Source organism: Pseudomonas capsici, assembly GCF_017165765.1.
GTDB lineage: Bacteria > Pseudomonadota > Gammaproteobacteria > Pseudomonadales > Pseudomonadaceae > Aquipseudomonas > Aquipseudomonas capsici.
The window spans coordinates 1-57,671 of the sequence record NZ_JAFGZD010000013.1; the positions used below are offsets into that span (position 1 = coordinate 1).

Sequence of the window (57,671 nt, forward strand, 5' to 3'; positions counted from 1 at the left end):
ACCCTCAATGGTTGCACCACCGTTCTCGACTACACCTACCAGAGAACCCGTAACGCCCGTGCCGGGGAAACCGTGCAACACACCACCATCAGCCTGAGCACCGACTTCGACAACGTACGCAAGACCCACACCCTGCAACACTCGCTGCTCAACGGCCAGCCGCTGCTCAACCGTGAAGACAACGACCTGGAAATAGCCTATCGCTACGACGCGCTGGGGCGGGTGATCGAGGAAATCGCTGCGCCCGACACACCCTACGAGGCCTCACGCCAGTACCGTTATGTACTCAGCGCGGTGGACGGACAACAGGCCGAGCAAGAAGAGACCAATGCAAAAGGAGGAAAGACCCGCACTCTGCTCGACGGGGCCAACCGGGTTATAGAGGTATTACGTCAGGGAGCCGACGAAAACAACCCCACTGACTACTTCCAGATCTATCGCGCTGCTTATGATCGTCGCGGGCTTTTGGTTCAGGACACTGAAACCGATTGGCTGTCGATAGACAGCGGACTTCGATTGCGCGAGCTGGCCCTGACCCGGACCTATCAATACGATGACTGGGGAGAACAATGCCTGGCTACCGGTCCCGACGGCGTCTCGCTGGTGACTGAAAGCGATCCGGTACGGCAGATCGTGCGTCGCTGGGTGCAGAGCAACGATACACCACCATTGATCGCCAGCCTGAGCGAAACCCGAGCCAACCGGTTCGGCAAACCCGAGTGGAACAGGGCACTGGATGCCAGTGGTAATGTCTTGAGCCAGACCGATTATGTCTATGACGGACTGGGGCGCTGTATTCAGGAACTCGATGCGTTCGGCCACAGCACCAGCCTGCGCTACGATGCCTGGTCACGGCTCATCGACACCACCCTTCCCGACCTGACGGTGGTGGAAAGGGAATATGCTCCCCACAGCCATGAGACCTTGCCGACAAGCCTGCGCGTCAAGGCTGCCCAGGCATCGCAAGCGATCCTGTTGGGTGAGCAACGCTTCGATGGCCTGGATCGCGCCATACAGATCAAGGTCGGTCCCCGTATCACCCGTCTCAACTACAAGGGAGCACAGACACAGGTCGATGAATGCATCACCCCCGGCAATCAAGCCATCCAATTTCAATACACACCAGGCTTGAGCGATCAACCGGTGCGCACCATCACTGCGGATGAACAAGCCGATTTCACCTATGACTTCAAGACCTCCGTCCTGACGACCTCCCAGAACGCTCACAGTCGTACTGAATTCGAGTACAACCGTAACGGGCAACTGACCCTGGAGCGGCGCGTGGAAGACGGCGTGAGCCGGGAAACGCATCATGTGAGTTCCTTCGGCGGACGGGCATTGAGCCGCCAGGAGCCCGGCGGGCTGACATCCGCCTATGAGTACGACGCACAAGGTCGTCTCGAATCCATCAGCCAGGGGGTTCTGAAAGCCAGTTTCATCTGGTCCGGACTGGGTCAGTTGCAAAGCACCCTCACGACCGATGCCAGCAGTGGCAACAGGCTGGAAACCCGCTTGCAATACAACGATCAGGGGCAGGAAACCGAACGAACCCTTGAGCTGACCGGGCACGATACCCGCACCCTGACCCAGGCATGGCGCAAGGACGGCAGACTGATTGCACGCCACTTGAAAACACCCACCCGCTCCCTGCTCGATGAAACATTCGATTACGACGAACGCGGTCGCCTGACTCTGCATGCCTGCCGCGGCGAGACACTGCCGCATGACCGTTACGGTCATGGCATGAGCGAACAACGCTTCGATTTCGATGCGCTGGACAACATCACGTGCGTGAACAGCACCTTCAGCGATGGCAGTACCGACCAGGCCCTGTTCGGCTTTGCGCCGGATGACCCGACACAGTTGGTGAGCATCACCCACACCCACCCGGACTATCCTGCCAGCATCACCCTGGACTACGACGACAATGGCAACCTGTTGCATGACGAAAACGCTCAGCAACTGATGTACGACACCCAGAGCCGCCTGCTTGGCGTCACCGCAACAGATGGCAGCGAAACGGCGCACTACCGTTATGATTCACACAATCATCTGGTGGGTGTCCGGCACGGTGGCGAAGCTGAAACGCTACGCTTCTATCAGGACGAACGATTGAGCACCCGTATTCAGGGCAGCGAAACGACCAGCTACCTGTACGGTGGCAACCAACCACTGGGCCAGCAGTCCCCGGACGATGACAAGCAAACCCTGCTGTTCATGACCGACGCCAAACAAAGCCTGATCGGCGAAAGCCACCAGGCCGAGCTGCGCACGGCGGTATACAACGCCTACGGGGAGCGCAGCAGTGAGGATGGCCTGAACAGTCTGTTGGGCTTCAATGGCGAAGTCCGCGATGAAGCCAGCGGCTGGTACCTGCTGGGGCGAGGCTACCGCGCTTACAATCCGACCCTGATGCGCTTCCACAGCCCAGACAGCCTCAGCCCGTTCGGGGCAGGCGGACTCAACCCGTATGTCTATTGCCTCGGCGACCCGATCGGCCTGACCGACCCTACCGGCCATATCTCTCACTCTCTGTTCATGGGGCTCAATATTGCGGGTATGGTGCTGGGGATCATCGGGACCGTGGCAACCGGCGGTCTGGCAGCACCCGCCCTGACCCTGCAGTTCGGCCTGAACGCAATTGCCCAGACGGCCGGGGTGGCAGCAGTGGTAACGGGGGGAGTCGGGACCTTTACACCCGACCGACAGGCCAAGAAAGTGTTGGGTATAACGAGCGCGGTACTGGGTGTGGTATCGCTGGTGTTCGGGCTTGCATCAGTTGCGGCGGGGACTTCAAGGTGGTTTCCCAAGGCAGCGGGCAGCGGACTTGATGACTTGTCAGAGGCGATTCCCCTCAATCCTTCTGTCAATTCTGCGCAACCTGCCAGAGCGGCCCCTCAAATAATCACTGATCATACCTTCGATAAAAGACTTTACAGGCATGTAGAAGACATCAGCCCCGATAACATCCCTGCTACAACCACAGTATCCTCCCGAATACCTCCCACACCTCCCCCCAAACCTTCCAAGGTCAACTTTATACCTCCACAACCTTCGCCACCTCCATCGCCATCAGTACCACTCAGGACATCAACGAACGAAGCAGCAATGCCCTTGACTTCACCGACCAAAATAAAAATTGTTCCCCAATCGACACCCGATGTATCGAGGCTTAATGCCAAACAGGATAACTTTGAATTCCTCGAAATGATTGAGAAGGCGGGAGGAAAGACAACAAATAACGCCAAAACCTTGATACCCGCAGAGGGTGTAGTAGCGCATATAAAACCTTCTGTAAAAGAGGCAGCAGCAAAAATAAAAACATCCAAGTAAACCAGACCCTCGGCATCACATCATTAAACAATCTGAAATGCCCCGACCTGAAGGTCGGGGCGACTTTGCAAACTCAAGACACCAACGTCAACTCCAGCCGCCTGAACTTCAGATACGACAACCCGCCATCGAAACTCACCCCGATATATACCCAGAACACGATATTGAGTTTCAATCGTTCCAGGAACGAACGAACCAGCACGGCATCGACCTGCGTATTCACTTCCGTTGGTGTAACCTCTCGATCCGTGAACAGGTCGAAGTACAGATCGCCCCCCGTATTCTTGTCCACGCCTTCGGCCCACATGTGCATCTTTTGCCCGGCCTTGATGAACACCCATGGAATGATGAAAAGGTCAGCACCATTGGGCACCGAGGAGAGACTAAGGGTTTCCGGGGTTCCGCTGGCCTGCGAACACTGCAACTTGGGAAACCGTGCATCGGGAATCGGCAGAATGCTCAGCAGATAAGCCTCGGAAGTCATGACCTTGCCACTCTGCTGCGTCACGGTGTAATACACCTCGACCTCCCGACCCGCCCCTATATTGCCGGGTATTGCACTGGCCGGTATCTCATACTCAAGGCCACCGGCCTGGATAGGCGTAGTGGTTTCATGGCTGGCCTCGGGAACGATCCCGCTCCAGTAGACCCTGATCAGGTCGCCAGGCTGCAGATCGATTTCGGACGGAATCACTACCACCGCCCCACCCGTGACCAACAGCGGATCCAGCGTTCCCTTGCCACCACCGGCGGGCAACGACTTCTTGACCGAAGGTGCCAGCAACGGAATCGGCTGGGCATCCACTGTCAGCGTCGCCGCACGTGACAATACACTGAGATTTCCGGCCCGGTCCTGAACTTCATAGGTCGCATACCGCTGCCCATCGCCACCGGCAACAATCACATCGCCATCGATTGCGATATCCAGGCTCATATCAACCTGACTCAGCGTCTTTTCACCGGCCAGCAGAGAACCAATCGGATTCTGCTCCCAATACCAACTGATCGTATCGCCGGGCCGCTGAGGGGAATAACCCGGAACAGTGGCCGGAAGTGTATTGTTGTGGTCCTCCAGATAACGGGCCGTGACCCTGTTACCGATCAGATCGGGAGGAAAGATCAGAGGATCCTTACTACCGGCAAGTGTGGCAGGAGTCCTGTCGACGGTAAGGGTGATGGGGTCGGACTCGTTAGTGTTGCCTGTCGAAAGCGTGACCCTGTAAAACAACAGGTGCGTACCTTCGGTCAGTTCAGCCAGCGGAATCTCTGCAAACAGAATGTCCGGATCGGTAATGGGCGTCGTGAATATCTTTTCGGCAGTATCCCGACCATCCCAGTTCAATATGACTCTCTCGTTGAGACCCGGTGTCAGGTCGCTTCCTCCCCACAAGGGAAACATCACTTTCAGGTCTCTCTGCAATGCCGTCACGGGCAGAAGACCGATTTCTCCGCCCGGGATATCCGGCAAGGCCTCTGGCACTGTCGGTGGCCCCAAATTCGCCAAAAAGTCCGTCGCATCCATATCGCGTTCTCCCTGTGACCTGCCAGGTATCTGATCGACCAGGCCCCTTGCACACAAGTACACAAGGCCGGTCTCAGACTTCATGGTGTTGGTTTTGGCGGCGGAACTACGCACGTCAGGTTTTCACCGGGGATGACAACCGACACATACTGCTTGGCCGGCATTGGATTGGCCGGGACAGGCGTCCCTCCACCCGCAGGTGTCACGGTATAAGTAACGTCTGCATATCCCGTTCCGATCGGCAGGATATGGTCGGCGTAGGGTTCCACCAGGAATATGAAACCATTGGCTGCCTCTTCCTGTGTCAAGGGCGGATGAGTATGAGTGAACCGGGTCGCAGGAATCTCTGTGGTCTCGTCGAACTCATAACCCTGCCATACCGCTATCACCTCATCTCCGGCCTTGAGGTCTGTATCGCCGGGAACATTCACCCTGAAACCAAACTTGGCATTCGGATCGTCATAGTCTTCCGAGTACAGGGAGATGCATGAAAGTGCCGTATTACCCAAATCATCCGTAAACACATCGGGGAAACTGACAGGCTCGTAACTGACCCTCAGGACATCTACATTGACGTAGGTATCCCTGGAGAACTGGGGGTTGTTACCGTCATCGCTGTTGATGCTGTAGAACATCGGCAATGCCGGATTATTGCCCTCGGCTTCGATGGCTGCCCAAGGGATAGTGAAAGTGATAATGTCTCCCGGCTTTTCATTGACCACCGTGAAACTGGCTACCGGTGTATCCGGATTTGCCCAATACAGGTTCAACACCTCGGTCGGCAGTGCGGGATCATACAGCGCAACGGTAGCAGGAATGTCATTGCCATCGTCACTTGGTGTGAGGTGATCCTGCCCGCCATCGGCACCGGTCAGATGCACTTGCTCAAGTCGCGGGTTGACGGGGTCGGGCTCATCGGGATTTCCGGGGCCAATGGTTGAAAAGTCGACCTGGACATCCACGCTCAAGGGTATATCCGGGAATAACAACGTTCCCCGACCGACTTGATAACTGGCCGTTACAGGCTTCTCGCCCGGCCCCAGATATTCCCCCTTCAGGGCTCCCCAGGGCACATCGACTTCGACATCGCGAGGCACTGATCCGGGAGCGACAGGGATCATAGGGGTTGCCCCCCACTTCACGTGAATAAACGTACCTGCCGGATGATCGAATGCGGGAACAAGTACCTTGACCCCCAGATGAGCATCGGCCAGATCCACCAATGGCCCCAATGGAACCAAGGGATCCTTGAAGTTGCCGGGCAGAGCTCCCAGTTGCACATCCACTTGAACAGGTCGGGAAATGGAACTCACATTTCCGGCCTTGTCCACGAGCCAGTACACCGCATAGGTAAGACCATTGGCCTTGGCTTCAATGAAGGATTTCGGGATCGGAATTTTCAGGTCTGCCGGAACCGGCGCCGGGCCAAAGGCAGGGCTGGGAGCATTAGGGTTATCGGGCATCGTAGGCCCCCAATACACCACAATCGTGTCCTCAGCAGCCTTGTCCGGGTAATCGGGCAGCGTACAGACGAACTCGGTCACACCACCGGCAAACGTATCGTCAGTGATAACATCTGCCGGCACCTCCAGTGCGGCAGGAAATGCAAGCAAAGGGTCGGTATTATAATAGGGTGCCGTCCTGTCAATCGTGATAGTTATAGGTTCCGAGTCATTGACAGTTCCGTCGCTGGTAAAGACGTTGTACTCGATCCTGAATACACCCTCATGAGGAATACTTACCTGAGGAATGTCTTTCTCCAGCGGAAAGTCAGACTCGAGCAGCGGACCGAGAAATCGTTGCTTATGCTCATAAACGATTTGATCATTACTATCAATGAGGCTTAACGTGACATCGACATAAGCCCTAATATCAATATGCCAATAAGGAATTTTCACATCCAGATCCGCTGCCAACACCGAGACAGGAAGCAACCCTTGCGGCAAGCCTGGCATAATATCCTTGACCAGCGCAGGCTTGACCTTGTCAGACTGAGAGATTTGGCCTCCCCTCTTCCAGGCCCGTGAGCGCATGTACTCACGGCGCTTCTGCAGCCCCTCCTTGATTCTATCGGAATTCGACATCTCATTCTCCTTGAGATTAATAAATGACCTACATCGATGAAACGAGCGGGACCCTGCATTCAAACTATCGAGCCTCTATTTGAACGTGCCCACCTCGTACACCATTAAACGCCTCCCCCGAATCACTGGATACTGTCAGAACTGCCAGTGCCTGCTGCATCAATAAAAACTCCGGCGATTATTCAAATGCAAAAAGGGAGGCTCTCGCCTCCCTCCTCTTTCAAACAATAACTACCAGTTATAACGCACGCCTATATTGGCACCCCACGGCTGCTCAAGCTGTTTGCCATTGCTGTAATCGAAATCGGCATGCAGTTGCAGACGTTCCGACATCGAAACGGCAATACCGGCTCCCAACTCCCCCCTCGCTCCGGAAAGATCATTATTGAACCTGTTGCCATTGATCTTTACAGCATTGTCCCGGGAAAACTCATGCGCGTAGGCGGCACGAATATAAGGTTGTGCAATCCTGCCCTCGCCCAGATCAAAATCACGGCCTGCAGTGGCGCCCAGCTTGCCGAGCAACGAGCGGGTATCATCGGCGTCAGCCTGCATGCGATTGTCCAGTTCATACCCCTTGCCTTGAACCATCACGCCTGCCAGTTGCGCATAAGGCTCGACGAAATAGCCATCCTTGAGCTTGATATGCCTGCCGAACTCGGCAGAGGCCCCCACCCCACTGTTGTCGTAACGACCTTTCGACCTGGAGCCATCGCTCATGCTGACATCGGCTTCATTGCGAAAACGGTTGAACTTGAGAACACCGTCAAAGTAGTAGCCGCTTTCCTGATCGAGCCAGGTTGTATAAGCGCCCACATAATAGCTGCTGACCTGACCGGTGGTGCCGCGATCAAGGCTCAGGTCCGATTTGCTGTACCCGCCCAGCAGACCGACAAGCCACTGTCCGTCTCCCCACGGCAATGGAGCATCGGCACCAAATGAAAGACCTTTTTGCGTCTGTTGGTAACCCACGCCAGCTGCCGCCTTGGCGTCGAACTTGTTGCCATAGGCACGGACCCAGCCACCTGGTTCTCCCCCCTTGAAGCGCAACTCACCCATGCGGCTGCGCAAGGTAGACAACTCGCCCTGCCAGACAGTGGGAGCGGTATTGAACAATGCCAGTACCGCACTGGTACCGGAGCTGACCTTGCCTGTATTGACCAGATACCAGTCGTTGCCGCCCTGCTGGCTGAGTTCATAGGTGTAGGTCCCCATGTCTACCGGCCCGTTGAGTAACGAGAACTGCGCATCACCACTGGCGGTGTGCACCACATGCAGGGAAGAGTCGGCAACAGGATCGGCACCGGTCGCCCCCACCAACAAGGAATGACTGCCGGTCGCAGTACCGGTCACCTCGAGAAAGTCGACTTTTCCCTGGGAGAAATCGGCATCCATGATAAAGGTGCCATTACCTGACAGGTCGCCTACCGACAATCTGTAGAAGGCATCCGGCTCTCCCATCCTGATGAGACCGCCATCCATTGCCAGACTGCTGACTGTGGAGTCTTCAACCATCACCCACTTCGCCGCACTCTTGATCGTCAGGCTGTCGAGGTTTTCAAGACGGCCCGTCAGGACGGAATTATTGGAGAGTGCAACATTTGCAGTACTGCCTGCTTCAGCGATCACGTCTCCGGTGAGGGTACTCCGATCCAGGCTCAAATCCAGTTTGCCACTGTTACCGACCTGAACATTCCCCTGAAGAGCGCTGCCTGTAACTTCCATGTTGGCCGTCGAGCCATCGACTTCGAGTATGTTTCCGTTCCCCCCTACCAGGCTTGAGCCATTTTTTACAATGATGGTCGTCAGGTCGGTATCACCGAAGGGAGGAGAAACAACGATTGCGGCACCGGTCTGTCCGATGACCTGACTGTTGTCGAGTTCGATCAGAGGGTTGCCAGGCCCTGCATTACTTCCGCTCTGGGTAACGCTGATACCGTTCACAGTGCCGGAAATAACCGAACCGTCGGCTTTCAAATTACCGTTGAACATGTGGACACCGATACCATTGGTGCCCGTACCACTGACCTGGCTCCCTGAAAGCGTCACATTGCTGCCTGCGAGCGTTTCAAGGCCTATGTCTTTTCCAGTCAGGGTACTGCCTGTCATCGTGAGATCGGCACGGGCCATTCGCAGACCGATATCCGCACCGCCGATACTGCTGCCGATGAAGTTTGCCTTGCCTTCTACCAGGGTGACCGCGATGCCCGAAAGATTGGCGCCATTGACCTGCGTACCGGTGAAATTCAAAGTTCCATCAATGACATCTATATAACCGGTTTTTGCATTATTGGCATTAAGAGTGCCTCCCGACCTGACAACCCAGTCAGTGTCGACATACATTTCATCTATATTCTTTTCTACACCGACGACAGACTCTGGTATCGCTGAAGCATGATGGCTAATTAAAAGCAATGGGGTAGCCCACAGCATACGCAGGGCACGACTTAACGGCGCCTCCTGCAACTTCTTATGACAAGGCATGACTTATTCCTTCGTATTATAAAAGCGACAACGACACTGCGTACGTCATCAACGGCGCCGAAGAATAACAATACAAAACCTATAATCATGTAGGACCTTTCCCATATGAAGGTAGCCACATTCCCACGAACACAACAGCAACAAACGATGAAAGACCAATCAATTCACAATAAAAAACCACAGCCTTATTTTCTTTTCGAAATATTCTTCAAAAAGTAATTATTTCCTTGGAACACCTTCAGATCCGTAATAACCGGACACTTTCATTCATTGTAAAGTTGCCTTTACAGTCATAAGCGCCTCTCCATCCAGCATCGTTATTCAGAACATGCATTGCAGAGCACTCAAGAACATGGGGGCCAGGCTTTGTACGAAATGCTTTCGAGCGAAGATGAGCCGCTTTTTAACGCAGCATGGCCGAGCGCAGGCACTTTTCGTACAAAACCTAGGAGATACTGGCACCTGAGCCTTACAATCGCCCACCCGACACCGCCGACCGAACGTTGCAAATGCCGACCTGCACCCTCTATCCCCTGCTCTATTCATCTGACCCCGCCGAATACTTCAAACGGGTTCGACACGCACCGGGCGCCGTACTGCTGGACAGTGGTCGTCCTGCGGCGGATCGCGGCAGGTTTGACCTGCTCAGCGCATGGCCGCTGGAGCATCTGGTGATCGAAGCGGATGAATGCGGCACGGCGTTCCTGCAGCGGTTGCGCGACAGCCTCGAACGCCTGGGCCTTGCGCAGTTACCCGCCGAAAGCGAGCTGCCTTTCGCCGGCGGGCTGATCGGCTATCTCGCTTATGACTTCGGTCGCCGCCTTGAGCCTCTGCCAGAGCGCGCCATCGATGATCTGCAACTGCCAGATGCTCGCCTGGGCCTGTATGCCTGGGCGGTGGTCAGCGATCATCAGGCAGGCACCACACAACTGGTTTGCCACCCTTCCCTACCGGAAGCGGAACGGCAGCGTTTACTGGAGCTGTTCCAGCGCCCGGACGAAGCGACTGCAGGCGAATTTCGCCTGAACGGCCCGTTCCAGGCCGACCTGAGCGCACTGGACTACCGCACGGCGCTCGACCGCATCCGGGATTACATCCAGGCAGGCGACTGCTATCAGGTCAATTTTGCCCAGCGTTTCCAGACCCGCTGCGAAGGCGATTCATGGGCGGCCTACTGCGCTCTGCGCGAGGCTTGTCCAACGCCATTTTCCGGTTTCCAGTCCTTGCCCGACGGCGATGCGATTCTGAGCCTGTCACCGGAACGCTTCGTCAAAGTCAGCCATCGCGAGGTGGAAACCCGCCCGATCAAAGGCACACGTCCACGGGGTCGCGATGCCATGGAAGACGAGGCTTATGCGCAGGAGCTGCTTGCCAGCATCAAGGACCGCGCCGAAAACCTGATGATCGTCGATTTGTTGCGCAACGATCTGGGCCGCAGTTGCACCATCGGCTCGGTAAGAGTCCCGGAGCTGTTCAGCCTGGAAAGCTATCCGAATGTGCATCATCTGGTCAGCAGCGTGACCGGCGAGCTGGCGGCAGACAAGGATGCACTGGACCTGATCGCTGGCAGTTTCCCCGGCGGCTCGATCACCGGCGCACCGAAAATCCGCGCCATGCAGATCATCGACGAACTGGAGCCCACGCGCCGTGGCCTGTACTGCGGCTCGCTGATGTATATGGACGTGCGCGGTGAAATGGACAGCTCTATCGCCATCCGCAGTCTGTTGGTGAAAGACGGCAGAATTTCATGCTGGGGCGGTGGCGGAATCGTCGCTGACTCCGACTGCGAGTCGGAGTATCAGGAGTCGTTTACCAAGGTGCGAGTGTTGCTCAGGACACTGGAAAGCTTTGTTCGCGAATGAATTGGCTCTGTTGCAAGGCCTTTTCGCCAGCAAGCTGCCTCCTGCAGGTTCTGTTTGTACCTTGACTGATCGGCATTATTCACGAATGTCTATAACGACAAATCCCGGTTCGAGGCCTTGATGAATTCCTTTTTCAGGTCCTCGAAGCTATGCACCGCCGGAAACTGCGGGAATTCGCGGATGACGTTATCCGGGGCATGGAACAGGATGCCCGCATCGGCCTCCCCCAGCATGGTGGTGTCATTATAGGAATCGCCAGCGGCGATGACCCGGTAGTACAGGCTCTTGAAAGCCAGTACCGACTGACGCTTGGGATCTTTCTGGCGCAATTGATAGCCGACGACGCGATCCGTCTCATCGGTGATCAACCGATGGCACAGCAACGTCGGGAAGCCCAGTTGGCGCATCAACGGCTGGGAGAACTCGTAGAAGGTGTCCGACAGAATCACCACCTGGAAACGCTCGCGCAGCCAGTCGACGAATTCGACCGCCCCGTCCAGTGGCTTGAGCGTGCCGATCACTTCCTGAATATCCGCCAGTTTCAGGCCATGTTCATCGAGAATACGCAGGCGCTGCTTCATCAAGACGTCATAGTCGGGGATATCCCGGGTGGTCGCACGCAGCGATTCGATACCGGTTTTCTCGGCAAAGGCAATCCAGATTTCCGGGACCAGCACACCTTCGAGGTCGAGACAGGCAATTTCCACAGAACACTCCTCAGCAGGATTTCGAGATCAGGCGAAGCGGCACTCTAGGGTCTGTGACCGTTTCGGCGCAAGCCGCGCAGATGTCGGACAGGCCACGCAGCGATGGTTTTTGTTACCATTGCCGCCATCACGAGCGCTTAAGCGCCACTCTTGTACCTAGGAAGCCGCCTGATGAGCCAACCCTTCGACGTCGCTGAACTGGCCGCGACGTATGCCAACAAGTCTGCCCAGGACATTCTGAAACTGGCCTTCGCGCATTTCGGTGACGAGCTGTGGATTTCCTTCAGCGGTGCCGAAGATGTGGTACTGGTGGACATGGCCTGGAAGCTGAACAAGAACGTCAAGGTGTTCAGCCTGGATACCGGCCGCCTGCATCCCGAAACATATCGCTTCATCGAACAGGTCCGCGAGCATTATGGCATCGCCATTGAACTGATCTCTCCCGATCAGCAGAAGCTTGAGCCCTTCGTCAAGGAAAAGGGTCTGTTCAGCTTCTACAAGGACGGTCACGGCGAGTGCTGCGGCGTGCGCAAGATCGAGCCCCTGCGCCGCAAGCTGTCAGGCGTCAAGGCCTGGGCCACCGGCCAGCGTCGCGATCAAAGCCCTGGCACGCGTAGTGCGGTAGCCGTCCTGGAAGTGGACAGCGCCTTCTCGACACCCGAGCGCACGCTGTACAAGTTCAATCCTCTGGCACAGATGAGCAGCGAAGAAATCTGGGGCTATATCCGTATGCTTGAACTGCCTTACAACAGCCTGCACGAACGCGGCTTCATCAGCATTGGCTGCGAACCCTGCACCCGCCCGGTATTACCGAACCAGCACGAACGCGAAGGTCGCTGGTGGTGGGAGGAAGCAACGCAGAAAGAATGCGGGCTGCATGCCGGGAATCTGATCACCAAGGGTTGATGACCATTTTTCGCGGATGAATCCGCTCCCACAACAGGAGCGAATTCATTCGCGAAAGTGTGAACCCGTCAATGCACGGGCAGTTCAACACCTTCGAACAGCTCTTCAAGCTCCTGCTTGTTATGGCACTGAATCGCCTTGGCCATCACTTCGCGAGTCAGATGCGGAGCGAACTTCTCGATAAAGTCGCACATGAAGCCACGCAGGAACGTCCCACGACGGAAAGCAATCTTGGTGATGCTGGACTCGAACAGATCGCTGGCATCGAGGATGACCAGGTCGCTGTCCAGTTCTTCATCCACTGCCATCCTGGCAACGATGCCGACCCCCAGATTCAGACGCACGTAGGTCTTGATCACGTCCGCATCCGCAGCCGTGAAGACAACCTTCGGCACCAGACCCCGATGGCTGAACGCTTCATCAAGCTTGGAGCGTCCGGTGAACCCGAATACATAAGTCACGATCGGGTATTCGGCCAGCAGTTCCAGAGTCAGCTTGGGTGCCTTGGTCAGGGGATGGCCCTGCGGCACCACCACACAGCGGTTCCAGCGATAGCACGGCATCATGACCAGATCACCGAACTGCTCGAGTGCTTCGGTGGCGATGGCGAAGTCAACGGTCCCGTCGGCCGCCATTTCCCCGATCTGCACCGGTGACCCCTGATGCATGTGCAATGCAACATCCGGGTATTGCCTGATGAAATTACTGATGACAGGCGGCAAGGCATAGCGCGCCTGGGTATGGGTGGTTGCAATCGACAAGGTGCCCTTTTTCTCGTTGGAGAACTCCTGGGCGATTTGCTTGATACTTTCGACCTTGCGCAGGATCTCACCGGCGGTGGTGATAATGCGCTCACCTGCTGGTGTCACTCGCGTCAGGTGCTTGCCGCTGCGGGCAAAAACTTCGACCCCCAGCTCGTCTTCAAGCAAGCGGATCTGCTTGCTGATGCCGGGCTGCGAGGTGTAAAGGCTCTGTGCCGTCGCGGAAACGTTGAGGTCGTGGTGCGCCACTTCCCAAATGTAGCGCAATTGTTGAAGCTTCATATGTATCCCTCAAAGCAGATAAACCCTAGGGGTATCAGCGACGGTATATAACTGGATTAATGGTCTGATGAAGAACGCTAGAACTTTTTATCACCTTTGAGAGGTAATCGCACGCTCGATTTCACTTAAACCTTCATTTACACCCTCACCCCTGCCCCCGTCCTCTGTTCTGCATCATGGGCACCATGTAAACCGGTACATCGGAAAGCTGTAAAACCCTGGCGGCCGTACGACCTATCGGCGCGCCTTCTTTCGCCATATGGCTATGACTACCTAACACCACCAAATCCACTGCCAGTTCGCGTGTCTGTTCAAGGATCACATTGCAAGGTTCACCCTGGACAACCCTCACTGCGCGGATGAAAGACAGGTCTTTATGACCCTCACCCAGTTCTTCACGAAACCCGTCGAGCATCCGTTGCTCTATTCCATCCATGAATTTACTCACGCCCTGGCCGTGAAGGTCCTTCAACTCATCTTCTCCCAGGTAACTCTGCAGCACCGACTCGGCGAACAGCCCCATGGGTTCGACAACATGGATGACATAAAGACCGGCATTGAAAGTTCGAGCCATCGCCAGAGCATGCTGCACTACATAGGGCGCATACAGACCGAGATCTGTGGCATACAGGATCGAACGAATCATATGACCTCCCAAACAACCGGAATGGCGGAGATTGATTCAGCTTAGCAGCGCACCAGGGATTACGAAGGCCGCTTATTGCGCCATTGCGCTTTCAGAGCTTGATTTCATTGGTAATACCGTGGGGGACATGGCCGGTAGCCACGACCTCACGAGCCTTTTCGCAATGCCCGGGCTGATCATCGAAGAACACATCCGCTGCAAATGCCTCAAGAAAGGCCGACTTCTGCAAACCGCCCAGAAACAGCGATTCATCAAGACGAATATCCCATTCGCGCAAGGTGCGAATCACCCGCTCGTGGGCCGGAGCGGAACGAGCGGTGACCAGAGCGGTGCGGATCGGACAGCTTTCCTCGGGAAACTCCCGCTGCAACAGGTTGAGGGCTGCCAGAAACGGCTTGAAAGGTCCGCCGCGCAGAGGCTCCCGGGCCGACTCGCGCTCACTGGCCTGAAAGGCAGCCAGCCCGCCAGTCTGGTAGATGCGCTCGGACTCGTCGGAAAACAGCACCGCATCACCGTCGAAGGCAATCCGCAACTCGGCACTGGCCGCCCGTCGTGCGCCACCCGAGAGGATGGTCGCTGCCGCAAATCCGGCATCCAGTGCGCTGCGCACGTCTTCGGCGTGGGTGGAAAGAAACAGATGGCAGCCAAACGCCGCCAGATAAGGATAAGGACTGCGCCCGCCGACAAATGCAGCACGGGTGATGTCCAGCCCGTAATGCTGGATGGAGTTGAAAACCCGCAGACCGGTGTCGGCGCTGTTGCGCGAAACCAGGATGACTTCGACTCGCGACTTGCTGAGGCTGGCATTGAGGCTCAGCAGCTTTTCCACCAGCAGATAGGCGTCGCCCGGCTCCAGAACCTCGTCTTCATGGTCGATCTGATACTGACGATAGGCTTCAACCCCATCCGCCATATACACCGCATGGCTTTCGCGCAGATCGAACAGTGCCCGCGACGAAATCGCCAGCACCAGTTTTTGCTCATCACGCTCTGCCATGATCCTCTCCTCGCTTAGCCGCTCTTGCGCCGTTCGACAAACGCCAGGGCCTGATAAAGCACCCGGACCCGCGCCATGTCATAACCCGCAGCCAGGGCTGCGGCCAGTGGCCGGGCATAGATGGCCTCCAGCTCCAGCGGACGCCCTTCGACGAAGTCGTGGTGCATGCTGGGCTTGTAATCCGGCATCTTGCCGGTCAGCTCGAACAGTTGATGAGCATACCCTTCAGGCAGGATATAGCCACACGCCTCTGCCCCCTGCACCACTTCGTCCATCAACCCCTTGATCAGCTCACGACTGCAAGGGTCGACCATCAGCGGCGTGGTGCTGGTCTGTAACAGCGCAGACAACCCGTTATAGGGCACATTCCACACCAGTTTCTGCCAGCGCGCCTGCTGCAGGTCGGGCATGGCATGGGATTCGATGCCCGCCACCTGGAACAGGGCCGAACAGTGTTCGACGGCAGCCTGGCGACTTTCCTGATCCTCTGCCGGGCCGCTGTGATAACCGATACTCACGGCACCGAAGGCCTGATGGGCCACAACGCCGGGCTCGACACGGTGCACGCAAATAAAACACAAACCGCCAAGAAGATGCAGATTATCCGGCAACAGAAGCCGCAACTGATCTTCGACGCCCAGGCCATTCTGCAATAGCAGGACTTTTGCCCCGGGAGCGGCAGCCCGAGCAATGACAGGTGCCAGCCCGGCATTGCCGGTGCTTTTGGTCCCCACCAGCAAAACGTCGCAAGGCGGCATATCGGCAACGGAACAGTAGGCCTGGACCGGGTTGAGCCTCAGGTTGCCATGCACGGCACTGTTCACCTGCAGGCCATTGCTGACCACGGCATTGAATTCGCTGCGCAACAGGAAATGCACGTCAAAACCGGCACGCGCCAGCATCAGGCCATAAAAACCGCCAATGGCACCGGTGCCGATAATTCCAATCCTGGGCTTGCGAGTATCACGAGTCATCATCTTCCCTCTCAAGATCGTCTGCCTCATGGCATTTGCGATTGTCCGATGCATGCAGTCAGGTTGCAAACCCGCCGGGAAACCGGGCGGCTATCCTTGCTTCAAGTACTGCATTTATTACAGTCCGGGCGGCTCAAAGCCAGCTTTACCCATTGTCGAGCGACGGGGTAACGCGCTAAGGTTCCGCTCCCCGATACGCTCAACCATGCTGGACCCCGCCTCAAGCAACACTGCTGGCGGCCAGCACCCGTGACCTGATGAGTAACACGATGGCTGATTTACCGATTGACGACCTCAACGTTGCGTCCAACGAGACTCTGATCACGCCGGATCAACTCAAGCGCGATATCCCTCTTACCGGCACGGCCTTGCAAACCGTAAGCAAGGGCCGCGAAGTGATCCGCAACATTCTCGACGGCAAGGATCATCGCCTGTTCATCGTGATCGGGCCATGCTCGATCCACGACCTGAAGGCAGCCAAGGAATACGCCGAACGCCTCAAGACCCTGGCAGCCGAACTGTCGGATACCCTGTATCTGGTCATGCGTGTGTATTTCGAGAAGCCACGCACCACGGTCGGCTGGAAAGGCCTGATCAACGATCCGTACCTGGATGACTCCTTCAAGATCCAGGATGGCCTGCATATCGGTCGTCAGTTGCTGCTGGACCTGGCAGAAATGGGCCTGCCGACCGCTACCGAAGCGCTGGACCCGATCTCTCCGCAATACTTGCAGGATCTGATCAGTTGGTCGGCCATCGGCGCACGCACCACCGAATCCCAGACCCACCGCGAAATGGCTTCGGGCCTGTCGTCGGCCGTGGGTTTCAAGAACGGCACCGATGGCGGCCTGACCGTTGCCATCAACGCCCTGCAATCGGTTTCCAGCCCGCACCGCTTCCTGGGTATCAACCAGGAAGGTGGCGTGTCCATCGTGACCACCAAGGGCAATGCCTACGGCCACGTGGTACTGCGCGGTGGCAACGGCAAGCCGAACTATGACTCGGTGAGCGTCGCCCTGTGCGAACAGGCTTTGAACAAGGCGAAGATTCGCCCCAATATCATGGTCGACTGCAGCCACGCCAACTCCAACAAGGACCCGGCCCTGCAGCCACTGGTCATGGAGAACGTCGCCAACCAGATCCTGGAAGGCAACGAGTCCATCATCGGCCTGATGGTGGAAAGCCACCTGAACTGGGGTTGTCAGGCAATTCCCAAAGACCTGTCGGAACTGCAATACGGCGTATCGATCACCGATGCCTGTATCGACTGGGAAAGCACCGAAAAGACCTTGCGCAGCATGCATGCCAAACTCAAGGACGTGTTGCCCAAACGCAACCGTGGTTGATGGTCGTACCGCAATGAAAAACGCCGGGCATATGCCCGGCGTTTTTCATGATGCGTCATACGCTCTCAGAGCTTGGCAGCCTGGCGATGATGACGCTCCATATAGCGCTCCACATAGGAGCAGGATGGAATCACGGTATATCCCATGCTATCGGCATAATTGAGCGCCTGCTCGGTCAGGGCTGCCGCAATCCCCCTGCCACGAAGCTCGTCCGGGACGAAGGTCCGGTAGAAATCCAGGGTCTGCTTTCCCAGATCCATATAGGTCAGGTAGGCACGATGGCCTTCAATATTGACTTCAAATTGATGACCGGTCTTGTCATGGTGGATGGACAGCGCCTCGCTCATCATTACTCCTCGCGGGTCTTGGAATTGGACCCCTACCATACCGATGTTTTTCCGGCGAAGGAATATCTACGCCACCCGCGTGCCTGTCTGGACACAGAGAAGAGCATCGCGATCTTCAACAAACAGCACCTTTAGATAGTAGGCGTCCTTATAGAAGATGCTCAAGCATATCGATCATAAAAAGCATGTTCGAGCCACTATTTACAGGCCTGGTTGAACCAGCCTTGCCGGATGCTGTCGATTGAGACGTCCATGGACATTGAAAGTCACCGCAGTCCTTTTAGATAACCTTCCCGCTCAGGAGCAAGGCGCTACATTGGACATGAAATGGCCGATATGAAGCCGCAGCGCCCGGATTTCGGGCCATGGCGGTACGTGTCTTCTCGGGCCGGGCGGTCGTCAGACGCACTGTCACAAGATGACACGGCAAAGTGGATAGTTTTTATACAGTTTGCATGAGAAGTAGTGCGGAACACTTTCAAAGCCAAGAATTTTATCCCTTCTTGCGCTTCGTCAGTTTACTTACTACAAACAATGGGTACTATGTACGCCGGTCATTTTCTCACTCTCGAGAGATGACTAACTTAAAGAAAAGTCCTTGAAGGGGAACACGATGAACAACGTTCTGAAATTCTCTGCTCTGGCTCTGGCCGCAGTTCTGGCCACCGGTTGCAGCAGCGTCTCCAAAGAAACCGAAGCTCGTCTGACTGCTACCGAAGACGCAGCAGCTCGTTCGCAAGCACGTGCCGACGAAGCCTATCGCAAGGCTGACGAAGCTCTGGCTGCTGCTCAGAAAGCTCAGCAAACTGCTGACGAAGCCAACGAGCGCGCTCTGCGCATGCTGGACAAAGCTAGCCGCAAGTAATAATCCCCCGGGATTGTTGAAAAGGCCGACCCGTTCACACGGGCCGGCCTTTTTTGTTGCCTGCGATCCAGTGTGCAGGCACTGGTCAGCCCGCTCAGGCTGACCATGACTCAGGACAGCTTACTGAAAGATCACGGGGGCTTCGGCAGCAGCAGGCGCAGTGCCCGGAACCGCGATTTCCACCGGGATGCCATCCTCGGCAGCCACCACATCACGCACCAGATCCCAGTTCATGCGCAGGTTGTTGGCCAGATCCTCGCGCTTGAGCAAGGCATTGATGACGCCAGTATGCTTGTCGACCACCGACGGATTGCCCTGATCGTCCAGCGGGGTATGAGCTTCCAGATACACCTTGCCGCCACTGATGCCGAACTTGTAGGGCTCGCTGATGATGCGCACCGTCGTGCCCACCGGCGCCATGTCGGCCAGCTCCAGCACGTTGTTGTTGTACATGCGGAAGCAGCCATGGCTGGTGCGCATGCCGATGCCGAACTTCTTGTTCGAGCCATGGATCAGGTAGCCCGACATGCCCAGTCCGAACTTGAACGGCCCCAGCGGGTTATCGGGACCGGCCGGAACGACGCTGGGCAGGATGTCGCCATCAGCCGCGTGCTCGGCACGGATCGACGCGGGCGGAGTCCAGGTAGGGTTCGGGGTCTTGGCAATCACCTTGGTCACGCCAATCGGCGACCCCCAGCCTTCGCGCCCCACACCCAGCGGATAGGTGTGCACCACATTCTGGCCCTTGGGGTAGTAGTACATCCGGTATTCGGCCAGGTTGATGACGATACCTTCACGCGGACCCGGCGGCAGAATGAAGCGGGTCGGCAACACGATATCGGTGCCCGCCCCCGGCAACCATGGGTCGACACCCGGGTTGGCGGCAATCATCTCCAGATAGCCCAGATCGTACTTGGTCCCGATATCGGCAAAGGTATCTTCGTAGCGGGCCTTGATGACCTGAACCTGCCCGATGATGTCCTCGCCAGGCGCAGGCAATGGAAACTCCAGTGCATTGACAGAGCCGGCCGCAAAAAGAGCGGCAAGCGACAGACAGCGGGTAACGGCTGGAATGCGCGACAACATCCGGGAAGATCCTTCGGCTAAACGGCAAATTAGGAAAGTGATGAAGTGTACACCGGCGCTTACAGAACCGGGAGACAGGCTCTGAACAGAGACAGCTAGAGTTCAGGCCAGATCGGGTGCATACCACGCCGCTGAGCGTCGAGAATGGCCTTGCACAGCGGACACAGCCGCTCATCGGTCAAGGCCTGCTGCTCGACCCCGGACCAGCGCGGCTGCGCCGGGAGCAAGGTGCCGCACAAGGTACGATCGATGGAGCCACCCAGTTCCAGTTGCCGCGCGATCAGATGCACCCTGACTTCCTGGCACGCGAACAGATCGAGCTGTTCATCGGGCTCGATCATTTGATAGGCATATAGGGACCAGGCGGGACGCGGCATGGGGGGCTCCAGATAGGGGGCGCCACATTAGCCGAAAGCCACCGCCCAGAAAAGCCTCAAAGCAGCGGTTTCAGGCTTGGCCAGACATTTTCCAGCAACTTGCCCTGAGCGCTCGCGGCCGGGTGCAGACCATCGGCCTGCATCAGGCCCGGAACTCCCGCCACGCCCTCTAGAAAAAAGGGCATCAGGGGGACTTTCTTCTCTTCGGCAAGGGTGCTGTAAACGTCCTCGAATGCCTTGGTGTAGCGCGGGCCATAGTTGGGTGGAATCCGCATACCCAATAAAAGCACCTTGGCACCCGCTTCGCGAGAGCGATCTATCATCGATGCAAGATTTTGTTGCAATTGAGCTGGCTGTTGCCCGCGCAGCCCGTCATTGCCGCCCAGCTCTAGAATAACCAGCTCGGGCTTATGCTCTGCAAGCAGCGTGGGCAGCCGCGCCAGGCCCCCGGCGCTGGTGTCGCCGCTGATGGACGCATTGACGACTTTATCGGTGTATCCCTCGCTGCGCATGCGCTGCTCGAGCAGGCTGACCCAGCCGACACGGGTATCCATGCCGAAAGCCGCGCTGATACTATCTCCAACGATCAATACCGTGCCCGCCACTGCCCCTTGTGACAGCAGCAATAACCCCAGGCCAGCACTTAAAAACCACGCACGCATCGGATTCTCCATGAGTGAAAGTATTCTCAGTGCCCAAAGCCTCAGCAAAGTGGTCCCCAGCACCGAAGGTGACCTGACTATCCTGCACGAACTCTCTCTGGAACTGAACAAGGGAGATACGCTGGCCATCGTGGGCTCCTCGGGCTCCGGCAAATCCACCCTGCTGGGTCTGCTGGCCGGTCTGGACCTGCCGAGCGCAGGTGCCGTGACCCTTTCGGGACGCAACCTGAGCGAGCTGGATGAAGACCAGCGTGCCAGGGTTCGTGCCGAACACGTCGGCTTTGTCTTCCAGTCGTTCCAGTTGCTCGACAGCCTCAATGCCCTGGAAAACGTCATGCTGCCCATGGAACTGGAAGGCCGCAAGGACGCCCGGGAAAAGGCGCGCAGCCTGCTGGAGCGTGTCGGACTGGGCAAGCGCCTGACCCATACCCCGCGCCAGCTGTCCGGTGGCGAACAGCAACGGGTGGCGATTGCCCGCGCCTTCGCCGCCGACCCGGATGTGCTGTTCGCCGACGAACCCACCGGCAATCTGGACAGCCACACCGGCGAGCGCATCAGCGATCTGTTGTTCGAGTTGAACAAGGAGCGCAATACGACGCTGGTACTGGTCACCCATGACGAGCGTCTGGCCCATCGCTGCCGACGCCTGATCCGTCTTGAAGGTGGGCGACTGGTCGCCCCTCTGGAGCCTTGATGGCACGCCTGCCCTTTCTGCGCCTGCTCAGCCTTGCCGCCCGCCAACTGCTGCGCGATGCCCGCGCCGGCGAATTGCGGGTATTGTTCTTCGCGCTGGTGGTCGCTGTCGCCGCCAGTACTGCCATCGGCTACTTCGGTGCGCGTCTCAACGGCGCCATGATGCTGCGGGCTACCGAGTTTCTCGGTGCCGACCTGATCCTCGAAGGCTCGAGCCCTGCCCGCCCCGAACAGATCGAAGCTGGCGAAAAGCTCAAGCTCGACCATGCGCGCATCGTGCTGTTTTCCAGCGTGATCGCCACCGACAGCGGCATTCAGCTTTCCAGCATCAAGGCCGTGGATGATGCCTATCCGCTGCGCGGCGACCTGAAAAGCGCCCCCGACCTCTATCAGCCCGAACAGATCGGTAATGGCCCCGAGCCCGGCGAAGCCTGGGTCGAGGCACGTCTGCTGCCGGCCGTGAACCTGAAGGTCGGCGACAGCATCGATGTCGGCTCCAGAACCCTGAAGCTGACCCGCATCCTCACCTACGAGCCTGATCGTGCCGGCAACTTCTACAGCCTGACACCCCGCGTGATGATCAACCTGCAGGACCTTGCCGCAACCGGCGTCGTGCAACCGGGCAGCCGGGTCGAGTACCGGGAAATGTGGAGCGGCCCTCCCGAAGTGCTGGCCGCCTATCGCAAGGCCATCGAACCGGGCCTCGAACCTCATCAGGAAATCAAGGACGCCCGGGACGGCAGCCAGCAGATCGGCGGCGCACTGGGCAAGGCCGAGCGTTACCTGAACATGGCCAGTCTGGTGGCGGTGCTGCTGGCCGGTGTCGCCGTTGCCCTCTCGGCATCGCGCTTCGCCGCACGGCGCTTCGACTCCAGTGCGCTGCTGCGCTGCCTGGGTCTGTCCCGCAGCGAAACCATGACCCTGTTCAGCCTGCAACTGGCAATCATTGGCCTGATGGCCAGCTTGAGCGGTGCCCTGCTGGGCTGGCTGGCACAGTTGGGGCTGTTTGCCCTGCTGCAAAACCTGTTGCCAACAACCGTCCCCGCTGGAGGCTTGCTGCCCGCTCTCGCCGGGATCGGCACCGGTCTGGTTGCTCTGGCCGGTTTTGCCCTGCCGCCACTGGCCGCCCTGGGCCGCGTACCGCCATTGCGTGTCTTGCGACGTGACATGCTGCCGATTCCGGCCAGCTCCTGGCTGGTCTACGGCGCTGCATTGCTGGCGCTGGGCCTGATCATGTGGCGTCTGAGCCTGGATCTGGTACTGACCTTCGCCCTGCTGGGCGGCGGCATCGTTGCTGCACTGGTACTGGGCAGCCTGTTGCTGCTGGCTCTCAAGAGCCTGCGCCGACTGCTGTCCGGTGCATCCCTGCCATGGCGCCTGGGCCTGGGCCAACTGCTGCGCTATCCATTGGCGGCTGCCGGTCAATCACTGGCGTTCGGGCTGATTCTGCTGTCCATGGGCCTTATCGCTCTGCTGCGCGGCGAACTGCTCGATACCTGGCAGAACCAGTTACCCAAGGATGCACCGAACTATTTCGTGCTCAACGTGCTGCCATCGGAGAAAGAAAACTTCGCCCAGACCCTGAGTCGCCTGTCGACCCACTCCGCCCCGCTATACCCTGTGGTGCCGGGTCGTCTGGTGAATATCAACGGCAAACCGGTCGGCAATTTCGTGACCAAGGATTCACGGGGCGAAAATGCGACCCGCCGCGACCTGAGCCTGACCTGGGCGGCCGATCTGCCCGAAGGCAACAGGCTGACGGCCGGCAACTGGTGGGCACCGACTAGCGCTGCTGACGCCAAGCCTGGAGTCTCGGTGGAAGCCAAACTGGCAGACAGCCTGGGGATCAAGCTGGGGGATACCCTGAGCTTCATCGTCGGCGGCCTGACTCGCGAAGTGGTGGTCACCAGCCTGCGGGACGTGAACTGGGATACTTTCCAGCCCAACTTCTTCATGATCTTCCAGCCCGGCACCCTGGCGGATCTTCCGACCACTTACCTGACCAGCTTCTATCTGCCGCCCGGCCAGGACAAGCAGATCGTCGAGCTGTCCCGCGCCTTCCCGGCCATCAGCATCCTGGGCGTGGAAGCTCTGCTGGCACAGGTGCGCAGCATCCTGGACCAAGTGACCCTGGCGGTGCAGTTCGTGCTGCTGTTCGTGCTGGCGGCGGGTATTGCCGTACTGTTCTCGGGTTTGCAGGCCACTCTGGACGAACGTATCCGCCAGGGTGCCCTGTTGCGTGCACTGGGTGCCGAACGCACGCTGCTGATCAAGTCGCGCCGCATCGAGTTCGGTCTGCTGGGTGCGGCCAGCGGCCTGCTGGCTGCGCTGGGTTGCGAGCTGGTCAGTCTGGTCCTGTACCGCTATGCCTTCGATCTGGCCTGGCAACCGCATCCCTGGCTGTTGCTGCTGCCACTGATTGGTGCGCTGCTGGTGGGCGGTGCCGGTGTGTTCGGCACAAGACGCGCCTTGAATGCCAGCCCGCTGGCGGTGTTGCGCGAGGGTTGATTCACATGCGGGAGGCAGCTTGCTGGCGACTGTCGCGGGCAAGCCCTCTCCCACATCAATTGATTCATCAGCAAATATCACTGGCCATAAGTAATCTCATTGATCCACCACAGCACCTCTCCCCCAGGTGTCTGCACCACGGCCTCATCGCCTACTTCCTTTTTCAGCAACGCACGAGCCATGGGTGAGTCGATGGAGATGTAATCGTTGCGACCGTAGATCTCGTCATACCCCACGATACGGAATTTCTTGAGCTCACCCGCCTCGTTTTCGATCTCCACCCAGGCCCCGAAAAAGACTTTGCCTTCCTGCTCGGGGGAATAGGCAACGACTCGCACATCCTCCAACCGCTTGCGAAGGTAGCGAACCCTGCGGTCGATCTCGCGAAGCAGTTTCTTGTTGTACTGATAGTCGGCATTTTCACTACGGTCTCCCAGCGATGCCGCCCAGGTGACCTTGCGGGTGGTATCGGGACGCTTTTCCCGCCACAGGTAATCCAGCTCCTTTTTCAGAGCCTCATGACCTTCAGTTGTAATGATGTTTGTAGGCAAAAGAGGATTCTCACTAGCGAATGTCGGCAGTGGGGTCGAAAAAACAGGGGGATGATAGTAGAAGTTGGGAGCTGCAAGCTGCAAGCTGCAAGCTGCAAGCAACAAGCAACAAGCAACAAGCAACAAGCAACAAGCAGGATGAGCAGGCCTTTCAGGGGACTGAAAGGCCTGTGGAACTCAGGCAAACTGGAAGCGGCTGACCACGGAGCGCAGTTCGCTGGCCAGTGAAGATAGCTCGTCTGCGGTTGTGGCGTTGTCGCTCACACCGCCCATCACCACTTGGCTGCTGTTGCGGATGCCCATGACGTTACGGTTGATGTCTTCCGAAACGGAATGCTGCTGCACGGCAGCACTGGCGATCTGGGTGTTCATGCCGACGATTCCGTCTACGGCTTCGTTGATCTGCTGCAAGGTTCCCGAAGCCTGTTCGGAGGCCTCCAGACACGCATGGGCACGGCCCTGGCCGGCTTTCATCTGCTGCACGGCTTCGTCGGTCGCCTCCTGCAGTTGCTGAATGATGCGACGAATTTCCTCGGTGGAGTTCTGGGTACGCGACGCCAGAGTCCGCACTTCGTCTGCGACCACCGCAAAGCCCCGACCCTGCTCACCGGCCCGCGCCGCTTCAATGGCCGCGTTCAACGCCAGCAGGTTGGTCTGGTCGGCGATGGTGCGAATCACCTCGATCACACCGCCGATTTCCTGGCTATGAGTCGCCAGAGCTTCGACTTTCTGGCCACTGAGCTGAACTTCATTGACCAATGCTTCGATGGTTGCCCGGGTGTCACCCATGACTTTCAGGCCCTTGGCGGAAGCATTGCTGGCCGCTTCGGCAGCACGTGCGGCACCTTCGGTGTTCTGCGCCACATCGGCAACGCTGGTGGTCATTTCGTTGATGGCGGTGGCGACCTGTTCGGTCTCGGCCTGTTGGGCATCCATGGATTGCTTGGCCTGACTGATCGAGCGCTCCAGACGTTGCGCGGACTCGGAGACCGAATGCGAGCTGCGCTCGACCTGGCTTAGGGATTGAGAGAACGCTTCGACCATGCTGTTGAGACCCTTACCGACGTCACCGATCTCGTCACGACTGCTCACCTGTACACGTGCAGTCAGATCGCCCTGAGCGATACGGGCCGTCACGCTCAGCAACTCTTCCACAGCGCTGCGAAGAGCACTGTAAATGCCTGCAAAGGCGTACAGCAGCAAGACGCCGAGAACGACGAACAGGCCGATAAAGAACATGCGCTCATTGTTGCGATCATGCAGGCGTGTGGCGAGCTGGTTCTGCAGAGAAGCCTGCATCTGCTCCTGGGCCTTGTAGAACTGCGCGACCACGGCATTGCCACGCTCACCGAGCGTATTGGCATTTACATTCGAGCGTTTGGCCGGATCCAGGTAGTCCAGCAGATCGCGGCTCAGGCTTTCCAGATCGTTGATGGCCACGTTAACGGGTTGCTCCACCACATCCGTCAGTTCAGGCTCTTCGCGACGCAGCAGGCGCAGACTCTGCTGCAATTCCTGGCGAATCTGGGCTTCCTGCTTCATCAGGTTCAGGGTAAAGGCGCGGGTCGTCTCGTCAATCTGGCGATCAGCGCTGAAACCGTTGGCCAGGCCGCGGACCTGTCCGATGACGTTGATCTGTCTGGGCAACCGCAAGGTGCTCAGGTCGATCAGAAACAACGAGCCATAGTCTTCGTCCAGAATCATTCCGGAAGTGGCCGAAATGTAATAGATAAAGCCCAGCACCTTGGTCAACTGATCGTTCCAGGCGCTGAAAATGGTCAATGGATCCCCACCGTTCTTGGCTCGCTCGATCAGTTCGCGGGTATCGGCACGCAGTCTCTGCACACGGTCTGCGGTTTCCAGGTCTTTGCCGACCTTGCCATCCAGAACCGCCAGTTCATTGAAAGCCTGTTCAAGCTTCTCAGCATTGCGAGCGACATCGGCCTTTGCAGCTTCATTGCCGCTGAGCATGCTGTGGGTCAAGGCCCGCTGCATCATGGACAGGCGCAGTACAGGCGTAACGTCCACCAGGTATTTCTGGCCGACCTGCTCATGACTCAGCGTATCGATGCTGGCATTGAGCGTCTGCATGACCCGGATACCGAGAAAAAGCAGAGGGATGAGGACAATGACACCAAGGATAAAAAACTTTATGGGAAAGCGGACACGGTTTGTGACGTAAACGGCAGGGCTCAATATGTTCATCAGATTCTCGTTCACTAAATTTTAGCGACAGCCGTTCAGGGCCTTTTTTGAGACGATCCCTTTCTCGTTTTGTGTTGGTCTATTTATGCGAAAAATCGGTGCGTCAGGCTTTGTACGAAAAGTCGGTGAGATACGATCAGACATGGCAAGGACAGGCGATGAGTGGTCGAAGTCACGCGCGGGTTCCAGCGTTGTAAAACGCTGTCGGGGATTTGCACTACACAACGGCTATCGACTGAAGCACGGAAACACTGAGGTCAATCGAGCATTCAGGGAATGAACGGTCACGGATTGCACAATCGCAACCCGTTCCGGGAAGGCTTGAAGCGCTTGATAGCGCGGGGAATAACGCGAGTTCCGGGGTTTGTCAGCCGAGGGTGATCAGCCCCTGACGGGCAATGCGCGTCAGATCGCGGATGACCTGCTCGACGTTGTCGGCATCCGGTGTCTGAATCACCGCCAGATCGAACTGGTCATTGGCGTAATGAGCCAGCGATTGGGTCGTATCGGCAAATTGAATGAGAAAGGCACAGGAGCCGCCGCGACGCCGAGGCCAGCCATCCAGATAACGCAACAGCGTCGGTTGATGCGAACCGCCCAGCAGGATTTTCGGATTCTTGCGCGACAGCACAGTGGTGATCGGGGACAGGCGAGCGAGGGGGCGCAGGTTGTTCATGGTGTCTTGTCTCAGCCTCGGGAGTTCCGCTGGGCAGCGGTGGGAGGCAACACCGAACCAACGTTTTAGCGGTATTTCGACAAGGTTCTGGCCTTGCCTGGCGCCCCGCAAGTAGTTGTTAAATCGGCGCCTGGCCAGCATCGTAGAGAAGCCGCTGGTTAATTGTCAAATGCCATCAACCAGAAAGGCCCGCCTTTCACAAGGCGAGCCTTTGCCGATGCCCATGCCGCTGTTCAGTTGGCGATGGCGCGATCCGCCGAGAGTTTGCCTGCACCTTCGATCAGTATCGCGATGGAACCGCCAAGCAGGGCCAGGGCGAACTCGTAACCATTGTTGGCCATGAACAGCCCGTTGCCGATATGCACCGAGAAAATCGCCACCAGCAACAGCACCGACAACCCCAGGGCAGCAGGACGGACCAGCAGACCGATCAGCACCGCCAGACCACCGAAGAACTCGACACTGCCCGACAGCAGCGCCATCAGATAACCCGGATTCAGCCCCTGGCTGGCCATGAACTGCGCCGTACCTTCCAGACCATAACCACCGAATGCACCGAACAGTTTCTGGCTGCCGTGAGCGATGAAGATGATGCCGACGATAATGCGCAAGACTGTCAGGCCATAGCCAGCGCGAGTGGAGAGTACCGATTTGATGGTTGCGTTCATGGTGAGTTGTTCCGTTACCGATTAAGTGGGAGTGGCGCCATCATAATCAAATCAACCAATATTAAAATCGCAAAAACCGCAGCATAACAATCGAATTATTCGATTTATCTTCGAATCACTGACTTTTCGGACGTTTCTTTCTCCAGCGCACCACGCTCACGATCAAACGCCAGGTAGTACTTGTTCACACTGTTTACGAAGCTGACGACATTGGCACTGCCCTGCTCCATGGCGATACGTTCGGTCTGGAAAAACCATTGATTGGGGTTGAGTCCACGACGGCGCGCCTCGTCACGCATGCTCTGTACACGCTCCGGCCCCAGGTTGTAGGCCGCCAGCACAAAGGCCATGCGCTCGCGTTCGTTGACTCTGGGGCTGGCGAAATACTTGCTGCGGATCAGGGCCATGTAACGGGCACCGGCCTGCACATTCCTGTCGGCATTCTGGATATCGGAAACACCGACCCGTTTTGCCGCCGACGGCGTGATCTGCAGCAAGCCCGTCGCCCCGCCGCTGCCCTTGGCCGCCGGGTCCAGCTTCGACTCCTTGAATGCCAGCGCTGCCAGATCCAGCCAGTCCATGTCCTGAGCATCGGCATGGCGTTGCAGCATGGGTCGCAGTTTTTCCAGGCGCTGAAGATTGGTGCGTACCAGAGGGTTGTTGACCCGATAGGTGTTCTTGTAGGCCTTCTCGAAAGCCAGATCCTGATTGGCGGGAGCCTTATAGGTCTTGAGGAAGTCATCGACACTGGCGCGCAAGCGGGTTGCGTCCTGGCGCACGAACCAGCTGATATTGTCGTGAGTGCGCAAGGTCAGGCTGCGGTCCAGACGCAGCCTGGGCATGACTCTGGCCCAGCGCTCGGCAATGGGTTGCTCCACCAGCGTCAGGGGATAGATACCCGCCTGAACCATTTCCAGCACGTCTTCCACGGCAAGGCTGGGGTCGACCCATTCGATACGTACCGGTGCCAGCTTGCGCAATGCCAGTTGCTGATTCACCTGATACAGCGCTTCGTCGGCCATGCTGCCGGCCGGCAGGCTCAGGGTGCGTCCTGACAGTTGTTCGACATTTCGGTAGCTGCGCCCGCCCCTGACACCCACCAGGATCAGTGGCACATCACGGATGATCGGCTCACCGGCATCGACGCCCCTGGCACTGGAGGTATCGAGCAATTCACCGGGCGCCACCAGATCGCCCTCGCCGCGTTGCAGGGCGGCGAGCAACTGATTCTTGGCCTTGGGGATGATCTTGAACGTGACTTTCTGGCCGTTTCGGGCATGACCATTGAGGTATTGTTCGAAGGCTTGCAGACGTTGATATTCGATGCCGATTTCCTGTCCCTTGACGTCTCCCGAGCTGTTGCGGCTCTGATTGACCAGCACCCGCAATACCTTGCTGCTGCGAATGGCCTCCAGGTCCCGCGCCTGGGTCTTGTGCTGCGCAGCCTCCGGTCCGACCTGGCGGGCAGCCGCTGACAAGGGCGACAACGCCAGGAGGCAAACGATGGGCAAAAGCAGGGCTCGGACGATCATTCACGCTCCGGGGAAATGCCATGAAAAGACAGAAAAAAGGGTTGTTCAGGGACGCACTACATACAAAATCGTTAAACCGTCAGGTTTAACCTGCTGAATACACAGCATTTTCTTGTTATTACCGAAGCTCTGATATCCTCGGCAGCCTTCGGCTGGAGGTAGCACCATGCAACTCATCGACATCGGCGTCAATCTCACCAACGCAAGCTTCGATTCGCAGCGACAGGCGGTACTCGACCGGGCCTATGCCGCCGGCGTGTCACAACTGGTCGTCACCGGCACCAGTGTCGAGGGCAGCGAACAGGCTCTGGAGCTCTGCCATGAACTGGATGAAAGCGCTCTGCGGCTGTTCTCCACGGCTGGCATTCACCCCCATTCGGCGAGCGATTGGACCCAGGACACCGAGCAAAAGTTGCGGGCGCTGCTCAAGGAATCTCGCGTGCGTGCAGTCGGTGAATGCGGGCTGGATTTCAACCGGGATTTCTCGCCTCGCCCCCAGCAGGAAAAAGTGCTTGAAGCCCATCTGGCACTGGCCGTGGAGCTGCAATTGCCGGTCTTTCTGCATGAGCGCGATGCCAGCCAGCGCCTACTGGAAATCCTGCGCGACTACCGCGATCGCCTGCCTGCGGCGGTGGTGCACTGCTTTACCGGGGAGCAGAAGGCCCTGTTCAGTTATCTGGATATGGACCTGCACATCGGCATCACCGGCTGGATCTGCGACGAACGTCGGGGAACCCATCTGCACCCGCTGGTCCATAATATTCCCCGTGGCCGCCTGATGCTGGAAAGCGATGCGCCTTATCTGCTGCCACGCAGCCTGCGACCCAAGCCGAAAAACGGTCGCAACGAACCGGCGTATCTGCCCGAAGTCCTGCGTGAAGTAGCCTTGCACCGCAACGAAAGTCAGGCCGACCTGGCCAGCCATACCACAATCTGCGCCAGAGACTTCTTTGGTCTGCCGGATTTCGTGGAGCCAGCCGGGGAAATGTGACGTTACCTTGACCCGTATCAACTTCTTGTTTGATGGCTGAGGCATCGTGATGGCACCTTGCTGCACATCTCTAACGATCAACCAAAAGAAGACCACTCATGGGCTCATTGCTTAGCAACCTCTCACTGAAGTACAAGTTCTGGGCCGTCAACGCGGTCGCATTCATTACCACCCTGCTCCTGGTGATTTACGCCGTGGAACTGGAGCAACAGGCCCGCCAGGAAACCGCCAGAGACGCCGCCCAGGCACATGCCCGCCTGATTGGCGCATGGCCCGCCGCGCAACCCTTGCCCTCCTCGGCCAATATCCTGACTTACACCCAGGGCCAGACGCCCAGCCTGAACAACCAGCCCTTGCCCGAGCTGAGCAATGCCACGGGCTGGGTAGCCCTGGATAAACAGGCAGGCGAACAATCTCTGGTCGGCGCACAAGTCGTCAGCCGTGCCGACGGCCAGCGTGTTGCCGTGCTGGCTCAGGCACCCACTGCCTTGCAAGTGCTCGAAGACCGCTTCGCCAATTACGCCATAGCGGTATTCGTGCTGATGATCGCGATGCTCTGTGCTTCGCAATTATTGATCCGCTTCATCCTCACACAGCTCAACACCCTCAAGGATGTGATGCTGCATGTCGAGAAAAGCGGCGATCTGTCTGCCCGGGTTCCCAACGGCAGCGCCGATGAAGTCGGGCAGATGGCCAAGGCTTTCAACGCCATGCAGGCGGGCTACCAGCGGGTGGTCAACACCGTCTCGCAGACCGCCACCCGCCTGGATGAAGGCGCAGCACACCTGGCCTCCGGCATGAAGGATGTCCGCCACGGCATGCTCGGCCAACAAAGCGAAACCGATCAGGTCGCCACCGCGATCAACGAGATGACAGCCACTGTTCACCATATTGCCCAGCACGCCAGCACCACACGGGATCAGTCCCAGACCGCAGATCATCTGGCGGGCAGCGGCAAGACCGTGGTCGACCGGGTCCAGGTTTCCATTGCCGGTCTTTCCAGCGGTGTGCAGCAGACCGCGCAGATGATCCAGCGTCTTGCCGAAGACAGTCAGAAAATCAATGGCGTGGTCAACGTGATCCACAGCATCGCCGAACAGACCAACCTGCTGGCCCTCAACGCAGCCATCGAAGCGGCACGCGCCGGAGAAATGGGGCGTGGTTTCGCCGTGGTTGCCGATGAAGTCCGCAATCTGGCCAAACGGGTGCAGACGTCCACCGACGAAATCACCGGTATGGTTTCAGCCCTGCAGGCCGGAACCCGCGATGCCGTGGATTTCATGCAGGACAGCTCCTACAAGGCCGACGAGTGCGTGCAACAGGCGCAGGAAGCCGGCGAAGCACTGGCGGCCATCGCCGGTGCCGTGGCGCAGATGCGTGAAAGCAATACCCAGATCGCCGTGGCGGCCCAGCAACAAAGCCAGGTGGCCGAGGAAATGAACCGCGCCGTGGTCAGCATTCGCGATGTCACCGAGCGCACCGTCACCCAGACCGTGGAGTCGGCATCCACCAGTGACGATCTGGCCACTCTGGCCGGCGAACTGAGCAAAGCCATCGGCCAGCTCAAGCTGTAAAGGTCTATCGCACCGATAGTCAGGCTTGGCTCGCGGACCAACGGAGCCAAGCCTATTCTTCAGGCATTGAAATATGTCTTGAAGAGGACCGTAGTATGGGCAAGCGACTTCCCAATCTCCCCGCCTGGCAATGGCGCGGCTATGCCGACAATCATCAGCATCCGGCCAATCTTGTCCTGCACCTGATTGCCGTGCCCCTGTTTATCATTGCGGTCCTGCTGTTGCTCGACGGGATCTTCTCCCTGAGCTTTTCCTCGATTGCCATTGGCATCATCGGCCTGATCGCCGCCTTGGGCTTCCAGCGTCACGGCCACTCTCTGGAGGCCCGGGCGCCAGAGCCTTTCAGCGACAGAAGCGATGCCGTAAAACGTCTGCTGACCGAGCAGTTCGTGACCTTTCCACGCTTCCTGCTGAGTGGCGCATGGTGGCGGGCCTGGAAGCAGAGGCATCACCGATAAAGAGAGACACCGACGATAAAATGGCTCAACCGAAAACCGTGACCGTCTGCCTGCTGATTGCTACCAGTTGACCATCAGGAGCCCACAACATCGCGGCGGTATGGCCATAACCGTCGCGGGCATGTTCGATCACGGCGCGGTAACTGCACCAGTCAAGCGTGTTCAAGGCGGGTTGTGGCTGCACAAACTCGATGGTCCAGGTCAGTGAACTGCCGGGAGCGGGTTTGCTCAGATGTGGCAGCAGCGCAGGCGGCCAGGTATCGACCATCGCCAGAATGTGTGCCTCGGTCAGTGGCTGAGGCTCGATTTCATCGCGAAAACGCACATAACCGCCAATCGCGGGTGACCGGGTATTGCTGAACGGCAGACCACCCAGCGCCCAGCGCACTTCCATGAAACGCATGTACTCGGGCATGACGCCGCTGATAAAAGGCAGTGCCGGGCAATGCTCCAGTGCCTTGAGCTCGGGAGCCGGATCAGCCGTCACCGCAACCACCGACTCACGCGCAGCGCCGAAACTGCCCTGCATCAGGGTCATCACCTGCCCGTTCTGCATCGCTCGCCCCAACACCTGACTGACCGCCTTGCCCTCTCGCAGTATCTCCACCTCGAAGGAGATCGGCACGCCTGGCTCGGCGGGTCCGACAAAGGTGATTGCCAGGGAACGCACCGGTCTGTCCTGGGATACACGGCCGCGCATGGCCTCATATTGCAGGGCCGCCATCAGCCCGCCAAAGCAGGCGCGCCCCTGGGACCACAAAGCCGGGATGGTGACAGACTGCGGGTTGTCGCGCACCGCGTTGAGCAGCTCGGAAAAATTCATTGATACCCCGGCGTAGGAAGAAGCTGACAGACCGCGATCTTAACGACCCCGCTGCCCGCTGACATACGCCGTATCAGCCATATTTGCGGCTTGAATGACACCCGTCATCAGAAACAGTCTCTGGCCAGGCGCTCCAGGGCAATTTCGGCCTTGCGCTCTGCGCGCACGATTCCGATCTGCCAGCCCGCAATGCAGGGTGCCAGGTCTGCCTCCTGCCCAGCCTGTGCCAACCACTGCAAATGATCGTGCCAGTTGCCCAGTTCACTCTGGGCAGCCTTGAGCCTGGCCTGAAGTTTTTTGGGCTGATGACTGAGTTGCGGGTAAGCCTCGGCGGCATAGCGCACACGCTTGATAAGCAAGCGCAGGTCGTGGCGGTCATGGCCCGGATCGGCCATGGCCACGCGCAGCTTCTGCCATTGTTTGTCCATGCGTTTTTCAATGATCTTGCGCAGATCACCCAGGCCACCCTGGCGTTCCTGCATGCGCAACATGGCCGGAAACTGATCGAGCAAGGCGAGCAGCCTGAGCAGCTCTGCAGACCTCGCCACTTTCGGGCAGGCCTTGTCCAGATACTCGTGACGCCTGTCCGCTGCTTCGTCCAGACCCTTTTTGGCGAGAAACCCGGCCAGGACCTGCATGTCGCGCAAAGGCGTCGTCAACTGGCCAACCGCCTTGGCGGCCTCTTCCAGCGGCTCGGCCCCGGGCAGCTCGCGCAATGGACGCAACAAACTGCGCAGGCGACGAACCGTAGTACGCAGATCGTGCAGTGCTTCACTGTCGGTGGAGACTGCCACACGTGCCTGACAGGCGATCAACTTGACGTCCAGCGCAATGATTTCGGCGATCAGATGGTTCACCATCGACGACATGCCCGCATCCTCTGAAAAACGATTTATGAATGGCTGCCCTTCAAGGGTGCCAGGCGCCACGGCAAGCGACGGCGCAACTCTTTGAGACAGCGGCGCAGCTCACTCACCGACGCACCGTTTGCGCCATAGCGCTGGGCCTGGAACTCCTGGACAAAGGCTTCGATGACATCGGCATGGCGAGGAAAAAACAGCACGGCGCGGCGGCAGAAGGCTTCGGCCCCCTCACCCGGCATGCGCCGCAGCCCATGTCGCGCCAGCAGCCGCTCGAACGCCATGAACAGACGAAGCTGCGAGTCACTTTCCCGCTGCCAGGGTTTGAACAGCCACAAGGCTATCAGTGCCAGAACACTCAGGACACCCCCCACGAAAACCGGCACCTGAAAACCCGAGAACCAGCGCCCCAGCACCTGCAACTGCTGTTGGCCCTGATAGCCCAGCACCCAGCGTTGCCAGCCGTAATTGAGGCTGTCCCAGCTCAGGCGCAGCGAATTGAGCCAGGCCACGTCTCGATAACGCAACGCCGACATGGGGGAATCCTGCAGGAAGGCCTCATCGGCGGCCAATGCCTGCTCCAGTCCCTGCTCGATACGCTCGGGCGCAACGGCAGCGGTGGGATCGACACTGCGCCAGCCGACGTCCGGCTGCCAGTATTCGACCCAGGCATGGGCGTCGAACTGGCGCACGGTCAGGTACTGGCCATCCGGATTAAACTCGCCGCCCTGATAGCCTGCCACTACCCGTGCCGGAATCCCCGCCGCCCGCAGTACAAACGTCATGGCTCCGGCGTAATGGCCACAGAACCCCTGCCGGCTGACAAACAGGAAATCATCGATGCTGTCGATCCCCAGCGTCGTGGGCTTGAGGGTGTAATGAAACGACTCTTCGCGAAAATACCGCTGCATGGCTTCCACCAGGGCATCGGGCTTCGTATAACGGCGCGACAGGTCCCTGGCCCACTGCCGGGCCTGATCATTGCCCTTGGCGGGCAATTGCAGATCCTGACGCTGAATGTTTTCGGTCAGTTGCGCGTCACGAACCGCCAGCGGCCATGAGGTCACGGCGAACATCAGGGACTGATCGACCGGACGTCTGCGCTGCAAACGGAAATCGCTCATCTGGCGCACCTCCGCCAGGGGCGTTTCGCCGACATCGAGAATCGGCAGCCAGGGACGTCCGCTGGGCTCCATAACGATGCTGTAGGCGATTGCATCCCCGCGTTTTTGCCACTGCGGCACCTGTACCGTCTGGGCGCGCAACGATTGCGACCAGCGACGCCCGTCGAACTGCTCAAGGGTCAGGCTACGCCAGTACAACTGATTGCGCGCCGGTACCGGCCCCTCGAAGCTGGCACGAAACACCAGGGCTGGCGACTTGCTCAATTCGGTCAGGTCCCCCGGCGACATGCTGTCGGACAGGCCGGTCACGCCCTTGTTGCTCGGCTGCGGCAGTGCCCATAACGGATCGAGACGCGGAAAGAACAGAAACAGCAACAACATCAGCGGCACGGCCTGAGCCATGAGTTTGAGGCTCAGTTTCAGGCTGTTGACGGGCTTGCTGGCCAGATCAGACTGTTGCAGACCGATCAGCGATGCCAGCAAGGCAGCAATCGGCAGCAGACTCAATAGCGCCCAGAGCAGGTTGTCCTCGAACAGATACCCCACCACCACACAGAAGAACCCGAGAAAAATCAGGACCAGCGCGTCGCGACGGGTCTGCATCTCCAGCATCTTGAGCACAAAGGCGGCGATCAGCAGTGCGGCCCCGGCATCGAGCCCTACCAGACTGCCACGCGCCAGATACACACCGCCTGCCGTCCCCACCAACAACCCCGATTTCACCCAGTTGCCCGGCATGCGTGCCCGCATGCGCATGACTTGCACACGCCAGGTCATGCATCCCAGCCACAGCAGGATGATGGATACCGGCAGGTGAGTGATGAAAGGCAGGATGACCAGAGCCTGGGCCAGTAACAGCCAGATCAGACCGGGACGCGGAACGGGTTGTCCGAGACTGACGCTGTTCATGAGCGATTGCCGAACAGTGCCAGTTCGCGCAGGCAGGCCTCGCGATGGGCGTCGCTGCTGTCTACCGCCGACAGGAAACCCGGCAGACGCAAGGCAAACGGCTGCTGACGCTGTGACAGTTCCAGCACCCAGTAACACAGACGCGAAAGGCGCTCCTCGATATCGCCCCCCAGAGCCATGAAATCCAGACACAGTTCATGGCCGCTCAAATCGGTGAAGTCCTTGACCAGCAAACCCTGACCTCGGGAATACGCCTTCCAGTGCAGGCGTCGGCGGTTATCCCCGGGCTGGTAGCTGCGCAAGCCCTGATAGTCATCCACCCCTGCCCCCCGAGTCGCCTGACCATCGTCCTGGGCATGGGGCTGCACGCCTTGCAGCAACGGCATCGCGCCCGGTATCGGACGGGGATAAATCAATACCGTCTGCTCCAGATCCAGCCAGCTCCAGGCGCGGAAAATCCCCAGCGGAAACACGCTTTCGACGCGCAAGCGGGGGGCACGCAGCCAGCCTCGGGTTTCCGCAGGCAGTGTCAGTTCCACCTCCGTCAGACCTTCGGCCGACACATCGCCAGGCTGCAGCGTTTGCGCATTCCAGCCCAGCCCGAGGGCCTGATGGGCATGCCCGGCACTTTCCAGACGCAGGCGCAACTGTACCGGCTCACCGACAAACACCGAACGCGCCAGACCGGCACTGAGCACCAGCCCGCCCAGATTGCGATAGGTATGCAGGATGGCCAGTATTCCCACCGACAACAGTAGAAAGGTCAGGCCATAAGCCAGGCTGTTCTGATAATTGATGGATACCAGCAGCATCAGAAACACCACCAGCGCGAACGTCGCGCCGGTGCGGGTCGGCAGGATGAAAATGCGCCGATGATCCAGTTTGACTCGCGCCGCCGGCGGAATCCGTCGCCCCAGCCAGCGCTGCCAGAGAGGTTTGAGCTGCGGGATCAAAGCACTGGCACCTCACGCAGCAACCACTGCACCAGCGCCCCGCCGCCATGGCCGGTCGGGTCACTGCGCTCGCGCAGACGATGACCGACCACCGATGGCAGCACCGCCTGCACATCTTCCGGAATCACATAGTCGCGACCCAGCAACAGGGCCCAGGCCCGCGCCGCCGAAACAATTGCCAGGCTGGCACGCGGCGAAAGGCCATAGGCGAACTGTGGCTGACTCCGTGTGGCATCCACCAGGCGCAAGACATAGTCCACCAGCGCATCGCTGACCCGTACCTGCCGCGCCTGGGCCTGCAACAGGCCCAGTTCGGCATGATTGAGTATCGGTTGCAAGCGCGGCATCAGTTCGCGTCGGGACTGGCCCAGCAGCAGGGCTTTTTCAGCGGTTCTGGCGGGATAGCCCATGGAAATGCGCATCAGGAAACGATCCAGCTGCGACTCGGGCAAGGCAAAGGTGCCGCCGGAACTGAACGGGTTCTGGGTCGCGATCACAAAAAACGGATCAGGCAGCAGCCGCGTCGCGCCCTCGATGGAAACCTGACCTTCTTCCATCGCCTCCAGCAAGGCACTCTGACTCTTGGGCGTCGCCCGGTTGATTTCGTCGGCCAGCACCAGTTCGGCGAAGATCGGCCCCGGATGAAAGGTGAACTGTCCGGTATCGCGATCGAACACTGAAGTACCCAGAATATCGCCGGGCAACAGGTCCGAGGTGAACTGGATACGCTGATAGCTCAAGCCCAGAATCCGCGCCAGAGCATGGCTGAGGGTGGTCTTGCCCATACCCGGCAAGTCCTCGATCAACAGATGACCGCCACCCAGCAGGCACGTCATTGCCAGACGCACCTGCCCTTCCTTGCCCAGCACCACTTCGTTTATGGCACTGAGACATGCATCGAGTTTTCTGCCCATCTGAAAGCCTCTCCAGCCGACTGCTCATAAAGCCATTGGGACTGCAAACGATGCCATCACGCACGACCACTGTAAGGTTAGCGTAGGCCTTTTCGCCAGAAGAGATAGGAGAATTGCTGCGGGAGATATGAGATGGTTGTTCGCGAATGAATTCGCTCCTCCAGACGACGCGGGAGCGAATTCATCCGCCAAGCGGAATCAGCGACCGGCGCGGGACTCACGAATATAGAAGCGTGCTTTTTCGGCCTTTTGCGTACAACCTTCAAACGCTTCGAACTGCTGCTGGGTCTTGGCACCGGTCAGGAGCGACAAAGCCTTGGAGTAACTGACCGTCCCGGCAAAACCTTCGGCCTTGGCCAGATCCAGTTCCTGCCAGGCGCTGTCGAGCTGACTGGCACAGCTATCCCGATACCCGGTCTTGCCGGCACAACCTGCAAGGACCACGATGAACAATGGCAAACAGATCCAGGCTTTCATGGGGTGTTACCTCAGACGTAAAAAATAGAGTGTGCGACTTTGACGATGCAGGCCACTAAAAGTGCCGTAAGCAACTGTTTTCATTGCATGGCATTCTGCATCACCCCGTCATGGATCGATACCTGTCAGGAGCGTTCAGATGAAGAAACGAATAGCACTGGTGCTGGGCTCCGGCGGTGCTCGTGGTTATGCCCACATCGGCGTGATCGAGGAGCTGGAGCGGCGTAATTATGAGATTTCCTGCATTGCAGGCTGCTCGATGGGTGCCGTGGTGGGCGGTATCTATGCCGCTGGCAAGCTGGAACAGTATCGCAAATGGATCGAAAGCCTCGATTACCTGGATGTGTTGCGGCTGGTGGACGTGAGTTTCCGGCTGGGGGCGATTCGTGGCGAGAAGGTGTTCGGACATATTCGCGATATCGTCGGCGAGATCAATATCGAAGACCTGCGTATTCCCTACACGGCCGTAGCGACCGACCTCACCAACCAGCAGGAAATCTGGTTTCAGGAAGGCTGCCTGCATCAGGCCATGCGCGCCTCGGCAGCGATTCCAAGCCTGTTTACCCCGGTCATGCAGGGTGGCCGGATGCTGGTGGATGGCGGATTGCTCAATCCGTTGCCTATCGTCCCGGTGGTTTCCAGCCACTGTGATCTGATCGTGGCAATCAACCTCAATGCCACCAATCAGCAGCAGTATCAGTTACCGACCATTGAACGTCCGCCAGCCGTGAAAAAGCGTGTCGATTCGCTGATCAGCTCACTGGGCTCGCGCCTGCCGTTCCGGCGCAAGCTCGAAGCCGTCGATGGAGGATCGAACCGCTTGAAATCCTCGGCAGCACTTATCGAAAATCCCTGGCTGGGCGAAGAGCCCGCCGACCCGCTGAGCCAGCAACCCGCCGCGGCACCTCTGGCTTCCGGTGCTCCGAAATCGGCCAGCGGCTCGGTCATTATCGACAATGTGGGGCCTGCTTCATTGCTGGATCTGATCAACCAGAGTTTCGAAGTGATGCAGACCTCTCTGGCGCAGTACAAGATTGCCGGTTACCCGCCGGATATCCTGATCAACGTTCCCAAGCGGGTCTGTCGGTTCTTCGAGTTCTACAAGGCCCCGGAGCTGATCGCGCTGGGTCGTGAGATTGCCAGGGATACGCTGGATCGATATGAAAACGAGCACGGCAGCGCGTAGGACAGGCACAAATTCTGCGTAGCAGTCGCCAGCAAGCTGCCTCCCACAAAGTGATGCCCGGGTCATCCGCCCATCAACCGGTACCCAACCCCCGCCTCGGTCACGATAAAGCGCGGGGCAGCGGGGTCATCGGCCAGCTTCTGGCGCAGGTGCCCTACCACGATCCGCAGATAGTGGCTGTCTTCGGTGTGGGTCGGCCCCCAGATATCCTTGAGCAATTGCTGCTGGGTAATGACACGTCCCGGATAGCGCGCCAGTTGTGCCAGTACGGCGTACTCCTTGCGAGTCAGCGCCACTTCCACACCATCGAGCAGCACACGCCGATAGGCCAGGTCCACGGTCAGCGGGCCGATATTGAGTGCCGCTTGCGGCTTGTCACCGACCGTTACCTGCCGCAGCAACGCCCGGACCCTGGCCAGAAACTCCTGAATGCCGAAGGGTTTGGTCACGTAATCGTTGGCCCCGGCATCCAGCGCCTGGACCTTCTGGGTTTCGCTGGCGCGGACCGACAGCACCAGCACCGGCACGCTCGACCATTCGCGAAACTCGCTCAAGACCTGTTGGCCATCCATATCCGGCAGACCCAGGTCGAGCACCAGCAAATCCGGCTTGCTCAAGGCCGCCTGACTCAGACCGTCGATGCCCGTGGCCGCTTCAAGCACTTTGTATCCTTGTGAAACGAGGCTGATGCGCAGGAACTTGCGAATCTGCGGCTCGTCGTCGATCACCAGAATGGTCGAGGTCTGACTCATGATGTCCCTGGGTATGCAATGGCCGGATGGGCCATAAGCCTAACGTAAAGCGTCCTCAAGACAACGACTCCGTTTCGGCTTCAGGCTGTGTCTGCAGCGGCAGGTGCAAGGTGATGCAGGTGCCTTGCCCGTCAATGCCGGTTCCCACGCTGACACGTCCACCATGGGCACCGACCATGCCCTGACAGATCGCCAGCCCCAACCCCGTGCCCTGTCCGCCACGATCCCCTCGGGCAGCGGTGTAGAACATGTCGAAAATCTTCGCCCGTTCGCTCTCGGGAATCCCCGGCCCTTCATCGCTGACCGCAAATAGCAGTTCGCCGTTCTCTACCGTGACCGCCACCTGCAGACGGCCATTGAGCGGCGAAAAGCGCGCCGCGTTTTCCAGCACATTGACCAGCGCCTGCTCGATCAAGGCAGCATGCACATACAGCAGCGGCAGCTCGGCAGACACCTGAGCCTCGACCTGCAACGGCGCCATCACTGCACGCAGACGACTGAGGGCACTGCCGACGATATCGCCAGGCGATACCCAGTCCCGCGCCAGTTTCAGTGCGCCGTGGCCCAGGCGAGTCATATCCAGCAGGTTCTGAATATAGCGATCCAGACGCTCGGCCTCGTCCCGGGTGCCTTCCAGTAGTTCACGACGGTCTTCCAGGGAAATCGCTTCGCCCAGCGCCAACAGGCTGTCGATACTGCCGCGCATGGAAGTCAGGGGCGTTCGCAAGTCATGGGAAACCGACGCCAGCAAGGCGCTGCGCAACTGCTCGGTTTCCCCATGCAGGCGCGCCGCTTCCAGATCCTCGGCCAGTCGCGCACGGGCCAGCGCCTGGGCCAGTGGCTGGCTGAGGGCGATCAGCAGACGACGACGCTGGGCAGTGAATTCCTGGCCATCGCGCGGGCATACACCCAGCAAGGCCAGCGGCCCGTTTTCACCGGACAATGGCCACCACCACCAGCGCCCGGACGGCAAGGTGCCGGTGCCGTAGCCCGCCGCCTGATCGTGCTGCCAGGCCCAGTCTGCCGCCGCACGCTCCGGTTCGGACAATGGCGCAATATCGTTGCCGGGTTTCCAGCCGCCCTGGCCGTCACGGTCCAGCAGGCAGACTTGCAGTTCCTGCCAGCCATTCAAGTGATGTTCGGCGGCGCTGAGCACGGCCTGTCGATCGGTCGCTGCGGTCATCTTGCGGGACAGGTCCAGCAGTTCACTGGTCTGCTCCTGCGTATCGCGCAGGGCCTCCAGCTGCCGACGCTGGCGCGCTGCCAGATTACCGGTCAGGGCAGACATCAGCAGAAAGAACAGCAAGGTCAGCACGTCTTCTTCGCGCTGGATGGTCAGGGAAAAACTCGGCGGCATGAACAGAAAGTCATAGGCCAGGAACGACAATACCGAACAGGCCAGCGCAGGGCCGACGCTGGTGCGTATCGCCACCAGCAGAACGGCCGCCAGAAACACCAGCGAGATATTCGGCAGATCCAGTACGTTCGACACCGCCCAGGCCAGGGCACTGGCCAGCAAGGTCGCAATCAGGGCCAGGAAGTAATCGAACCACGGCGCAGGGCGGGATGAGCGAATCCGTGGCTGATCCGGCAGCGGCTCGCTGTCCAGCACACTGATTTCAAGGCCATGGGCTTCACGCAACAAACGCTCGGCAACGCCGCCGCCGAACAGCCGACGGCGCAGGCGCGGTTGCGACTGGCCGACCAGAACCACGCTGGCCCGACGCTCGGCCGCATGCTGAATCAGGGTTCGGGCCACCTCGCCTGCCCGCAGTTGCACCACTTCCCCGCCCAGCCGCTCGGCCAGTTGCTGGGCACGTTGCAGACGAGCGCGGGACTGTTCGTCGAAAGGTCGGCCATTGTCGACATGCACCAGCGTCCAGGGCAGATGCCGACGCTGTGCAACACGGCTGGCATGCCGTACCAGGCGTTCGGCATGGATATCGCCATCCACACAGACCAGCAAGCGTCCGCGCACGGCAGGTGCGTCCTGCCCCAACTGGCGGTAGCCCTGGGCCAGATCGTTGTCCACCTGTGCCGCCGCCGTCTGCATCGCCAGCTCACGCAAGGCCGTGAGGTTGGTCTGGGTAAAGAATGCATCGATGGCGGCCCGCGCCTGCTCCGGCACATAGACCTTGCCGTCGCGCAGACGCTCAAGCAGTTCACGGGGCGGCAGGTCGATCAGCACCAGTTCATAGGCTTCCTGCAACACCCAGTCAGGCAGGGTTTCACGGACCTGTACGCCGGTAATGCCGCGCACTTGGTCGTTGAGGCTTTCCAGGTGCTGCACATTGACGGTGGTGTAGACATTGATGCCGGCGGCCAGCAGTTCCTGAATGTCCTGCCAGCGTTTTGCGTGACGACTGCCCGGCGCGTTGCTGTGGGCCAGTTCGTCCACCAGCGCCAGTTCCGGACGCTGCCTGAGCAGGCCATCGAGGTCCATTTCCTCCAGGGTCACGCCACGGTATTGCGAACGCAGCAGAGGCTGTTGCGGCAAACCGCCCAGCAACGCCTCGGTTTCTGCGCGACCATGAGTCTCGACCACACCGGCAAGCACCTTCACGCCCTGGCGCAACTGACCATGGGCGGCCTGCAGCATTGCGTAGGTCTTGCCCACGCCGGGCGCAGCGCCCAGAAATACTTTCAAACGCCCACGCCCGGCTCTGGGCATATCGGCTAGCAAGGCATCGGCACGGCCGGAATCACTCATGTCTGTTACTACTCACTCAAAGTTGTGCCTGGCGTTGCGCAGACGTTAACCGATTCAGGGCACGATTCAAGTCCAGCACATTGACCACGGGCGGACCGATCAGGGATCGCTCGGTATTGGCATCGATCAGGGCCTGCACCTGTTCCAGCGGCAGCTTGCGCGCCGCCGCGACACGCGCAGCCTGATAGGTAGCCGCGGACGGCGGCAGATGCGGATCAAGACCGCTGCCGGAAGTGGTCAGCAAGGCCAGCGGCACTGCGCCCTGCCCTGCAACGGCCAGTTTTGCGGCATCCTCGGTGACACGGGTTACCAGGGCAGGATTACTCGGTGCCAGATTGCTCGCGCTGCTGGAAACCGTGGCAAAAGCGCCAGCAGAAGGACGCGGCTGGAACCATTCATCACCGCTGAAGGCCTGGGCAATCAGCTCCGAGCCCTGCACCTTACCGCTGGCGTCGTAGACCAGACTGCCATTGGCCTGTTCGGGGAAAGCCACCCGAGCCACACCCGTGACGGCCAATGGATAAGCCACGCCGGTCAGCACAGTCATTAACACAATCAGGCTCAAGGCCGGACGCAATACAGTGGACATAGCAAAACCCTCAGAATCAGATAAAGATCATTTGGCCCCTTCGCGGGCAAGCGCGCTCCTGCAATCCCTTGCGAGAGCGGACTCATCCGCGAAAAGCACTCCCGAATGAATTCGGTCCTACACAAGCCCCAATCCAACCAGCAGCATGTCGATCAATTTGATACCCACAAACGGCACGATGATGCCGCCCACGCCATAGATCAGCAGGTTGCGGCGCAGCAGATGAGCCGCGCTGGCGGCCTGGACCCGCACGCCGCGCAGGGCCAGCGGGATCAGCAGCACGATGATCAGGGCGTTGAAGACGATGGCCGAGACAATCGCGCTCTGCGGGCTGGCCAATTGCATGATGTTCAGCACACCCAGTTGCGGATAGATCGCAGCAAACAGGGCCGGCAGAATCGCGAAGTACTTGGCCACGTCGTTGGCGATGGAAAAGGTCGTCAGCGCGCCGCGAGTGACCAGCAATTCCTTGCCGATCTGCACCACGTCCAGCAGCTTGGTCGGATCGCTGTCCAGATCCACCATGTTCGCCGCTTCACGTGCAGCCTGGGTGCCATCGTTCATCGCCATACCGACGTCCGCCTGGGCCAGTGCCGGGGCATCGTTGGCACCGTCACCGCACATCGCCACCAGACGCCCTTCGTTCTGCTCGGCGCGAATACGCTCCAGCTTCTTCTCCGGCGTCGCTTCGGCCAGCACATCGTCCACACCGGCTTCGGCGGCAATCGCCGCTGCGGTCAGCGGGTTATCACCGGTCACCATCACGGTGCGAATGCCCAGTTTGCGCAGTTCGGCAAAACGCTCGCGGATGCCAGGCTTGACCACATCCTTGAGATGGATGGCACCCAACAGCTTCTTGTCGACACACACCAGCAACGGCGTACCGCCGGTCTTGGCGATCTTGTCGATTTCCCGGGCCAGAGCCGCAGGCAAGTCGCGACGTTGCAGATCCACAAAGGCCAGCAACGAATCCACGGCGCCCTTGCGGTACTGATGACCTTGATAATCCACGCCGGACAAACGGGTTTCCGCGCTGAAAGGTACAGCCGTCAGTTCCGCAGGTTTCGGCTCGCTGATCGGATGCAGATTGCGCAGGTATTCGACGATGGATTTACCTTCGGCCGTGTCATCGGCCAGGGACGCCAGCAAGGCGCCGTCACTCATCTCCTTGGCCGTGACGCCCGGTGCGGAATACAGCGCACTGCAACGGCGGTTGCCAAAAGTGATGGTGCCGGTCTTGTCCAGCAGCAACACATGTACATCACCGGCAGCCTCAACTGCACGGCCGGATTTGGCGATGACATTGAGACGCACCAGACGGTCCATGCCGGCAATCCCGATGGCGGACAGCAGGCCACCGATGGTGGTGGGAATCAGGGTGACCAGCAGCGCCACCAGAAACACCAGCGGCAGGCTGCCGCCGGCAAAACGGGCGAACGGCTGCAGGGTCACGACCACCAGCAGGAAGATCAGGGTCAGGCCGATCAGCAGAATATCCAGCGCCACTTCGTTGGGCGTTTTCTGGCGCTTGGCGCCTTCGACCAGAGCAATCATGCGGTCCAGGGTCGATTCGCCGGGGTTGGTGCTGATCCGTATCAGCAACCAGTCGGATACCAGCCGGGTATTGCCGGTCACGGCCGAACGATCGCCGCCGGACTCACGGATGACCGGAGCCGACTCGCCGGTAATCGCCGCTTCGTTGACCGCCGCGATCCCTTCGATGACCTCACCGTCACCGGGGATCATTTCCCCGGCTTCGACGCGCACCACATCGCCTTTGCGCAAGGCGCTGGCGTTGATCATGCCGAACGCGCCGGACTCATCGCGACGACGCGCCTTGAGTCCTTCGCTGCCTGCCTTGAGGCTGTCGGCACGCGCCTTGCCGCGCCCTTCTGCCAGGGCTTCGGCAAAGTTGGCAAACAGCACGGTGAACCATAGCCACAGGGCGATCTGCACCGCCACACCGGTCGGTACGGCCGGGTCGGGAATCAGACACAGAATCGTGGTCAGGATGGCGGTCAGTTCCACCACCAGCATCACTGGCGAGCGGGCCAGTTGACGAGGGTCGAGCTTGACGAAGGCTTGCACCAGCGCACCGCGCCACAGCGACGAGAAGCTGGTTTTCGCCGGCTCGGCCACGGCTGGCGTTTCGGACGGCTTTGTCACAGGAATCTGCATATTCATCATCGGCTCCTCAGAAGCCCAGGCTCAAATGTTCGGCAATCGGACCCAGTGCCAGGGTTGGCAGAAAGGTCAGGCCACCGACCAGCAAAATGGTCACGGTCAGCAAGGTCACGAACAGCGGGCCATGGGTCGGGAAGCTGTTCAGACCCTGCGGCGCGGCCTTTTTCATCGCCAGACTGCCCGCCAGTGCCAGGACCGGAACGATGTAGCCGAAACGTCCCAGGAACATCGCCACGCTGAGCATCAGGTTGTGGAACACGGTATTGGCACTGAAACCACCGAACGCCGAGCCGTTGTTGGCCGTGGCCGAGGTGTAGGCGTACAGCAACTGGCTGAAACCGTGGGGACCGGGGTTGCTCACCGAAGCCAACGGGCCTGGCAGACTGGCCGCCACGGCACCCAGTACCAGCACGCCGACCGGCATCACCAGCAGGGTCGCGACCAGCAGGCGGATTTCCGTCGCCTGAAGCTTCTTGCCCAGGTATTCCGGGGTACGACCGATCATCAGACCGGCCAGGAACACCGCGATCAACACGTTGAGCAACATGCCGTTGAGACCGACACCGACGCCGCCGAAAATCACTTCACCGACCATCATGTTGACCAGCGCGACCATGCCAGACAGCGGGTTGAGACTGTCATGCATGGCGTTGACCGAGCCATTCGACGCGGCGGTAGTCGCCGTCGCCCAGAGCACGGTGGCGGTGGTGCCAAAACGGCTTTCCTTGCCTTCCAGCGGCGCGGTCTGCTCGACACCGGCAATGTTCAGCGCCGGGTTGGGCTGATACTCGGCCCACAGCGAAACAGCGCCGCCGATCAATAGCATGATCAGCATGCAGGCCATGATTGCCCGGCTCTGGCGCATGTCCTTGACGTAATGGCCGAAAGTGAACACCAGTGCAGCCGGAATCAGCAGGATCGACACCAGTTGCAGCAGGTTGCTCAAGGCGGTCGGGTTCTCGAACGGATGCGCCGAGTTCACACCAAAGAACCCACCACCGTTGGTGCCCAGCTGCTTGATCGCGATCTGGCTGGCAGCAGGCCCCATGGGCAGGCTTTGATCGGCGCCCTGCAGAGTGACGGCATCAATGTAGTGAGCAAAGCTTTGCGGCACGCCCTGCCAGACCAGCAGCAAGGCCAGGACGATGCACAGCGGCAACAGACCGTACAGGGTGACACGGGTCATGTCGGTCCAGAAGTTGCCGAGATTTTCCGTCGAGCGACGGCTGATACCGCGACAGAACGCCAGCAGCACGGCAATACCGGTGGCCGCGCTGACAAAGTTCTGCACGGTCAGGCCAGCCATCTGGCTCAGGTAACTCAACGAAGCTTCACCGCTGTAGCTCTGCCAGTTAGTGTTGGTGACAAAACTCATCGCCGTGTTGAACGCCAGCGACCACTCCAGCCCCGGCAACTGCTGCGGGTTGAGCGGCAAGGCACCCTGTCCCAGCAACATGGCGAACAGCAGCACGAAACCGGCCAGGTTGAACGCCAGCAAGGCCCACAGATAGGCCTTCCAGTTCTGCTCGACTTTCGGGTCGATGCCCGACAGGCGATAGCAGATATTCTCCACCGGCCCCAGCACCGGGCTGAGCCAGGTGCGCTCGCCCTCCACCACCCGGTAGTAGAAACGCCCCAGCATGGGTGCAGGCAAGACGACCAGCACCAGAAAAGCCAGAATCAGCAGATAGTCATAACTGTGCATGGCAGCTCCTAGTTCCGGCCTGCGCGCAGCAGCGCAACCAGCAAGTAAATGAACAGCCCGACTGCCAACAGCAGTGACACCCCATCCAGAACGCTCATCAAGATTCTCCGTCGCTACGGCGGTTGCCGCTTGGGAGCCATTGTCCGCAGCAGGGGCGTAAAGGAACGAGAGCGACATTGCGCAAGGGGCGTAAAGACGGCGTAAAGAATGGCGTGTCAGCGCCGCGGTGGGGACTGTGGGGGCAGCTTGCTGGCGACTTCACCATTGTCGCCAGCAAGCTGCCTCCCACAGCATGACCAGCGCTGTACCAGAGACACCACAACACTTAACGAGGACAGAGCCAATGAAGTCGCTCTTACGGAAACGGCATTCGATCGCGGCGTGAGAAAAAGTATTACAGGCAAGCTCTGCCCTTTTGTACCAAGATCAATACATTCAGGACATGCCCACGACATTCTCCCGCGACACCCTTTCGCCGCGCCCCGTGGCGAAGTAGCATTGCGGGAGCGTTGATCCTCAACAGCGGCCAGTGATGGCGGCATCACAAGGCAGCAGTCGCACTATGCAACCGATCCATGACAGCAATACCGATAACTCGTCATCCGAGCAGCGCTGGAACATCCGTGCCCTGATCGTCGATGATGATGTGGCCATTCGTGAACTGCTCTGCGATTACCTGTCCCGTTTCAATATCCAGTCCAGAGGCGTTACCGACGGTACGCAAATGCGTCAGGCGCTGACCGAAGAAACCTTCGATGTCGTGGTGCTTGACCTGATGCTGCCCGGCGAAGATGGTCTGTCGTTGTGCCGCTGGCTGCGCAGCACTTCGGATATTCCGATCCTGATGCTCACCGCCCGCTGCGAACCCACCGACCGTATCATCGGTCTGGAGCTGGGTGCCGACGACTATATGGCCAAGCCCTTCGAACCTCGCGAACTGGTAGCGCGCATCCAGACGGTCTTGCGTCGCGTCCGTGACGAACGCAGTGAACAACGCACCACCGTTCGCTTCGATGCCTGGCGACTCAACAGCGTCCTGCGCCAACTGATTGCGGCCGATGGTCTGGTGGTGCCGCTTTCCAACGCCGAGTTCCGCCTGTTGCGGGTATTTCTGGAGCGTCCGCATCGCGTGCTCAGCCGCGAACAACTGCTCGATGCCGCGCGTGGCCGCTCCATCGAAGCCTTCGACCGCAGTATCGATCTGCTGGTCTCGCGTCTGCGCCAGAAACTGGGAGATGATCCCAAGAATCCCCAGTTGATCAAGACGGTGCGCGGTGAAGGCTATCTCTTCGATGCCAAGGAACTCGCTTGATAAGATCAGCCGACACCCTCTTCGCACGGCTGTTCGGCGGCGCACTGATTGCGATCCTGCTCGGGCATGTGCTGGCATTCATCTGGTTCACCCAATACGGCCCGCCACCGCCGCCACCACGGGAAGCGCCGCCCTCCGCGCAACAGCAGACCAATGATTTCCCTCAGGATCGTGAGCGCCGCAGACCTTCATTCTGGCGTGGTCCGCTGACTGTCGTGGGTTTTCAACTGATCACTCTGGTGATCGCCGCCTGGTTCGGGGCCAAGGCCCTGAGCCGCCCCGTACAACGCATGAGCGAAGCGGCCGAACGCCTGAGCGAAAACCTCGACAGCCCGCCACTGGAACTCACCGGCCCCAGAGAGGCACGCAACGCCGCCCATGCCTTCAATCTGATGCAACAGAAAATCCGCGAGCAGATGCAGCAGCGCGGACGCATGCTGGCAGCCGTCTCCCACGACCTGCGCACACCGCTGTCGCGCCTGAAACTGCGCGTCGAAAAGATCGATGACCTCAAGCTGCACGACCAGATGACCCAGGATCTGGACGACATGATCAATATGCTCGACGCGACCCTGAGCTACCTCAACGAGCATCGCAAGAGCGAAGAACTGCAGCAGCTCGACCTGCAGGCGCTGATCGAATCACTGGCCGAGAACGCCCAGGACAATGGCGACGACGTGCAATACCAGGGTCAGTGCAAGCCACTCAAGACCCAGCCCATGGCACTGCGCTCCTGCCTGCATAACCTGATCGACAATGCGCTGCGCTATGCCGGCAGTGTGCAGATTGATATCGAAGATCAGGCCAGTCGCGTGAAGATCCTGGTCATCGACCACGGGCCGGGTATCGCACCCGAGTTCCACGAAACGGTATTCGAGCCCTTCTATCGCCTCGAAGGCTCGCGCAATCGCAATTCCGGGGGTGTCGGCATGGGTATGACCATCGCCCGGGAAGCGGCCTTGCGCATGGGCGGCGAGCTGTATCTGACCCAGACGCCCGGCGGCGGCCTGACGGTGGTGCTCGATCTGCCGCGCGTCTGACGACCACGTATCCCGCCCGATACAAACCCCACATCCCCACGACAACTGCCACCCCGAGGCTTCATCAGCCGGTGCACCGCCATCGGCACTATCAACCTCAGGGAGTCAGTCCAATGATCAGTGGCATCAGCAGCAGTTATTCGAGCTACAGCAGCTCGAGCAGTTTGACTTCAGGCACCAGCAGCAAGAAATTTCAGGAAGAATTGCTGGCCAGACTCGATACCGACGGCGATGGCAGCATCAACAAGGACGAACTGAGCTCGGCGCTTTCTTCCGACAAGAAAGACGGGATTACCGTCAGCCTGAGCGAAGCGTTCAGCAGTCTGGACAGTAACGATGATGACAGCCTGGATGCCGATGAACTGGCAGCGCTGACACCACCACCGCCACCGCCTGCCACAGACCTGGCGGAAGACCTGCTCAGTTCGCTGGACACTGACGGCGACGGTTCGATCAACAGCGACGAGTTGACCACCGGCCTCACCAATGCAGGCAGCACAGCCGACAGCACTAAAGTGTTCGATGCCCTGGACACCAACGAAGACGGCACTGTCAGCATTGAAGAACTGGCCGCCAGCCTGCAACCTCAGCAACCACCTGCCGGTCCGCCGCCTGCACAGAATGCCAGTGTCAGCAGCACTGACAGCGAGCAGACCAGCGCCAGCCAGGTGACTGCCCAGGCCTTGAGCAAGATGATTGCTGCATTGGGCGAGCGTTATAACACCGAAGGCAGCAAGCCTGTCGGCAAATACCTCGACACAGCAGCCTGACCGGGAAACCGCCGCTGACCGGCGTCAAGCGGCGGGATCTTCTAGCGATGATTCTTGATGATTCGCTCGCCCACAACCCAGTCGGTCAACAGGCTGTAGGCCACCGCCAGCAGCGTCGGCCCGATGAACAGGCCGATAAAACCGAACGCCAGCAAACCGCCAAATACCCCCAGCAGCACGATCACCAGCGGCAGGTTGCCGCCACGGCTGATCAGATACGGCTTAAGTACGTTGTCCACGCCACTGATGATGAATGTGCCCCACAGGCCCAGGAACACTGCCATGCCATATTCGCCCTGCCAGACCAGCCAGGCAGTGGCCGGTATCCAGACCAGTGGCGGCCCCATGGGAATCAGGCTGAACAGGAAGGTCAGGATACCCAGCACCAGCGCACCGGGAATGCCAGCGATCAGGAAACCGATCAGGGCCAGGATGGCCTGGGCTGCGGCAGTACCGATCACACCATTGACCACACGCTGCACGGTAGCGGCCACCAAATCCAGATAATACTGGGCCCGGTCACCGATCAGGCGCTCCAGCAGGCTGAGCACGAAGGCCGCCAGCCTCGGACCGTCACGATAGAAGAAGAACGCGAACACGATGCTCAGGCTCAGTTCCAGAATGCCGCCGCCGATCTGGGCACTCCGGGCCAGCAACCAGTTGCCGACTTCTCCCAGATAAGGCCTGGCAGCAGTCATCAACGCTGCACCCTGCTGATCGATGGTGTTCCAGATCCCTACCAACCGCTCGCCCACCAGCGGAATCCCCGCCAGCCAGGCCGGAGGATCGGGCAATCCGTCGACCTGAACATCCTTGATGAACGCCGTTGCGTCACGCACATGGTCGGCAAGGTTGAACCCAAGCCAGACCAGCGGCGCGGCCACCAGTAGCAACCAGCACAGGCTCATCACCAGAGCGGCCAGCGATTCGCGGCCCTTGAACCAGTGAGTCAGCAAACGCATCAGCGGCCAGCTGGCAAACGCCAGCACAGCGCCCCAGACCAGTGCCGACCAGAATGGGGCCATTACCCAGAGACAGGCACCCAATAGCACCAACAACAGGATCTGCACCAGCAGGCGGTCGTTATTGAACATGGAGGACACCTATCCAGACAAGAAAGCGGACGTCTTGCACAGAGCCTAGCGGATTACCTCTATGACAAGACCTGCCTTATCGACACTGCCCGTCTCCAATCGTGCCGTGCGTACCCCCTTGGCAACCAGTGCTTCGCGCCATGCATCGGCATGGGTGCCCGAAACCGTGGCGCGCAAGGTGCTGTCCAGATTCAGGCCACGGGACAGTAAAGTCACCCAGCGCTCCTCGGGTTCGCCACCCAGCCGTGGCAGTTCCAGCCTGCCGGTGCTTCTGAGCTGGCGCAGCAAGGTGGCGGACGTCGGCAACAGTTCGCCCAGAGGGGCGGCGGCCGTGAACTGCTCGACATGCAGGTAAGCCCGACGATTGCCGCGAGTGATGCCGTACAGGGCCACCAGGGTTTCGCTGTCAGGCTCGGCCAGTCTCAGCAGCAGATAGGCCTGACGGTCATCGGCGCCATAGAGCTTGGAGTTACCGAAGACATCATTGGCCCACAGGCTGCTTTCGCCACAATCACGGGCCTGACACCAGAACAACAGCTCGGCCCCCTGCTTCTGCAAGGCTTCACGAGCAGCCGTGAACGCTTCATCCGAAGTGCGTTCGGCAGGCAACTGGTAGGTGACCGAGGTGAGATTGCCACGGGCATTGACCTGACCGTCAAAACGCAACTGGCCGCTGATCTTGCGGATCGCCCCCATCGGGTAGATACGTTCCAGTTCGGCAGCGGGCCGGTAATCGACTATTTCCGCATCGGTCAGACGCGGCACGATATTCAGGTCATGACTGCCCGGCACATCGGCGGCAGACACCAGAGCGCTGAACAGTGAAGCACACAGCATGACCAATGGAGCACGGGATAAACGCATGGATGCTCTCATCGACTTGCTAGAGGAGAAATGGAACGGACAACGTCGCCATCAAGGCAAATGTAAACGGCAATAGGCTGGTCCATCATGATTGACTCCTGTTTCGATTCTTGCAGCGTCGACAGTTGCCTGTTGCAAGTCAAGGCGCAGCGAAGAAGCGATTGAAACAGTCTGCAACAGAGCTTGCGCCCTCTTCGTCATTCAAGTGCAGATGATGCCCGCCGGACAGGCTTTTGACCTGAAATGGCAGCCCTGACAGCAGCTCCCGATTCCTGGCCAGCATTCCGTCTTCAGCCATTACCAATTGTGTCGGACACTTGATTCCGTCGACAAAGTTCATGGCCTGCCGGTGACTGAAGCGCATGGCCGAGGGCAATGTCAGACGACTGTCGCTGCGCCAGGTGTAACCGCCGGGGACCGGCATCAGTCCACGCTGGGCCAGCAATTGCGCCGCTTCACGACTGACGGCAACCATCCCCCTCATGCGTACTTCTATGGCGCGCTCCTGATCCGGATACACCGGCTTCTGCTTGCCGGGCAAGGCCAGTTGCGCCTCGATGGCCATGCGCATGCGATTCACTGTCTCGTCGGCTTCGCCGGTCAGCGGCAGCAACCCGTCGATCAGGGCCAGACGCTGCACTCGCTCAGGCATCGAAGCCGCCAGAATCACCGAGATGATTGCTCCCAGCGAATGCCCCAACAGGGAAAAGCGCTGCCAGCCCAATTGCTCCGCTACCTGCAGCACATCAAATACATAATCGACCAGATTGTAGCTCGCCCCTGCAGGACGATGATCGGAGTGACCGTGACCTGCCAGATCCAGCGCCACGATACGCAGGCCTTCAAGCCGCGGCGCCAGCCGGGCAAAGCTGTTGGCGTTATCGAGCCAGCCGTGCAAGGCGATTACCGGCTGGCCGTCTTCAGGCCCGAACAGATGCGCGGCCAGTTCGATATGTCCCAGACTCAGGCAAACTTCTTCTACTGCATGGCTCATGGGCCAGTAACCTCCATGCGTCGGGCGTCCCAACGGGTAAACAATGATTTGAGCATCTGCGCTGTTTCGACAGGCCGCTCCAGAGGAAACATGTGCCCTCCCGGCATCGACAGGTATTCACCGTCGCGCAGACGTCTGGCCTGATAGCCATGATGGGGCAATACCACCCGGCTGTGTTTACCGCGCACCATGGCCAGCGGCACGCTGAGTTGCCGCGAAGGCTTGGGGCTGGTGTGCGGAATGCTGCGATAAATGCTGATTTCCGTGGCGGCATCGAAGCGCAGACGCAACTGTTCGCCATCGACTCGCAGGCCATGTTGCAGATAAGCATCGAAACAGTCCGGGTCGAAACGGCGGAACAACATCTTGCTGGAGAAATAATCACGCGCCGCCGCTGCATCGCTGAAGGCTTCGCGACGCCCCAGAGTACGGCCTGCGGGCGTGATGCGATCGATGAAACCGAAACGCTTGGCGGCGCGGATCATCCATTGATCCAGCAGACTCAGGACCGGCGAATCGAGCATCACCACACCTCGGTACAACTCCGGGCAACGCAGCGCTGCATGAAAGTGCAGCACACCACCCAGGGAATGCCCGACACCCCAGACGGGTGCCGGCTGTTCGCGCAAATGATGGATCAGTTCATCCACCAGATTCAGCCAGTTGTCATCGACCGGGAAACGCGGGTCGTGGGCATGCTGTTCCAGATGGGCAACCGAGTACTCCGGTGCCAGCGCGGAGAACAGCTTGCCGTAGGTCGCCGACGGAAAACCGTTGGCGTGAGCAAAGAAGATATGTTGCGACATGCCGACGCACTCGATGGCCGAATCTGTGGCGATTGTGCGCACCCCGTCAGGGCTACGGCAACGATTGGAAGTGCCATCGAAGGTGACACTCCGGCCATCGGGTTGGCCGGAGTGTCGGCATTCAACGTGCCGGCGGCTCCTGCCCATGGGGAACGACCGCGACGGTCAGGCGAGAGATGCAGCATGGCTTGCCCTCCTCGTTGCTGATGCGGATATCCCACACATGGGTCGTACGGCCGAGATGAACCGGACGTACCACACCCGTCACACGCCCGCTGCGCACGCCACGCAGGTGGTTGGCGTTGACCTCCAGTCCCACGCAAAAGAACTTGCTGCTGTCGACCACCAGAAAGCTGGCCATGGACCCGAGGGATTCCGCCAGCACCACGGATGCCCCGCCATGCAGCAGGCCGAAAGGCTGATGGGTACGCTGATCGACCACCATGCTGCCGGTCAGGGAATCTTCGGTAAACGAGTCGAGGCGAATATCCAGCACTTCGCCAATGGTGTTCTTCTGGCCTGCATTGAGGCTTTCGAGATTGGGAGTTTCACGCCATATGGTCATGCCTGATCCTTTTTATAAATGCACTTGATCATGCGTAGATACCGCCTTGCTCGCAACGGGGTATGAACCGCGCATCCTTGATTCAAACGTGGCGAACACTCAGCAGTGTCATGCCGCCCGCCGTTGCAAACTCGCCTTCGAGTTCGGCCAGGCTGGCAGTGCTCATGGGTTGGGCGTGCTGATAACTGCCATGCACCAGCAGACCGACCAATGCGCCAACCAGGGGCTGATGGCTGACCAGCAGGATGTCGTCGGCAGCCTGAAGGTCAAGATGACTCAGGACCTGACGCGGATCGCTGTCGGGAGTCAACCAGGGGACGGTTACAATCGGCTCGCTGAAACCCAGCGCATGACGAACCAGTTCGGCGGTCTGTTGCGCCCGCACGTAAGGACTGGCCACGATTCGCTGCAGCGGCTTGCCTTGCAGATGCGCAGCGCTCTTGAGCACTTCTTCGCGGCCATGGGCCGTCAGTTCACGCTCGGAGTCGCTGCGCGCCCGGGATTGCGCCTCTCCATGGCGCAGTACCCAGACCTTCACAGTTTTGGCTCTTCATCACGCACCGGATGCGGTGCAGGATCGACACGATGCGCAGCCTCGCCCTCCGGAGCACGCGGCGTCGGCCAGTCGGCGAACGGCCAAGGTTTCTGATCGCTGTGAAAAGTCCCGAAGCGACCGATCTGCGCCAAAAACTGGCTCAGGCTGTCACCGAAGTTCATCAGGCTGCCGCTGGGCGCACCATAGATCAGGCGATAGACAAGTTGCACCACCACGACACCTGCCAGGACAATCTCCGCGACCTGCCAGGCAATGACGAACAGCAGCATCCACAGGATGCGCAACAGGATCGATTCGTTCTTCTGGATTTTGGATTCGTTCAAGATCTTCTCCCTGATGAAATGGAATTCAGTTGAAACCCGTGGTGGAAATGAAATCGACGTCCGTCTTGGGCTCTGCGCGCATCAGCGCTTCGATGACCTGGTTGAGCGTACGACCTTCAAAAAGAATTGCATGCAGGCCAGCGACCAACGGCATATAGACCTGCACCTGCTGCGCCTTGACCTTGAGCACCTTGAGAGTGTTCACGCCCTCGGCCACTTCGCCCAGACGGCTCACCGCTTCGTCCAGATTCAAGCCCTGCCCCAGGGCGAACCCCACCTGATAGTTGCGGCTCTTGGGCGAGGAGCAGGTCACGATCAGGTCGCCGACACCGGCAAGCCCCAGAAACGTCATGGGGTTGGCCCCCTGACTGACCGCAAAGCGGGTCATTTCGGCCAGGGCGCGGGTAATCAGCATGCTCTTGGTGTTTTCACCCATGCCCAGCGCCACGGCCATGCCTGCAATGATTGCATAGACATTCTTCAGCGCACCGCCCAGTTCCACGCCGAAACGGTCGTTACTGGCATAGACCCGAAAGGTACGGCCGTGCAGCGCAGCCTGAACCCGCTGGCACAGTTCTTCATCTTCGCTGGCGACCACAGTTGCGGTCAGCGCATCTTCGGCGATCTCCCGGGCCAGGTTGGGGCCGGACAACACACCGATACGAGCATCGGGCACGATCTCTTCGAGAATCTGGCTCATGAGCTTGAACGTCTGGGCCTCGATGCCCTTGGTCAGGCTCACCAGCATCTTGCCGTTCAAACGCTCGACATGGGGCGCCAGCACGGTGCGCAGGGCACTTGAGGGCAAGGCGACGAAAATCAGCTCGCACGCCTCGACGGTTGCAGTGAGATCGGTCACAGGCTCGACTTCAGGCCTGACCTTGATGCCCTTCAGATAACGAGGGTTTTCACGGTTGTCGCGAATCGCTTGGGCCTGCTCCGGGTCGCGCATCCATTGGCGCACCTGATGGCCGTTCTGTGCCAACAGGTTTGCAATGGCAGTGCCGAAGCTGCCGCCACCAAGAACCGCTACAGGTTGCTGTGTGGTCATAAACCAATCCATC

At 59.2% G+C, this 57,671-nt stretch carries 51 protein-coding genes and 1 pseudogene; 14 read left to right on the top strand and 38 right to left on the bottom strand.

Features of this window, described 5'->3' with window-relative positions; genetic code table 11:
• Nucleotides 1-3,333: RHS repeat-associated core domain-containing protein (locus JSY17_RS16820; protein WP_277424930.1), on the top strand; the 3,333-nt coding region annotated here is incomplete at its 5' end.
• A gap of 73 nt (nt 3,334-3,406) precedes the next feature.
• Here JSY17_RS16820 and JSY17_RS16825 read toward each other — a convergent pair.
• From JSY17_RS16825 to JSY17_RS16835, 3 genes are all read right to left on the bottom strand, one after another.
• On the bottom strand, nt 3,407-4,855 hold the full coding sequence (locus tag JSY17_RS16825) for an Ig-like domain-containing protein (protein WP_201012145.1): 1,449 nt from the start codon (nt 4,853-4,855) through the stop codon (nt 3,407-3,409).
• Between the two features lie 80 nt (nt 4,856-4,935).
• A complete protein-coding gene (locus tag JSY17_RS16830) occupies nt 4,936-6,939 on the bottom strand; it encodes a hypothetical protein (RefSeq protein ID WP_206402492.1) in 2,004 nt (667 codons plus the stop codon).
• A 231-nt stretch (nt 6,940-7,170) separates the two neighbouring features.
• The gene (locus JSY17_RS16835; RefSeq protein ID WP_206402493.1) at nt 7,171-9,423 is read right to left on the bottom strand and encodes an autotransporter outer membrane beta-barrel domain-containing protein; all 2,253 of its coding nucleotides are present in this window, start codon (nt 9,421-9,423) and stop codon (nt 7,171-7,173) included.
• Between the two features lie 509 nt (nt 9,424-9,932).
• Between JSY17_RS16835 and pabB the strand changes: the two genes are divergently transcribed.
• Entirely contained in the window at nt 9,933-11,285 is a 1,353-nt protein-coding gene (pabB, locus tag JSY17_RS16840) for an aminodeoxychorismate synthase component I (RefSeq protein WP_117184391.1), read from the top strand.
• A gap of 89 nt (nt 11,286-11,374) precedes the next feature.
• Here the strand turns inward: pabB and thrH are convergent, their stop codons facing one another.
• Nucleotides 11,375-11,992, bottom strand: coding sequence for a bifunctional phosphoserine phosphatase/homoserine phosphotransferase ThrH (thrH, locus tag JSY17_RS16845; protein WP_122371144.1), 618 nt, complete (start codon nt 11,990-11,992; stop codon nt 11,375-11,377).
• 171 nt (nt 11,993-12,163) lie between these two features.
• On the opposite strand from thrH, the gene JSY17_RS16850 reads away from it, so the two are divergent.
• Nucleotides 12,164-12,898, top strand: a complete 735-nt coding sequence (locus JSY17_RS16850) for a phosphoadenylyl-sulfate reductase (RefSeq protein ID WP_117184389.1) — start codon at nt 12,164-12,166, stop codon at nt 12,896-12,898.
• A 68-nt stretch (nt 12,899-12,966) separates the two neighbouring features.
• Here the strand turns inward: JSY17_RS16850 and cysB are convergent, their stop codons facing one another.
• From cysB to JSY17_RS16870, 4 genes are all read right to left on the bottom strand, one after another.
• Nucleotides 12,967-13,941: an HTH-type transcriptional regulator CysB gene (gene cysB, locus JSY17_RS16855; RefSeq protein WP_117164309.1), complete on the bottom strand. Its 975-nt coding sequence runs from the start codon at nt 13,939-13,941 to the stop codon at nt 12,967-12,969.
• A 145-nt stretch (nt 13,942-14,086) separates the two neighbouring features.
• Entirely contained in the window at nt 14,087-14,587 is a 501-nt protein-coding gene (locus tag JSY17_RS16860; protein ID WP_117186806.1) for a universal stress protein, read from the bottom strand.
• A gap of 91 nt (nt 14,588-14,678) precedes the next feature.
• A complete protein-coding gene (locus tag JSY17_RS16865; protein WP_117164307.1) occupies nt 14,679-15,584 on the bottom strand; it encodes a 5'-nucleotidase in 906 nt (301 codons plus the stop codon).
• Between the two features lie 14 nt (nt 15,585-15,598).
• Nucleotides 15,599-16,558, bottom strand: coding sequence for a putative 2-dehydropantoate 2-reductase (locus JSY17_RS16870; protein WP_200997707.1), 960 nt, complete (start codon nt 16,556-16,558; stop codon nt 15,599-15,601).
• Nucleotides 16,559-16,827: 269 nt separating this feature from the next.
• On the opposite strand from JSY17_RS16870, the gene JSY17_RS16875 reads away from it, so the two are divergent.
• Nucleotides 16,828-17,904, top strand: coding sequence for a 3-deoxy-7-phosphoheptulonate synthase (locus JSY17_RS16875; protein WP_117164306.1), 1,077 nt, complete (start codon nt 16,828-16,830; stop codon nt 17,902-17,904).
• Between the two features lie 65 nt (nt 17,905-17,969).
• Here JSY17_RS16875 and JSY17_RS16880 read toward each other — a convergent pair whose 3' ends face one another.
• Entirely contained in the window at nt 17,970-18,251 is a 282-nt protein-coding gene (locus JSY17_RS16880) for a GNAT family N-acetyltransferase (RefSeq protein ID WP_200997667.1), read from the bottom strand.
• A 613-nt stretch (nt 18,252-18,864) separates the two neighbouring features.
• On the opposite strand from JSY17_RS16880, the gene oprI reads away from it, so the two are divergent.
• A complete protein-coding gene (gene oprI / locus JSY17_RS16885) occupies nt 18,865-19,116 on the top strand; it encodes an outer membrane lipoprotei OprI (RefSeq protein ID WP_002553018.1) in 252 nt (83 codons plus the stop codon).
• Between the two features lie 120 nt (nt 19,117-19,236).
• Here oprI and JSY17_RS16890 read toward each other — a convergent pair whose 3' ends face one another.
• The 3 genes from JSY17_RS16890 to JSY17_RS16900 all read right to left on the bottom strand — a co-directional run bounded on the left by JSY17_RS16890 (nt 19,237) and on the right by JSY17_RS16900 (nt 21,241).
• Nucleotides 19,237-20,202, bottom strand: coding sequence for a L,D-transpeptidase family protein (locus JSY17_RS16890; RefSeq protein ID WP_117164304.1), 966 nt, complete (start codon nt 20,200-20,202; stop codon nt 19,237-19,239).
• Between the two features lie 95 nt (nt 20,203-20,297).
• On the bottom strand, nt 20,298-20,579 hold the full coding sequence (locus tag JSY17_RS16895; RefSeq protein WP_117164303.1) for a hypothetical protein: 282 nt from the start codon (nt 20,577-20,579) through the stop codon (nt 20,298-20,300).
• Nucleotides 20,580-20,635: 56 nt separating this feature from the next.
• Nucleotides 20,636-21,241, bottom strand: coding sequence for an arylesterase (locus tag JSY17_RS16900; RefSeq protein ID WP_117164302.1), 606 nt, complete (start codon nt 21,239-21,241; stop codon nt 20,636-20,638).
• 10 nt (nt 21,242-21,251) lie between these two features.
• Here JSY17_RS16900 and JSY17_RS16905 point away from each other — a divergent pair, with 10 nt between their 5' ends.
• Together JSY17_RS16905 and JSY17_RS16910 are read left to right on the top strand one after the other, a co-directional pair.
• Nucleotides 21,252-21,935 carry an ABC transporter ATP-binding protein gene (locus tag JSY17_RS16905; protein WP_117186808.1) on the top strand — a complete coding sequence of 228 codons (684 nt, stop codon included), beginning with the start codon at nt 21,252-21,254 and terminating at the stop codon, nt 21,933-21,935.
• Nucleotides 21,935-24,442: an ABC transporter permease gene (locus tag JSY17_RS16910; RefSeq protein WP_206402494.1), complete on the top strand. Its 2,508-nt coding sequence runs from the start codon at nt 21,935-21,937 to the stop codon at nt 24,440-24,442. Before JSY17_RS16905 ends, JSY17_RS16910 begins: the two co-directional genes overlap by 1 nt.
• A gap of 77 nt (nt 24,443-24,519) precedes the next feature.
• Here JSY17_RS16910 and greB read toward each other — a convergent pair whose 3' ends face one another.
• From greB to JSY17_RS16935, 6 genes and pseudogenes are all read right to left on the bottom strand, one after another.
• Nucleotides 24,520-24,993: a transcription elongation factor GreB gene (gene greB, locus JSY17_RS16915; RefSeq protein ID WP_117184385.1), complete on the bottom strand. Its 474-nt coding sequence runs from the start codon at nt 24,991-24,993 to the stop codon at nt 24,520-24,522.
• Nucleotides 24,994-25,170: 177 nt separating this feature from the next.
• On the bottom strand, nt 25,171-26,037 hold the full coding sequence (locus tag JSY17_RS26080; RefSeq protein WP_404823387.1) for a methyl-accepting chemotaxis protein: 867 nt from the start codon (nt 26,035-26,037) through the stop codon (nt 25,171-25,173).
• Nucleotides 26,038-27,198: pseudogene (locus JSY17_RS26085) on the bottom strand (HAMP domain-containing protein); the annotation flags it as partial.
• Between the two features lie 367 nt (nt 27,199-27,565).
• Entirely contained in the window at nt 27,566-27,874 is a 309-nt protein-coding gene (locus JSY17_RS16925; RefSeq protein WP_025260590.1) for a hypothetical protein, read from the bottom strand.
• 233 nt (nt 27,875-28,107) lie between these two features.
• Nucleotides 28,108-28,542: a DoxX family protein gene (locus tag JSY17_RS16930; RefSeq protein WP_206402497.1), complete on the bottom strand. Its 435-nt coding sequence runs from the start codon at nt 28,540-28,542 to the stop codon at nt 28,108-28,110.
• Between the two features lie 104 nt (nt 28,543-28,646).
• A complete protein-coding gene (locus JSY17_RS16935; RefSeq protein ID WP_232849509.1) occupies nt 28,647-30,074 on the bottom strand; it encodes an MltF family protein in 1,428 nt (475 codons plus the stop codon).
• Between the two features lie 166 nt (nt 30,075-30,240).
• On the opposite strand from JSY17_RS16935, the gene JSY17_RS16940 reads away from it, so the two are divergent.
• From JSY17_RS16940 to JSY17_RS16950, 3 genes are all read left to right on the top strand, one after another.
• Entirely contained in the window at nt 30,241-31,065 is an 825-nt protein-coding gene (locus JSY17_RS16940) for a TatD family hydrolase (protein ID WP_117184382.1), read from the top strand.
• Between the two features lie 98 nt (nt 31,066-31,163).
• Nucleotides 31,164-32,639, top strand: a complete 1,476-nt coding sequence (locus JSY17_RS16945; protein ID WP_206402498.1) for a methyl-accepting chemotaxis protein — start codon at nt 31,164-31,166, stop codon at nt 32,637-32,639.
• A 95-nt stretch (nt 32,640-32,734) separates the two neighbouring features.
• Entirely contained in the window at nt 32,735-33,097 is a 363-nt protein-coding gene (locus JSY17_RS16950; RefSeq protein ID WP_117184380.1) for an Mpo1-like protein, read from the top strand.
• Between the two features lie 25 nt (nt 33,098-33,122).
• On the opposite strand, the gene JSY17_RS16955 is transcribed toward JSY17_RS16950, so the two are convergent.
• From JSY17_RS16955 to JSY17_RS16980, 6 genes are all read right to left on the bottom strand, one after another.
• Entirely contained in the window at nt 33,123-33,920 is a 798-nt protein-coding gene (locus tag JSY17_RS16955; RefSeq protein ID WP_206402499.1) for an acyl-CoA thioesterase, read from the bottom strand.
• Between the two features lie 107 nt (nt 33,921-34,027).
• On the bottom strand, nt 34,028-34,780 hold the full coding sequence (locus JSY17_RS16960; RefSeq protein ID WP_206402529.1) for a CHAD domain-containing protein: 753 nt from the start codon (nt 34,778-34,780) through the stop codon (nt 34,028-34,030).
• A gap of 32 nt (nt 34,781-34,812) precedes the next feature.
• Nucleotides 34,813-36,813, bottom strand: coding sequence for a transglutaminase TgpA family protein (locus JSY17_RS16965; RefSeq protein ID WP_206402500.1), 2,001 nt, complete (start codon nt 36,811-36,813; stop codon nt 34,813-34,815).
• Entirely contained in the window at nt 36,810-37,766 is a 957-nt protein-coding gene (locus JSY17_RS16970; RefSeq protein ID WP_117186816.1) for a DUF58 domain-containing protein, read from the bottom strand. Before JSY17_RS16970 ends, JSY17_RS16965 begins: the two co-directional genes overlap by 4 nt.
• Nucleotides 37,763-38,680 (bottom strand): AAA family ATPase, encoded by a 918-nt coding sequence (locus JSY17_RS16975; protein ID WP_117184375.1) that lies wholly within the window; start codon nt 38,678-38,680, stop codon nt 37,763-37,765. The genes JSY17_RS16970 and JSY17_RS16975 overlap by 4 nt, the downstream gene beginning before the upstream one ends.
• A 198-nt stretch (nt 38,681-38,878) precedes the next feature.
• Nucleotides 38,879-39,157, bottom strand: a complete 279-nt coding sequence (locus JSY17_RS16980) for a hypothetical protein (protein ID WP_025260601.1) — start codon at nt 39,155-39,157, stop codon at nt 38,879-38,881.
• 139 nt (nt 39,158-39,296) lie between these two features.
• Here JSY17_RS16980 and JSY17_RS16985 point away from each other — a divergent pair, with 139 nt between their 5' ends.
• Complete coding sequence (locus JSY17_RS16985; RefSeq protein WP_117186817.1) at nt 39,297-40,343, top strand: patatin-like phospholipase family protein; 1,047 nt, start codon at nt 39,297-39,299, stop codon at nt 40,341-40,343.
• A 62-nt stretch (nt 40,344-40,405) separates the two neighbouring features.
• Here JSY17_RS16985 and JSY17_RS16990 read toward each other — a convergent pair whose 3' ends face one another.
• From JSY17_RS16990 to kdpF, 6 genes are all read right to left on the bottom strand, one after another.
• Nucleotides 40,406-41,095 (bottom strand): response regulator, encoded by a 690-nt coding sequence (locus JSY17_RS16990; RefSeq protein WP_206402501.1) that lies wholly within the window; start codon nt 41,093-41,095, stop codon nt 40,406-40,408.
• A 55-nt stretch (nt 41,096-41,150) separates the two neighbouring features.
• Nucleotides 41,151-43,805 (bottom strand): sensor histidine kinase, encoded by a 2,655-nt coding sequence (locus JSY17_RS16995; protein WP_117184373.1) that lies wholly within the window; start codon nt 43,803-43,805, stop codon nt 41,151-41,153.
• A 16-nt stretch (nt 43,806-43,821) separates the two neighbouring features.
• A complete protein-coding gene (kdpC, locus tag JSY17_RS17000; protein WP_206402502.1) occupies nt 43,822-44,394 on the bottom strand; it encodes a potassium-transporting ATPase subunit KdpC in 573 nt (190 codons plus the stop codon).
• Nucleotides 44,395-44,511: 117 nt separating this feature from the next.
• A complete protein-coding gene (gene kdpB, locus JSY17_RS17005; RefSeq protein ID WP_117186821.1) occupies nt 44,512-46,578 on the bottom strand; it encodes a potassium-transporting ATPase subunit KdpB in 2,067 nt (688 codons plus the stop codon).
• Nucleotides 46,579-46,588: 10 nt separating this feature from the next.
• Complete coding sequence (gene kdpA / locus JSY17_RS17010; RefSeq protein WP_117184370.1) at nt 46,589-48,283, bottom strand: potassium-transporting ATPase subunit KdpA; 1,695 nt, start codon at nt 48,281-48,283, stop codon at nt 46,589-46,591.
• Between the two features lie 8 nt (nt 48,284-48,291).
• Complete coding sequence (kdpF, locus tag JSY17_RS17015; protein WP_074569008.1) at nt 48,292-48,381, bottom strand: K(+)-transporting ATPase subunit F; 90 nt, start codon at nt 48,379-48,381, stop codon at nt 48,292-48,294.
• Between the two features lie 464 nt (nt 48,382-48,845).
• On the opposite strand from kdpF, the gene JSY17_RS17020 reads away from it, so the two are divergent.
• From JSY17_RS17020 to xopAW, 3 genes are all read left to right on the top strand, one after another.
• Complete coding sequence (locus tag JSY17_RS17020) at nt 48,846-49,595, top strand: response regulator (protein WP_117184369.1); 750 nt, start codon at nt 48,846-48,848, stop codon at nt 49,593-49,595.
• Complete coding sequence (locus JSY17_RS17025) at nt 49,592-50,635, top strand: sensor histidine kinase (protein WP_117184368.1); 1,044 nt, start codon at nt 49,592-49,594, stop codon at nt 50,633-50,635. The genes JSY17_RS17020 and JSY17_RS17025 overlap by 4 nt, the downstream gene beginning before the upstream one ends.
• A 113-nt stretch (nt 50,636-50,748) precedes the next feature.
• The gene (xopAW, locus tag JSY17_RS17030) at nt 50,749-51,405 is read left to right on the top strand and encodes a XopAW family type III secretion system calcium-binding effector (RefSeq protein ID WP_206402503.1); all 657 of its coding nucleotides are present in this window, start codon (nt 50,749-50,751) and stop codon (nt 51,403-51,405) included.
• Nucleotides 51,406-51,446: 41 nt separating this feature from the next.
• Here xopAW and JSY17_RS17035 read toward each other — a convergent pair whose 3' ends face one another.
• The 8 genes from JSY17_RS17035 to JSY17_RS17070 form a co-directional block, all read right to left on the bottom strand.
• Nucleotides 51,447-52,499: an AI-2E family transporter gene (locus JSY17_RS17035; RefSeq protein WP_206402504.1), complete on the bottom strand. Its 1,053-nt coding sequence runs from the start codon at nt 52,497-52,499 to the stop codon at nt 51,447-51,449.
• A gap of 45 nt (nt 52,500-52,544) precedes the next feature.
• The gene (locus JSY17_RS17040; RefSeq protein ID WP_183133963.1) at nt 52,545-53,363 is read right to left on the bottom strand and encodes a DUF4892 domain-containing protein; all 819 of its coding nucleotides are present in this window, start codon (nt 53,361-53,363) and stop codon (nt 52,545-52,547) included.
• 139 nt (nt 53,364-53,502) lie between these two features.
• A complete protein-coding gene (locus tag JSY17_RS17045) occupies nt 53,503-54,357 on the bottom strand; it encodes an alpha/beta fold hydrolase (RefSeq protein WP_206402505.1) in 855 nt (284 codons plus the stop codon).
• A complete protein-coding gene (locus JSY17_RS17050; protein ID WP_117186826.1) occupies nt 54,354-55,163 on the bottom strand; it encodes an alpha/beta fold hydrolase in 810 nt (269 codons plus the stop codon). Before JSY17_RS17050 ends, JSY17_RS17045 begins: the two co-directional genes overlap by 4 nt.
• Nucleotides 55,164-55,284: 121 nt before the next feature.
• On the bottom strand, nt 55,285-55,728 hold the full coding sequence (locus JSY17_RS17055; protein ID WP_117164274.1) for a hotdog fold thioesterase: 444 nt from the start codon (nt 55,726-55,728) through the stop codon (nt 55,285-55,287).
• Between the two features lie 82 nt (nt 55,729-55,810).
• Entirely contained in the window at nt 55,811-56,266 is a 456-nt protein-coding gene (gene sixA / locus JSY17_RS17060) for a phosphohistidine phosphatase SixA (RefSeq protein WP_117184362.1), read from the bottom strand.
• A complete protein-coding gene (locus JSY17_RS17065; RefSeq protein WP_117184361.1) occupies nt 56,263-56,607 on the bottom strand; it encodes a DUF4389 domain-containing protein in 345 nt (114 codons plus the stop codon). Before JSY17_RS17065 ends, sixA begins: the two co-directional genes overlap by 4 nt.
• A 25-nt stretch (nt 56,608-56,632) precedes the next feature.
• Nucleotides 56,633-57,658 carry an NAD(P)H-dependent glycerol-3-phosphate dehydrogenase gene (locus JSY17_RS17070; RefSeq protein ID WP_206402507.1) on the bottom strand — a complete coding sequence of 342 codons (1,026 nt, stop codon included), beginning with the start codon at nt 57,656-57,658 and terminating at the stop codon, nt 56,633-56,635.
• Nucleotides 57,659-57,671: the final 13 nt, after the last annotated feature.

Excerpts from the sequence above, each read along its gene's own strand:
- JSY17_RS16825 (WP_201012145.1), bottom strand. The coding sequence starts at position 4,855 with ATGGATGCGACGGACTTTTTGGCGAATTTGGGGCCACCGACAGTGCCA.
- JSY17_RS16830 (WP_206402492.1), bottom strand. The coding sequence starts at position 6,939 with ATGTCGAATTCCGATAGAATCAAGGAGGGGCTGCAGAAGCGCCGTGAG.
- JSY17_RS16835 (WP_206402493.1), bottom strand. The coding sequence starts at position 9,423 with ATGCCTTGTCATAAGAAGTTGCAGGAGGCGCCGTTAAGTCGTGCCCTG.
- pabB (WP_117184391.1), top strand. The coding sequence starts at position 9,933 with ATGCCGACCTGCACCCTCTATCCCCTGCTCTATTCATCTGACCCCGCC.
- JSY17_RS16850 (WP_117184389.1), top strand. The coding sequence starts at position 12,164 with ATGAGCCAACCCTTCGACGTCGCTGAACTGGCCGCGACGTATGCCAAC.
- cysB (WP_117164309.1), bottom strand. The coding sequence starts at position 13,941 with ATGAAGCTTCAACAATTGCGCTACATTTGGGAAGTGGCGCACCACGAC.
- JSY17_RS16860 (WP_117186806.1), bottom strand. The coding sequence starts at position 14,587 with ATGATTCGTTCGATCCTGTATGCCACAGATCTCGGTCTGTATGCGCCC.
- JSY17_RS16865 (WP_117164307.1), bottom strand. The coding sequence starts at position 15,584 with ATGGCAGAGCGTGATGAGCAAAAACTGGTGCTGGCGATTTCGTCGCGG.
- JSY17_RS16870 (WP_200997707.1), bottom strand. The coding sequence starts at position 16,558 with ATGACTCGTGATACTCGCAAGCCCAGGATTGGAATTATCGGCACCGGT.
- JSY17_RS16875 (WP_117164306.1), top strand. The coding sequence starts at position 16,828 with ATGGCTGATTTACCGATTGACGACCTCAACGTTGCGTCCAACGAGACT.
- JSY17_RS16880 (WP_200997667.1), bottom strand. The coding sequence starts at position 18,251 with ATGAGCGAGGCGCTGTCCATCCACCATGACAAGACCGGTCATCAATTT.
- oprI (WP_002553018.1), top strand. The coding sequence starts at position 18,865 with ATGAACAACGTTCTGAAATTCTCTGCTCTGGCTCTGGCCGCAGTTCTG.
- JSY17_RS16890 (WP_117164304.1), bottom strand. The coding sequence starts at position 20,202 with ATGTTGTCGCGCATTCCAGCCGTTACCCGCTGTCTGTCGCTTGCCGCT.
- JSY17_RS16895 (WP_117164303.1), bottom strand. The coding sequence starts at position 20,579 with ATGCCGCGTCCCGCCTGGTCCCTATATGCCTATCAAATGATCGAGCCC.
- JSY17_RS16900 (WP_117164302.1), bottom strand. The coding sequence starts at position 21,241 with ATGCGTGCGTGGTTTTTAAGTGCTGGCCTGGGGTTATTGCTGCTGTCA.
- JSY17_RS16905 (WP_117186808.1), top strand. The coding sequence starts at position 21,252 with ATGAGTGAAAGTATTCTCAGTGCCCAAAGCCTCAGCAAAGTGGTCCCC.
- JSY17_RS16910 (WP_206402494.1), top strand. The coding sequence starts at position 21,935 with ATGGCACGCCTGCCCTTTCTGCGCCTGCTCAGCCTTGCCGCCCGCCAA.
- JSY17_RS26080 (WP_404823387.1), bottom strand. The coding sequence starts at position 26,037 with ATGGTCGAAGCGTTCTCTCAATCCCTAAGCCAGGTCGAGCGCAGCTCG.
- JSY17_RS16925 (WP_025260590.1), bottom strand. The coding sequence starts at position 27,874 with ATGAACAACCTGCGCCCCCTCGCTCGCCTGTCCCCGATCACCACTGTG.
- JSY17_RS16930 (WP_206402497.1), bottom strand. The coding sequence starts at position 28,542 with ATGAACGCAACCATCAAATCGGTACTCTCCACTCGCGCTGGCTATGGC.
- JSY17_RS16935 (WP_232849509.1), bottom strand. The coding sequence starts at position 30,074 with ATGATCGTCCGAGCCCTGCTTTTGCCCATCGTTTGCCTCCTGGCGTTG.
- JSY17_RS16940 (WP_117184382.1), top strand. The coding sequence starts at position 30,241 with ATGCAACTCATCGACATCGGCGTCAATCTCACCAACGCAAGCTTCGAT.
- JSY17_RS16945 (WP_206402498.1), top strand. The coding sequence starts at position 31,164 with ATGGGCTCATTGCTTAGCAACCTCTCACTGAAGTACAAGTTCTGGGCC.
- JSY17_RS16950 (WP_117184380.1), top strand. The coding sequence starts at position 32,735 with ATGGGCAAGCGACTTCCCAATCTCCCCGCCTGGCAATGGCGCGGCTAT.
- JSY17_RS16955 (WP_206402499.1), bottom strand. The coding sequence starts at position 33,920 with ATGAATTTTTCCGAGCTGCTCAACGCGGTGCGCGACAACCCGCAGTCT.
- JSY17_RS16960 (WP_206402529.1), bottom strand. The coding sequence starts at position 34,780 with ATGGTGAACCATCTGATCGCCGAAATCATTGCGCTGGACGTCAAGTTG.
- JSY17_RS16965 (WP_206402500.1), bottom strand. The coding sequence starts at position 36,813 with ATGAACAGCGTCAGTCTCGGACAACCCGTTCCGCGTCCCGGTCTGATC.
- JSY17_RS16975 (WP_117184375.1), bottom strand. The coding sequence starts at position 38,680 with ATGGGCAGAAAACTCGATGCATGTCTCAGTGCCATAAACGAAGTGGTG.
- JSY17_RS16980 (WP_025260601.1), bottom strand. The coding sequence starts at position 39,157 with ATGAAAGCCTGGATCTGTTTGCCATTGTTCATCGTGGTCCTTGCAGGT.
- JSY17_RS16985 (WP_117186817.1), top strand. The coding sequence starts at position 39,297 with ATGAAGAAACGAATAGCACTGGTGCTGGGCTCCGGCGGTGCTCGTGGT.
- JSY17_RS16990 (WP_206402501.1), bottom strand. The coding sequence starts at position 41,095 with ATGAGTCAGACCTCGACCATTCTGGTGATCGACGACGAGCCGCAGATT.
- JSY17_RS16995 (WP_117184373.1), bottom strand. The coding sequence starts at position 43,805 with ATGAGTGATTCCGGCCGTGCCGATGCCTTGCTAGCCGATATGCCCAGA.
- kdpC (WP_206402502.1), bottom strand. The coding sequence starts at position 44,394 with ATGTCCACTGTATTGCGTCCGGCCTTGAGCCTGATTGTGTTAATGACT.
- kdpB (WP_117186821.1), bottom strand. The coding sequence starts at position 46,578 with ATGAATATGCAGATTCCTGTGACAAAGCCGTCCGAAACGCCAGCCGTG.
- kdpA (WP_117184370.1), bottom strand. The coding sequence starts at position 48,283 with ATGCACAGTTATGACTATCTGCTGATTCTGGCTTTTCTGGTGCTGGTC.
- kdpF (WP_074569008.1), bottom strand. The coding sequence starts at position 48,381 with ATGAGCGTTCTGGATGGGGTGTCACTGCTGTTGGCAGTCGGGCTGTTC.
- JSY17_RS17020 (WP_117184369.1), top strand. The coding sequence starts at position 48,846 with ATGCAACCGATCCATGACAGCAATACCGATAACTCGTCATCCGAGCAG.
- xopAW (WP_206402503.1), top strand. The coding sequence starts at position 50,749 with ATGATCAGTGGCATCAGCAGCAGTTATTCGAGCTACAGCAGCTCGAGC.
- JSY17_RS17035 (WP_206402504.1), bottom strand. The coding sequence starts at position 52,499 with ATGTTCAATAACGACCGCCTGCTGGTGCAGATCCTGTTGTTGGTGCTA.
- JSY17_RS17040 (WP_183133963.1), bottom strand. The coding sequence starts at position 53,363 with ATGCGTTTATCCCGTGCTCCATTGGTCATGCTGTGTGCTTCACTGTTC.
- JSY17_RS17045 (WP_206402505.1), bottom strand. The coding sequence starts at position 54,357 with ATGAGCCATGCAGTAGAAGAAGTTTGCCTGAGTCTGGGACATATCGAA.
- JSY17_RS17050 (WP_117186826.1), bottom strand. The coding sequence starts at position 55,163 with ATGTCGCAACATATCTTCTTTGCTCACGCCAACGGTTTTCCGTCGGCG.
- JSY17_RS17055 (WP_117164274.1), bottom strand. The coding sequence starts at position 55,728 with ATGACCATATGGCGTGAAACTCCCAATCTCGAAAGCCTCAATGCAGGC.
- JSY17_RS17070 (WP_206402507.1), bottom strand. The coding sequence starts at position 57,658 with ATGACCACACAGCAACCTGTAGCGGTTCTTGGTGGCGGCAGCTTCGGC.